Raw genomic sequence first — 53,179 nt, 5'->3', positions numbered from 1 at the left:
TCGAGCGGATCTACCGCGAAGAACGGCGAGACCTTGTCCGCCATTGGTCCGAGGACAATGGTCGAGCGGCTGCGCCGCACAAAGCGCAAGAAGATCCCGCGTGAGGGCCGTGAGGGGGCCTGGTGCCCGATCGCACCCAACCAGCGCTGGTCGCTCGACTTCACCAGCGATGCGCTGGCGAATCGCCGCAAGTTTCGCACGGCCAACCTGAGGGATGACTGCACGCGCGAGTGATGAGCCATTGTTGCGCCATTGGTTCAAGCACAATGGCGAATGCGATCGAGGTGGATTTCTCGTTGCCGGGAGAGCGGGTGGTGGAGATGCTGGAACGCGTGGCCCGAGAACGGGGTTATCCCGATATCCTGGTCGTCGACAACGGCCCGGAACTGCGCGGGCGCGCGCTCGACGGATGGGCGGATGATCATGGCGTTCAGCTGTATTTCATCGACCCGGGCAAACCGACCCAGAACGCCTATATCGAGAGCTTCAACGGGCGATACCGCGAAGAATGCCTGAACCAGCACTGGTTCACCAACATCGGTGAAGCCCGTGAAATCATCGAGGACTGGAGGATCGATTACAACACGGAGCGCCCGCACAGCAGCCTGAAGTATCGGACCCCGGAGGAGTTCGCAGCCGCAAGACCCTTCGACAAAACGCAATGGGCGCAGCCGCTTGAGCTGCCCGATGGCTCCGCGCCCGCGCCCATTGCTCACGCCGCCGAATGATGGCACACAAAAGGAGAACAGGCTCGACTTACGACTGGCCCTGCAAAAAGGGGCAGGTCACCGCCAGAAGCCGCCGAATCCCGATCAGGGCAATCAGACGCTTGATGTTGTAGGCCAGAACGTGAAGCGCCATTTCCGTGCGCACATGTGTCAGTCGCCGCATCCGGAAATGTGTCGCGCCCATCCAGGCCTTGATCGTGCCGAACGGGTGTTCGACGGTCGAGCGGCGCAGCCTCATCAGCGAGGGATCGCGGCTCATCCGATCTCGCATCTCGTCGACCAGATGCTCGTGCTCCCAGCGGGTGATCCGCCGCTCGTTCCCGGTGGTGCAGCGCGCCTTGACCGGGCAGTCTGCGCACACGTTCGTCCAGTAGCGCCTCAGCATCAGGCCGGCTTCCTCGGTCGTATACCGATATGTCAGCGTTTCGCCCACCGGACAGCGGTAGACATCGGCAGCGGCATCATAGGCGAAGTCGGCCTTCACATACATGCCCTTGCGCCGGTTGCCCGAGGTCTCGGGCCGCGGAAGGGTCGTGGTGATGCCATCCTCGTGACAGGCCAGAATGTCCCGACCGCTGAAATAGCCCCTGTCCGCGACGGCCTTCATCTCGTCGCGTCCGAGAACTGCCTTGGCGGCCTGCGCCATCGGCGCCAGCTGATCGCGATCGTGCCCTGTGTTGGTCACGTCATGCGCGACGATCAGGTGTGTTGCGGTATCGACAGCTGACTGGGTGTTGTAACCAATGAGCCCGCTGCCCCGCGCGCTGGTCGCCATGGCCCGTGCATCCGCATCGGTGAGTGAGATCTGCCCGTCCGGGGCGTCGTTCAATGCCTGATCCATCTCCTGTAGACGCTCGATCTCCTGCCGGATGCGACCGTATCTCTGGGCAAGATTGGCGATCTTTTCTTCTCGGGCCTCCCCTTTGTCCTGCCGGTCGATCCGCACCATCTCTTCGAGATATCGATCGATGCCGGCCTCGAGGTGGGCGATCCGGCTTGCGATCTTGCCCTTGGTGAAGGTCTTGTCCCGGTTATTCACCGCCTTGAACCTGGAGCCATCGATCGCGACGCAATCGCCCTTCAGAACGCCGATCTGACGGCAGATCTGAACAAAACCGGCGCAGGTCTTGCGGATCGCAGCACCGTTGTCGCGCCGGACATCGGCAATCGTCTTGTGGTCCGGGATCAGCCGGCCCATCAACCACATCACCTCCACGTTGCGCCCGGCCTCCCGCTCCAGCGCGCGGCTGGACGGGACGCGGTTCAGATACCCGTAAATGAAAAGCTTCAGAAGGGCTGACGGGCGATATCCCGGCCGTCTCGTCCGCGCATGCGAGGTACGTGCGAAACCAAGATCAGCTAGATCAAGTTCGTCCACGAACAGATCAACAACCCTGACGAGACTGTCCTCGTCAATCCAGTCTTCCACACGGTCCGGAAACAGCGTGACCTGATCCCGATCCACCCCTTCAATGAAACCCGACATGAATGTCCCCAAATATCGCTGAAAGCATACCACATCTTGGGGTTTTCACACAGCCTCGGCTGCATGTGGTCATTTGACATTCTTGCTGGGGATACGTGCCTCCTGACTTGGTGCTTTCCCTGACACGGGCATCTTGTGTCGGGGGCCGAACACTAGACGGTCTGCGAAAAATCCGCCCGACGGTAGCCTTGGACGTAAAGCAGCGCGGTCAGGTCGCCGTGATGGATGCGGATATCGCATTGCGCGGCGACCGCGGGCTTTGCGTGCAAGGCGACCCCCGTGCCCGCGCGTTCCAGCATGCCAAGGTCGTTCGCGCCGTCGCCGACGGCGATCACATCGGGTTCGGACAGTCCGAGACGGGCGGTGATATCCTCAAGGGCCTGAACCTTGGCCGCCCGGCCCAGGATCGGGCGCGCCACATCCCCCAGCAGCAGGCCGTCTGCGGACAACAGCGTGTTGGCGCGGTGTTCGTCAAAGCCGAGATGCGCCGCGACCGCCGCGGTGAACGCGGTGAAGCCGCCCGAGACCAGCGCGCAATACGCCCCGTGCGCGCGCATCGTCGCGACCAGTTCGGCACCGCCCGGCATATAGGTGATGCGGGTATTCAGGACATCGGTGACCATTGTCTCGGGCAGGTCCTTCAGCAGTGCCACGCGTTCCAGCAGTGCGTCCTCGAAATCCAGCTCGCCATTCATCGCGCGTGCCGTGATGTCGCGCACATGTGCGCCGATCCCTGCCACCTCTGCCAGTTCGTCGATGCATTCCTGCCGGATCATCGTGCTGTCCATGTCGGCCAGAAGCATACGCTTGCGGCGCCCCTGGCCGGGCTGGACCACCATGTCGACACCCTGCCGGTGCAGATCCTGCCAGACATCGTGGCGGTTGTCCGGCATCTCGGGCATGTCGAATTCCGCCGCCTCATCCGGTCCAAGCCATATCGCGTCACCGCCGCCCCAGGCGTTGCGCAACGCCTCGACAAGGGCAGGGTCCAGCGCGCCGGGGGGGGCGATGAGGGTGGTTGTAAACATTGTGCAGGTTTCCGATCGTGGACACGGGATGTCGCATTTTTCACTCGATTGACGCTTTAGCGCCATTTCCGCACTTGCGAAAGAGGCGCAAAACACGTATCGCCAGAGTTGGGACACTCTTCCCCAACGAAGGGCGCTTATCTGGAAGGATAGCAGACATGACGATACAGAAACCGGCAACGCGGCCGGCCAATCCGCGTTTTTCCTCTGGCCCCTGTGCCAAACCCCCCACATTCGAATTGAACAAGCTTGCTGACGCGCCCTTGGGTCGGTCGCACCGTGCGGGCGTGGGCAAGGCCAAGCTCAAGGCCGCGATCGATGGCACCCGCGAGATCCTCGGCGTGCCCGACGACTACCGCATCGGCATCGTGCCGGCCTCCAATACCGGGGCGCTGGAAATGGCGATGTGGACCATGCTGGGCGCCCGCAAGGTCGAGATGCTGGCCTGGGAAAGCTTCGGCGCGGGTTGGGTTACCGACGCGGTCAAGCAGCTGAAACTGGATGCCGAGGTGAAGACCGCCGAATATGGCGAGATCGTCGATCTGGACAGCGTCGATACCGACAATGACGTCGTGTTCACCTGGAACGGCACCACGTCCGGTGTGCGCGCGCCCAATGGCGACTGGATCAAATCCGATCGCGAGGGCCTGACGATCTGTGATGCGACATCTGCGGCCTTTGCGCAGACCTTGCCCTGGGACAAGCTGGATGTGACCACGTTCAGCTGGCAAAAGGCACTTGGCGGCGAGGCGGCGCATGGTATGCTCATCCTCAGCCCGCGCGCCGTTGAGCGGCTGGAAAATTATACGCCACCCTGGCCGCTGCCGAAGGTTTTCCGCCTGACCAAGGGCGGCAAGCTGAACGAGGGCATCTTCGTGGGCGAGACGATCAACACGCCCTCGATGATGGCGGTCGAGGATTACCTGCTGGCGCTCGACTGGGCGCGCAGCGTGGGCGGCATGGACGGCCTGCGAGAGCGGGCCTACGCGAACCTTGCGGTCGTGCAGTCCTTCGTGGCCGAGCATCCGTGGCTGGCGTTCCTGGCCCACGAGCCCGCGATACGCTCGAACACCTCCGTTTGCCTGAAGTTCACCGATGACCGGATCACTGACGGCGCGGCCTTTGCCAAGGCCGTCGTCAAGCGGCTGGAGGCCGAGGATGCGGCGTATGATGTCGGCTCGTATCGCGATGCGCCGCCGGGTCTGCGGATCTGGTGCGGCGGCACCGTCGAGACCGCTGATGTCACCGCGCTGATGCCGTGGATCGAGTGGGCCTACCAGACCGAGATCGCGGCGCTGTCCGAAACGGCGTAACCACGATTTCTTGCAAAGAAATCGGTCCGGACTCTTTCAAAGAGTCCGGGCACCTCCCCGATATGTCTCATCAAAGGAACCCGGACATGGCACCCAAGGTACTCGTCTCCGACAAACTTTCCGAAACCGCCGTGCAGATCTTTCGCGATCGCGGCATCGAGGTTGATTTTCAGCCCGATCTGGGCAAGGACAAGGACAAGCTGGCAGAGGTGATCGGCGATTATGACGGTCTCGCCATCCGCTCGGCCACCAAGGTCACCGAAAAGATCCTCGACGCGGCCACCAACCTCAAGGTGATCGGCCGCGCCGGCATCGGCACCGACAATATCGACAAGGCCGCGGCCTCGAAAAAGGGCGTGATCGTGATGAACACGCCCTTTGGCAACATGATCACCACCGCCGAACACGCGATCGCGATGATGTTCTCGATCGCCCGGCAGATCCCTGCGGCCTCGGCCTCGACCCAGGCCGGGAAATGGGAAAAGTCCAAGTTCATGGGGGTGGAGCTGACCGGCAAGACCCTTGGCGTGATCGGCGCCGGCAATATCGGCAGCATCGTCTGCGACCGCGCGCGTGGCCTCAAGATGAAGGTGGTGGCCTACGATCCCTTCCTCGGGCAGGAAAAGGCCGACAAGATGGGCGTGGAAAAGGTCGAGCAACTCGATGATCTGCTCAAACGGGCTGATTTCATCACCCTGCACGTGCCGATGACCGACCAGACCCGCAACATCCTCAGCCGCGAGGCGCTGGAGAAAACCAAGAAAGGCGTGCGCATCATCAACTGCGCGCGCGGCGGTCTGGTCGATGAACAGGCACTCGCCGATCTCATCAAGTCGGGCCACGTGGCCAGTGCCGCCCTCGACGTCTTCGCCGAGGAACCCGCGACCGAGAACCCGCTGTTCGGCCTGCCCAACGTGGTCTGTACGCCGCATCTGGGCGCCGCCACCACCGAGGCGCAGGAAAACGTCGCCCTGCAGGTGGCCGAGCAGATGTCGGACTACCTGCTGACCGGGGCCGTCGCCAACGCGATCAACATGCCCTCGGTCACCGCCGAAGAGGCCAAGGTCATGGGGCCGTGGATCAAGTTGTCGGATCATCTGGGCAATTTCATCGGGCAGATGACGGACGAGCCGATCAAGGCGATCAACATCCTCTACGATGGCGTCGCCAGCGAGATGAACCTTGGTGCGCTCACATCGTCCGCCGTGGCCGGGATCATGAAATCGGTGAACCCCGAGGTGAACATGGTGTCCGCCCCCGTGGTGGCCAAGGATCGCGGTATCAAGATCAGCACCACCCGGCAGGACAAGTCCGGTGCCTTCGAGGGCTACATCAAGATTACCGTGGTCACGTCCAAGCGCGAACGCTCGATCGGGGGCACGGTGTTCTCGGACGGCAAGCCGCGCTTCATCCAGATCAAGGGCATCAATATCGATGCCGAGATCGGGCAGCACATGGTCTATACCACCAACGAGGACCAGCCCGGCATGATCGGTACGTTGGGCAACACGATGGGAGAGCACGGCGTCAACATCGCCAATTTCACCCTCGGCCGTTCCGATGCCGGCGGCGAGGCGATCGCCCTGCTTTACGTGGACGCGCCGGTGCCCGAGGCGGCGATCAAGGCGTTGCATGCGACGGGCAAGTTCCGACAGATCCGCCCGCTGCAATTCGACATGGGCTGACAGCGGCATCGCCCCGATGAGCGATGGACGGGATCGCCTGCCTGCGCTATCAGGCAGGCGATTTCGCTTTGCAAAGGAAACCGGTGCCCATGTCCGGCCATGCCACGCCGACCCCCATGACATCGCATCCCAGCGGGCCCTTGTCGGGGCGCGCCGCGGTGCCGGGTGACAAGTCGATCTCGCACCGTGCGCTGATCCTCGGGGCGCTCTCGGTTGGCGAGACGGTGATCACCGGGCTGCTGGAAGGCGAGGACGTTCTGGATACCGCCCGCGCGATGCGCGCCTTCGGGGCCGAGGTGGCGCGCGACGCGGACGGTACGTGGCGCGTGCACGGTGTCGGTGTGGGCGGCTTTTTCGAACCCGACCACGTGATAGATTGCGGCAATTCCGGAACCGGGGTGCGGCTGATCATCGGGGCGATGGCCACCACCGGGATAACCGCCACCTTCACCGGCGACGCGAGCCTCAACAAGCGGCCCATGGCGCGGGTGACCGATCCGCTGGCGCTGTTCGGGGCGCGGGCGGTGGGGCGCGCAGGCGGGCGTCTGCCGATGACGATCGAAGGCGCCGCCGACCCGATCCCGGTGAACTACACGGTGCCGGTGCCGTCGGCGCAGGTCAAGTCTGCCGTGCTCTTTGCCGGGCTGAACGCGCCCGGCGACACCGTGGTGATCGAACGCGAGGCCACCCGCGACCATACCGAGCGGATGCTGGCCGGTTTCGGCGCGCGGATCGTCACCGAGGATACGCCCGAGGGCCGTGTCATCACCTTGACCGGCCAGCCAGAGCTTGTGCCGCAGACCATCGCGGTGCCGCGCGATCCCTCGTCGGCGGCGTTCCCGGTCTGTGCCGCGCTGATCACGCCGGGATCCGATGTGGTGGTGCCGGGTATCGGTCTCAACCCGACGCGGGCGGGGCTGTTTACCACGCTGCGAGAGATGGGCGCGGATCTGGTTTATGAAAACGAGCGTAAAGAGGGCGGCGAGCCGGTGGCGGATCTGCGCGCGCGCTTCTCGCCCGACCTGCGCGGCATCAGCGTGCCGCCGGAACGCGCGGCCAGCATGATCGACGAATACCCCGTCCTGTCGGTGGTCGCCGCCTTCGCGCGCGGCGAGACCGTGATGCGCGGGGTCAAGGAACTGCGCGTCAAGGAAAGCGACCGCATCGCGGCGATGGCCGACGGCCTGCGCGATGGCGGTGTCACCGTCGAGGACGGTCCCGACTGGTGGATCGTCACGGGGCGCGGGCCGGGTGGCGTGCCGGGCGGACAGACCTGCGCCAGCCATCTCGACCACCGGATCGCGATGTCGTTCCTGGTGATGGGCATGGCCAGCCAAGCCCCCGTCAGCGTCGACGACGCCGGTCCGATCGCCACCTCGTTTCCCATATTCGAACCGCTGATGGCACAGCTCGGCGCGGATATCCGCCGCGGTTGACGCGCCTCTTTGGGGGCGATGCCGTGGAATGCATGCGTGTGTGCATCTCTTGCGCATCCTGTGTGCGTTCTTGCCGCAGCGTCCAGCGGGAAACAATGTTGATGCTTAAAGCCCTATTGTGTACGTGACGTCGCGCAGATCAGCTGTTTAACTGTTTGATATACAACCAGAAGTGGAAATGTACAATGTACAGAGTAATAACTGGCCCGGTCGTGGCGGGTATCGCGATGCCCTTGACCGCCCTTGTGGGCGTGTCCACGGCAGAGGCCGCGACCGTGCTTACACCGAGCAATATCATCGTCAGCACGCCGTCGGGCAGCAATGACACGTCCAACCCATATACCGATGACGTCCTCCTCGATTCACTGACATTTCGTGCCGATGATAGCGCTAAGGACACGGTATACGACGGGACGCAGGGATCGTTCAGCGCCGTAAGTCGGTTCGAGGTTCTGACCGGCCGCGGCGGAATAAACGCCGAATGGGGGGACACTGACGACGGGTCGGACGGCGACGACACCCCGTTCGCAAAGGCAGGCTATCCCGACGCCGATCAGGAGACCACCGATCCGACAATTCAGGACGCCGCACTTCTCAACGCCTTCAACAGTCGCAGCCTGAGCGAGATTACCGATGGCGAAGGATCGAGCGGGCAGGGCGGCGACGAGCCTGCAAGCTTCAAGGTCGAATTTGCCCAAAGTCTTTCATTCGATGATGTCGGCAACGACGGTCTGCCGGACGTTCTTTTCTTTGAACGCGGTATGAACGATATCTTCGATGTCGAACTGATTACTGGCGGAACCTTCGAAAACCCCGTGTATTCCGATACGGTCAGAATCAACAGCGGCGATTTCATTTCGGCCGGATTCTCGATCAATACCGTCGAGATTGCCAATGCGCAGGAAATGGGTGTCGGGGGATTTGACCTGGCCGATTTCGGGCTTGGATCGGGCGATACCGCGTTTGGATTCCGACTGGCGGAACAAGAGGGCACAGGCCCTGACCTTGGCGGGTTTTTCCTGTCGGCCGAGGATCCCGAGATATTCGGCCCGCCGCTCAGCGTCGCGGCCGTGCCGCTGCCTGCGTCGCTCTGGATGCTGCTCGGGGGGCTCGGCCTCGGGTTCGGCGCGCTGCGCACGCGCCGCTCGGGCTGATCCGGCCCCACCATCGTTGTGCCCCGTGTCCACGCCCGGACACGGGGCTTTTTCATGCAGACGTCACCGCGCCTGCCGCTGCCGCCACAGCGTGAACAGCCCGGCGCCCACGATCAACGCCGCACCAAGCGCCACGTTGAGCCGGATCGTCTCGGAAAACACGAGGATTCCAAGGGTGCTGGCAAACAGAAGTTGCAGATAGGCAAAAGGCTGCACCGCGCTCGCCTCCGCGACCTCGTAGCATTTGATCAGCGTGAAATGCCCCGCAGCCCCGGTCACGCAAAGCGCGGCCATCCACGCCCAGTCCGGGGCCGTCATCGGCTCCCAGAACCATATGCCTACCCCCGTCATCGCGACCGATCCGACAGTTCCGGTCCAGAAAAATGACGTGGCCGCGCTATCCCGGTGGGCCACGTAGCGCGTCAAAAGCCCGTACAGCGCGAACATCAGCGCCGCGATGAACGGCACCACCGCCTGCGGCTGGAACACCCCGAAACCGGGCTTGAGGATGATGATCACCCCGATGAACCCGACCCCGATCGCGACCCACCGGCGCCAGCCGACACGCTCGCCCAGCACGGGCCCGGACAGGGCCGCGATCAACAGCGGGTAGCAGGCAAAGACCGCGTGGCTTTCGACAAGCCCCAGCAGGGTAAAGCCGAAGACCATGATGCAGATCTCGGCGATCAGCAGCACCGCGCGAAACCCCTGCATCAGCGGTTGCGACGTGGCGGCCGCGGCGCGCAAGCCCCCGGCCTGGCGGGCGGCCACGGTTATCACGAAGGCGGCAAAGAACCAGTAGCGGATCATCACCACCATCAGCACGTTGTATTCCCCGGCCAGATGTTGCGAGATGCCGTCCTGAACCGCAAAGATGAAGGTCGTCAGCACCATCATCCAGATGCCGAGCCGGGTATTCTGTTCCGTCATGCGCTGCCTTTCACGGCCACGGTCATGTGCCGTTTACGGCCATATCCCGGTTGGCGTCTCACGTGAAAGCCCGCCTCTGCAAGCCCCCGGCGCACGAAACCGGCGGCGGTATAGGTCGCGGCCGTGCCGCCGGGACATGTGTGGCGCGCGACCTCGGCCATCAGATCCGGCTGCCAGAGTGCGGGGTTCTTCGCCGGCGAAAACCCGTCGAGAAACCACGCATCGGCCATGTCGTGCCAATGGGTTAGCGTGTGGCGTGCATCGCCGGTAACAAGCCTGAAGCTCAGATCCGGGCGCTCGATCCGGGTTGCGCCTGCCCGCCAGAAGGGCGCAAGCTCGGTTGCAATCGGTTCGATTTCCGCAAACCGGCTATGCGCCCTCCGCATGTCGGCTGGGGCGATCGGCCAGGCCTCGAACGAGGTGTAGTGCAGCCGCCCCGACACGCCCGCCGCGCGCCACGCCGCAAGCGCCGCCAGCAGGTTCAGCCCGGTGCCGAACCCCAACTCGGCGATGTGAAACCCGTCGCGGAACCGCGCCGGCAGGTCATTGCCGGAAAGAAACACGTGCCGTGTTTCGGCCAACCCGTTCTCGAGACTGAAATAAGGATCGTCGAACATCGCCGAGACGGGCACATCGTCGTCACGCCAGACGAGATCGGCGGGATGGTCCTGCATGCGGTGATCCTCTAGGACAGGCGGAACGGGGCAAAGCATCGCGCGGAGGCGGCGGAATGACAACGGCTGATGTGACAGTGCGCGGCGCGGGGATCTTCGGGCTGTCGGTGGCCTGGGCCTGTGCGCAGCGTGGCGCGAAAGTGCGGGTGATCGACCCGCACGGCCCCGGCGCGGGCGCGTCGGGCGGTATCGTCGGCGCGCTTGCCCCGCACGTGCCGGAAAACTGGAATGACAAGAAGGCGTTCCAGTTCGACAGCCTGATCATGGCCGAGGATTTCTGGGCGGAGGTGGCTGCGGTGTCGGGCCTGTCACCCGGCTATGCGCGGACCGGCCGCGTGCAGCCGGTGACCGATGAGGCCGCACTGAAGCTTGCGCACGACCGGGAGATCAGCGCGCGCCGGCTGTGGCAAGATAAGGCCGCATGGCGCGTGGCACCTGCGACGGGCGACTGGTGCCCGTACAGCCCGACCGGCTACGTCATTCACGATACGCTGACCGCGCGCCTGCACCCCCGGCGCGCCTGCGACGCACTGGCCGCGGCGTTGCAGGCCAAGAGCGCAGAGGTGCTGTGCGAGGGCCCGGACGAGGGGTGCGTGCTCTGGGCCACCGGTGTCGTGGGGCTGGAGGCGCTGAACGCCGGGCACCCCCGTCTTGTCGGGGGCGGCGTCAAGGGGCAGGCCGCTCTCTTGGATCTCGATATGCGCGACCGGCCGCAGCTTTTCGCTGACGGGCTGCATATCGTGCCACATGCGGATGGCACGACCGCCATCGGCTCGACCTCCGAACGTGTCTATGACGATCCCGCCGGCACCGATGACCAGCTCGACGCGGTGATCGCGCGGGCGATGGCGGCGGTGCCTGTGCTGGCCGGGGCGCGCGTGGTTGCCCGTTGGGCCGGGGTGCGGCCGCGCGCCCGCAGCCGTGCGCCGATGCTGGGCACGCATCCGCTGCATGCGGGCCAGTTCATCGCCAATGGCGGGTTCAAGATCGGTTTCGGCATGGCCCCGAAGGTGGCTGGGGTGATGGCCGACCTGATGCTCGACGGGCGCGATGCGATCCCCGAAGACTTCCGGCCGGAAGCGTCGCTGTGACGCACGCTCAACCTGCCCCGGCAGGCTGAGAAAGCCCGCTGTCCGGATCGCCCAATTGATCAAGCAGCCCCGAGATGTCCTCGATCAGCTCGGCCACGACATGTATGACGCCGGCCTGCCGTTCTACCCGGCCGGTCACCCGCAACAGCCGTCCCGAGACCACCGCGCGACGAAACGTCTCGAAGACATTGCGCCAGATCACCACGTTCACCACGCCGGTCTCGTCCTCCAGCGTCACGAAGACCACGCCCTGCGCGGTACCGGGCCGCTGCCGCAAGAGAACCAGCCCCGCCACAGTGACACGCGCCCCCGCGGATGATGCGGCAAGCTGCGTGGCCACAACGGCAGAGGGTGGATGCGGCAGATGAGTCGTCATGGAAACAAAAATAGAACAAATACCATGTGACACAACTCTTTTGGCAATGCGCCGCAAATGGGGGTGGTCTCCGGCAGGGGGCTTGGCTAGGTAGCCCGATAACACGCGAGCAAAGGGAGCATGCCAGCCATGGCCAGGATTACCTATATCGAGCATAACGGCACCCCTCACGAGGTCGAGGTTCCTACCGGCCTGACCGTGATGGAGGGCGCACGCGACAACAACATCCCCGGAATCGAGGCCGATTGCGGCGGCGCCTGCGCATGTTCGACCTGCCATGTCTATGTCGATCCAGCCTGGGTCGGAAAGTTGCCCGCCAAGGAGGACATGGAAGAGGACATGCTCGATTTCGCATACCAGCCCGATCCCGAGCGTTCGCGCCTGACCTGCCAGCTCAAGGTCAACGACGCGCTTGACGGGCTGGTGGTGCAGATGCCCGAAAAGCAGATCTGACCGCGTCCCTGTTTCTTCTTGGCGAAAATACCCCGGGGAGCGCGAGGGGCAGCGCCCCTCGCCCCGGTCGGATTGCGCGCAGCGCAATTCGAAACATGGAATGTCAGAGCGCGCGCCACCCGATATCGCGACGGCAAAACCCGTCCGGCCAGTCGATCCGGTCGACCAAGCCGTAGGCTCGGTCAGCCGCTTCGCGCAAGCTTGCACCACGCGCCGTGACCGCCAGAACGCGCCCGCCATTGGCGACATATCGCCCCTTGTCCCGTGCCGTGCCGGCGTGAAACACCTGATGAAAGCTGTCCTCGGGGCAATCCTCGATGCCGCTGATCACACTGCCCTTGTCATACGCCCCTGGATAGCCTGCCGCGGCCATCACCACGCTTATCGCGTGATCCTCGGCCCAGTTCACCGGCATCCCGGCCAACCGCCCCTCGGCCACCGCCTGCATCAGGTCGAGGATCTGGCCGCCAAGCCGCATCATCAGGGCCTGACATTCCGGATCGCCGAACCGCACATTGAACTCGACCAGCCGGGGCTGGCCCGCCTCGATCATCAGGCCGACGAACAGCACCCCCTGATAGGGCGTACCGCGTCGCGCCATTTCCGCCAGCACCGGGCGCACGATTGCGTCGAGGGCGGTGTCGGTCACCTCTGGCGTCATCACCGGCGCGGGCGAATAGGCCCCCATGCCGCCCGTGTTGGGGCCGGTATCGCCCTCGCCCGCGCGCTTGTGGTCCTGCGCCGTGCCGATGGGCAGCGCCGTCTCGCCATCGCAGAGCACGAAAAAAGAGGCCTCTTCGCCGGTCATCATCTCTTCGATCACCACCTCGGCGCCGGCGGTGCCGAAACTGCCGCCGAACATGTCGTCAAGCGCGGCAAGGGCCTGGTCCTCGGTCTCGGCGACGATGACGCCCTTGCCCGCGGCCAGACCGTCGGCCTTGATCACGATAGGGGCCCCTTTTGCCTGCACATGCGCGCGGGCGGCCGCGTGATCGGTGAAATGGGCATAGGCCGCGGTCGGCGCCCCCGCAGCCTCGCATATCTCCTTGGCAAAGTGCTTGGACGCCTCCAGCCGCGCCGCGTCGGCCCCCGGCCCGAAAACCAACAACCCGGCGTCGCGCAGCCGGTCGGCCACGCCCGCGACAAGCGGGGCCTCGGGGCCGATGATCACGAAATCCACCGCTTCGGCGTCACAGAACCCCGCGATCGCGCCGCCATCCGACAGGTCGAGCGTGGCACATTCGGCGATCTCTTTGATGCCGGCATTGCCCGGCGCCACGATCAGCCGGTCGCATTTGGGGTTCTGAAGCACCGCCCAGGCCAGGGCATGCTCGCGGCCGCCGCCGCCGAGGATCAGGATGTTCATGCCGCGCATCTCCGTCTTGGCCTTGGCTGCGTCGCGTTCTAGGGTGGTGCGAAACCAGACACAAGCCAAAGCACGAAAAGGCAGGGCCATGTCCGACCTCATCGACGATCCCGACCCCGGCGAGAACGCGCCCGAATTCTCGGTCACCGAGCTTTCGGGCGCGATCAAGCGGGTGATCGAGGGGGAATTCGGCCATGTCCGCGTGCGCGGCGAACTGGGTCGCATCGCGCGGCCGCGCTCGGGGCATATCTACCTTGACCTCAAGGACGACCGGTCGGTGTTGTCGGGGGTGATCTGGAAGGGCGTGGCGTCGCGTCTTTCGGTCCAGCCCGAAGAGGGGATGGAGGTCGTCGCGACCGGGCGGCTGACGACCTTTGGCGGTCAGTCGCGCTACCAGATCGTGATCGAGGACATAAAGCCCGCGGGCGTCGGCGCGCTGATGGCGATGCTGGAAAAGCGCAAGAAGGCGCTGGAGGCCGAAGGGCTGTTCGCCGCCGAGCGCAAGCGCCCCTTGCCCTATCTGCCCGAGATCATCGGCGTCGTCACCTCACCCTCGGGCGCGGTGATCCGCGACATCCTGCACCGCTTGCGCGAGCGGTTCCCGCGCAAGGTGCTGATCTGGCCGGTCGCGGTACAGGGCGAGAAATGCGCGCCCGAGGTGGCGCGTGCGATCCGTGGATTCAACGCCATGACGCCGGGCGGTGCGGTGCCGCGGCCGGACCTGATCATCGTCGCGCGTGGCGGTGGCTCGGTCGAGGATCTGTGGGGCTTCAACGACGAGGCCGTGGTGCGTGCCGCCGCCGAAAGCGACATCCCGCTGATCTCGGCCGTGGGCCACGAGACCGACACGACGCTGATCGATTTCGCCTCGGACAAGCGCGCGCCGACGCCGACGGCGGCGGCGGAACTGGCGGTGCCGGTGCGGCTGGATCTGCTGGCGTGGCTGGATAAGCAGGCGGCGCGGCTCAGCCAGGCGCAAGGCAACGCGATCGGGCTGCGCGGGCAACGCTTGCGGGATCTGTCGCGCGCCTTGCCTAGCCCCGAAACCCTGCTCGAAACACCCCGCCAACGGTTCGACACATGGGCCGAACGTCTGCCCGCCGCGCTGATCCGCACGGTGCAGGTGCGGCGCGTCGCGCTGTCCGAACGGGCGGGTGCGCTGCGCCCGTCACTGTTGCGCCGCGCGGTCGAGGGCGACAGGCGCCGGTTGCGCGACACCGCCGCGCGGCTGAACACACGTGCCCTGACACGCGAGATCGACCAGAAAAAGCGTGATCTCGACCGGCTGAGCACGCGGTTCTCTGACGCCGCGAACCGGCAGGTTCAGGGCTGGCGCGAGCGGATGGAAACGCTCGACCGGCTGCGCGAGACGCTGGGGTACAAGGAGACGCTGCGGCGCGGCTACGCGGTGGTGCGCGGCGACGGCGAACTGGTGACCACGCGCGACCGCGCCGCCGAGGCCACGATGCTGGAGATCGAGTTCGCCGACGGCACGCTCAGCCTTGGTGACGCAGCGGACGCGCCGCGCAAACCGGCCAAGCCCGCGCCCAGGCCGAAAGACCCGCCAAAGGAGCAGGGCAGCCTGTTCTGAGCCTCATGTCGTTTCGCGACAATGCTGCCGGAACGCACGTTTGAGCAGATCCAGCTCTTCGCGCAAAAGGGCCAGTTCTGAACGGATGTCATGGGCCAGAACATCGCCGGCCAGCACCGTGAAACTGTCCAGCACCGTGCCGCTTTTCACATCGTGGATCAGATAGGTCTGCACACCGTCCGACAGCGTCTCGGGCGGGACCGGGACGCGCAGCACCCAATCCCCTGCCTCGGGTCGTGCGATCACCTCGACATCCGGCAAGCGGGTCTGAAGGTGCGTTACCTCGATCTCCGGGGTCGGCCCGTCCGTGGGGGCGCCTGCCAGCACGCCAGCCCAGATCCCCTCGACCAGCCGGGATTCGGTCACCGTCAGATCGGTCATATTCGGTCCTTTCGTCAGAGAGCGGCCCGCAGGCGGCGGCTCAGTGTGACGTCATGCACTGCGACATGGCTCATATGCGGGGTGTCGAGGATCAGGTCGATCCATGCGTGCCCCAACCGCCTGTCGTCGAGTTTCGAATAGGCGAGATCGAACTCGACCGTGGTCTCGGGGGCGTCGAGGGGCAGTTCGCGCACGAGCTGTTCCGTGTTCGGGCCGTGCCTGACGTTGAGCCGGGCGAAGATCTTTACAGGGGTTTCCACCGCGATGATCGTGTCGAGCCGCACAAGATGCTGTCGCGTCAGACCCTCGATCGCCGATCGCGGCAGGTCGAGCACCAGCGACAGGAACGACCCCTCGAAGGCGAACACCTCAAGCTGCAGGCCGTAGGGCGCGCGGTCGTCGGCGCGCGTGTTGCGTGTCTGACGCACCGCAAGCTCTGACCGGGGGCAATCGTGAAAGACGGTCACCTCGTGTCCCAAGGTGGATTTCGAGCGCACCGATGCCATGCCGGGCGCCGCCAGCGGAGTGTGCCAGACCTCGGGACGCCATGACCAGTCGGTGCCGTGAGGCGTGGCCGGTGGCACGGCGTCGATCCGTGGTGCCGCCAGACGTGCGTCGGCAGTGCGGATCACCTCGTTCAGGGCGGTCCAGAGCGGCTTGGCGCGGGCCCGTGCCGCGTGCAGTCCTGCACGGTCCATGACCGGCGCGTGGCGCGCGACCTTTCGCCAGATACGCAGGGTGTGCCGGTGGACGGCGCTGTCGAGGATGTTCATGCTGCCTGCGCCCTTTCGGTCCTGTTCAGGCCTGTCGGTTCGTTATTGGAACACCGAAACGTTTTCAATTCATGATCCGGGGGACGCTCCGGCCCGGAAACCTGCCGTGCGTGCCCCGCAATCGCCTTCGTTCCCGTCAGCCCCGGTCGTTTGCGCCGCGTGGCGGGCTTGCCGCGCGCAGCGTTGCGGCGAGATCGCCCAGCAGGTCGCGCCCGCGCGCCCCGGCAATGGCCCCGTCCCGTGGGCCATAGGCGGCCAGCCCCACGATATGACCGTTGATCACCAGGGTGGCGCGCCAATACGCGGGATCGCCGCCCGGCAGCACCGTCTCGCCACCTTCGGCGACATGGACAAGGGTAAGGTCGTCGCTTTCCTCGGCGCGGCGGACGGTATCGGGGCCCACGGCCCTTGCCATCGCGGAGGCGTCGGGCGGCGCAGCCTGGGCCGCGCGCGGCAGCACCGACACGGTCATGACCGCGGGATCGACGGCAATGCCCATCTGGCCTGTCAGGCTTTCGCAACTGGCCAGAAGGGCAAAGCGCCCGCCGATCTCGCGTTTGACGCTGTCGGGGTCGATGCAATAGCCGCGTGGTCCTGTCACGGTCACCGCGCCGTCATAGAAGGCGACCGCGCTTGGCGTATCCGTCCGGGACGGTGCGCCAGCCAGATCGAGGCAGGCGGCCAGTGGCAGGCACAAGACCGGCCACACGCCCCGCAACCCGCGCCCGTTCGGGGGCCGGATCACGTCACAGGTCCATGTAGACATGCCGCTCTGCCTGTGCGCCCGGATGGGTGACGGCGCCCTTGTAGGTCTCGCCGACAAGCTGGGCGTATTTCCACAGCGCGCCCGAGGCGTAGATCGTCTCGCGCGGGCCGGGCCAGTCCGCCTTGCGGCGGGCCAGCTCGTCATCCGGCAGATCAACCGACAATTCGCCCTTGATTGCGTCGATGGTGATCACGTCGCCCGTCCGGATCAACGCGATGGGCCCGCAATGCGCGGCCTCGGGGCCGACATGGCCGACGCAGAAGCCGCGCGTCGCGCCCGAAAAGCGGCCGTCGGTGATCAGCGCGACCTTCTTGCCCATGCCCTGACCCGACAGTGCGGCGGTGGTCGACAGCATCTCGCGCATGCCGGGGCCGCCGGCGGGGCCCTCGTTGCGGATGACGATCACCTCGCCTTCCTCGTAGCCCCGCGCCTTGACGGCCTCGAACGCGTCCTCTTCGCATTCGAAGACGCGTGCCGGGCCGGTGAACACCTGGTTTTCAGGTGCGATGCCGGCGACCTTCACGATCGCCCCGGTGGGCGCGAGATTGCCCTTGAGGCCCACGACACCACCTGATCGCGTGATCGGGGTGTCGATGGGATAGATGACGCGGCCATCGGCCTCGCGCGTGATCAGGTCCAGCTCTTCGCCGATGCTGCGGCCCGACGCGGTCACGCAATCCTCGTGGATCAGGCCCGCCTTGCGCAGCTCCTTCATCACCACGGGGATGCCGCCCGCGTCGTAGAGATCCTTGGCGACATACGCGCCGCCCGGTTTCAGATCGACGAAATAGGGCGTGTCGCGGAAAATGTCGCAGACATCTTCCAGGAAAAAGTCGATCCCCGCCTCATGCGCGATCGCCGGCAGGTGCAACCCGGCATTCGTGGACCCGCCGGTGCAGGCGACGACCCGCGCGGCGTTCTGCAGGGATTTCAGCGTCACCACGTCGCGCGCACGGATGTTCTTGTCCAGCAGGTCCATGACGGCCCGCCCCGAGGCATCGGCGTATTGATCGCGGCTCTCGTAGGGCGCGGGCATGCCCGACGAATTCATCAGCGCCAGCCCGATCGCCTCGGATACGCAGGCCATGGTGTTGGCGGTGAACTGCCCGCCACAGGCGCCCGCCGACGGGCAGGCCACGCGTTCCAGCGCATCGAGGGCCGCGTCGGACATCTGCTTGTTCTGGTGCCAGCCGACCGCCTCGAACATGTCCTGCACGGTCAGGTCGCGGCTGCGGAACTCTTCGGGGATATCGTCGATCTGCGGCGCCTTGCCCGGCAGGATCGATCCGCCATAGATGAAGACCGACGGCACGTTGAGCCGCACCATCGCCATCATCATGCCCGGCAGGGATTTGTCGCAACCCGCCAGCCCGACCAGCGCGTCATAGCAATGCCCGCGCATCGTCAGTTCGACCGTGTCGGCGATCGCCTCGCGCGACGCAAGGCTCGACCGCATGCCTTCGTGGCCCATGGCGATGCCGTCGGTCACGGTGATGGTCGTGAACTCGCGCGGGCTGCCATGCGCCTCCTTGACGCCGCCCTTGACCGCCTGTGCCTGGCGGTTGAGCGAGATGTTGCAGGGCGCGGCCTCGTTCCAGCAGGTCGCGACGCCGACCAGAGGCTGATGGATCTCCTCCTCGGTCATGCCCATGGCGTAGTAATAGGATCGGTGGGGCGCGCGGGCGGCGCCTTCGGTGACATACCGGCTGGGCAGTTTGGACTTGTCGAACTTGGTCATCTGTGGCCTCCCGAAACTTGCTGCCATTCGGTCTAGGCCAGTGCCGTGCGCGGAGCAAGCCGATTGCAACGCGCGGGGTGGCGCACTAGCTTGACCGACATGCGATATGATGCTCACGAAATTCTCGTTGCGCCCGCGCGCAGCTCTGCCGGACTGAAACGCCTGATCGGTGGTGTGCTGCTGCTGGTGCCGCTGTTTCTGGTGCTGAGTTTCGGCTACGCGGCACTGCTGCCGGTGCTGTTTGGCCCCGAAGGCTGGGCGCAGGTGCGGGGCGGCGTGGGACAGGCCAGCACACCGGCAGGTGTGCTGATCAACCTTCTGACCTTCGGGCTGTTGATCGTGGCGCTCGGGGTGGTGGTGCGGATCGTGCATCGGCGCGATCTGGGCACGCTGATCGGTTCGGTGCCCATGGCGGTCCGGCAGTTCGGGCGCGCGCTTGGGGCGATGGCGATATTGTACGGTGTCGTCGCACTGATCCCGATGCCCGACAGCGTCGCGCCGACGCCCAATGTCGACATGGGGACATGGGCCCTGTTCCTTGTGCCCGCGCTTTTCGCGCTGTTCCTTCAGGTCTTCGCGGAAGAGCTGATCTTTCGCGGCTACCTGCAAAGCCAGCTGGCCGCGCGCTTCGTGTCGCCGGTCATCTGGCTGGTCGTCCCATCGGTCGCCTTTGCCCTGCTGCATTTCGATGCCACGAGCTATGGCGGCAATGCGTGGATCGTCGTGGTCTGGGCGGCCGGATTCGGCATCGTGGCGGGCGATCTGACGGCGCGGTTCGGCACGCTGGGACCGGCGACCGCGCTACATCTGATCAACAATTTCAGCGCCATCCTGATCGCCGCGCCACAGGGGCAATTCGACGGTCTGGCGCTTTATTCCTATCCCTTCGCCATCGACGATACCCGCGCGATCATGGCGATCCTGCCGGTCGATCTGCTGGTCCTCGTCTGCGGCTGGCTGGCCATCCGCGTGGCCCTGCGCGGCTGATTGCATTTCCCGCGCACCCCCCTTATTTGAATTGGATCGTTTCCAAGGCAGGGACCCGCCCGATGAACTGGATCACCAATTACGTGCGCCCGCGGATCAACTCGATCTTTTCGCGCCGCGAAATTCCGGAAAACCTGTGGTCCAAATGCGATGACTGCGGCACGATGCTGTTTCACCGCGAGCTTTCGGGCAATCTGAATGTCTGCACGAATTGCGGTCACCACATGCCTATCAATCCGCGTGCCCGGTTCGCGGCGCTGTTCGACGGCGGCCTCTTTGCCGATGTCCCGGTCCCGGCGCCCACGCCCGATCCGTTGCATTTCCGCGACCAGAAGAAATATCCCGACCGGCTGCGCGCCGCGCAGAAGGAAACCGGCGAGAAAGAGGCGATGCTGGTCGCCACCGGCGAGATCGGTCGAACGCCCGTTGTGGCCGCGGCGCAGGATTTCTCGTTCATGGCCGGGTCGATGGGCATGTATGTGGGCAATGCGATCATCGCCGCCGCCGAAGAGGCGGTCAAGCTCAAGCGCCCGCTGATCCTGTTTTCCGCCGCCGGTGGCGCGCGCATGCAGGAAGGCATCCTGTCGCTGATGCAGATGCCGCGCACCACCGTCGCCGTGCAGATGCTGCGCGAGGCCAAGCTGCCGTATATCGTGGTACTCACGCATCCCACGACCGGCGGGGTCACGGCCTCTTACGCGATGCTGGGCGATGTGCAGATCGCCGAGCCGGGCGCGCTGATCTGCTTTGCCGGTCCGCGCGTCATCGAACAGACCATCCGCGAAACGCTGCCCGAGGGGTTCCAGCGCGCCGAATACCTGCTTGAACACGGGATGCTGGACCGGGTGACGCGCCGCACCGAGATGCGCGACGAACTGATCACCATCGTCCGGATGCTGATGCGGCTGCCGCCCGGCGTTAAGGGGGATCTGCCCGCGCCCGATAGAGCGCCAGAGGCAACGCAACCTGTCACGCCAGAGGCCGCGCCAGAGACACCCGGCAAAGACACGCCCGAGACATGAACGCCCCGACATCCGACCTCATCCTCGAGCGGATGATGGCGCTGCACCCCAAGATCATCGACCTCACGCTGGATCGGGTCTGGCGCCTGCTCGATGCCCTGGGAAATCCGCAAAACGACCTGCCGCCCGTGATCCATATCGCCGGGACCAACGGCAAGGGCAGCACGCTGGCCATGATCCGCGCCGGGCTGGAGGCCGCGGGGCATACCTGCCACGCCTATACCTCGCCGCATCTGGCCCGCTTCCACGAGCGTATCCGGCTGAATGGCAATCTGATATCCGAGGCTCATCTGACGGCCATTCTCGACGAGTGCCACGCCGTCAACGGCGACGCGCCGATCACCTATTTCGAGATCACCACATGCGCCGCCATTCTTGCCATGGCGCGACAGCCCGCCGATTACGCGCTGCTCGAGGTGGGGCTGGGCGGCCGCCTGGACGCGACCAACGTGATCGACCGGCCCGCGATCACAGTGATCACGCCCATCTCCATGGATCACGAGGCGTATCTGGGCGACACGCTGGCCGCGATCGCCGGCGAAAAGGCGGGCATCGTCAAGCGTGGCGTGCCCTGCATCGTCGGCCCGCAAGCCGATGCGGCGATGGAGGTGGTCGAGGCCGCCGCAACCCGCCTTGGCGCGCCGCTGCTGGCCCATGGTCAGCACTGGCACGTCATGCAAGAACGCGGGCGACTGGTCTACCAGGACGAGACCGGGCTGCGCGATCTGCCGCTGCCGAACCTGCCGGGGCATCACCAGATCGAGAACGCGGGCGCCGCCCTGGCCGTGCTGCGCCACCTCGACGCGGGTGACGTGGCCTGCGAGGCGGCCGTGACCCGCGCGGTCTGGCCCGCGCGCATGCAGCGGCTGGCCTCTGGGCCGCTGATCGACGCGGCCCCCGAGGCCGAGATCTGGCTGGATGGCGGGCACAACGTGGCCGCGGGGCGGGCGCTGGCGCGGCATCTGGCAACCATGCCGACGCGGGCGACGCATCTTGTCTGCGGAATGCTGAACACCAAGGATGTAACGGGGTATCTGGGCCCACTGGCGGCGGTGGCCGACAGCCTGACCGCCGTGTCGATCCCCGGAGAGACCAACACCCTTCCGGCCGAAATTACCGCGGCTGCCGCGCGTGATGTCGGCCTGCGCGCGCAGACCGCCGATACCGTGCTTGCGGCCGTGACGCGGATCGCCGCCACCGATCACGCGGCACGCGTGCTCATTTGTGGCTCGCTTTACCTGGCGGGCGGCGTTCTGCGCGAGAACGGCTGAAGGGCGGCAATGCGCCCGTCAGATCGTCTGATCGTAATCGCCAATGGCCGGCTCGGTGCGGATGACCGCGTCGAGGTCGTGGAAAATCGCACGCATCTCCGCCTCGCTTTCGCCGCTTTCGCACACCACCACGAGGTTGGGGGTATTGGACGACGCACGCACGAGGCCCCACGACCCGTTGTCGAGCATCACGCGCGCGCCATTGACCGTCACCACCTCCTTGATGGGGCGGCCCGCGACGGTCTCTCCGGCCTCATGCTTGGCGATGAGCCTGCCCACGATCCGGTCGAGGGCCTGATACTTCTCGCCGTCAGCGCAGAAGGGCGACATCGTGGGCGTGCCCCACGTGCGTGGCAGCGCCCGGCGCAGGTCCGACATCGACATGTCCGGATTGCGGTCCATCAGCTTGCAGATTTCCACGGCCACCCGCATGCCGCAATCGTATCCGCGCCCCACGGGTTCTGCGAGAAAGTAATGCCCCGATTTCTCGAATCCCGCCAGCGCGCCCAGTTCCTTGACGCGGCGCTTCATGTGGCTGTGCCCGGTCTTCCAGTAATCCGCGGTCACGCCGTTCTTCTTCAATTCCGGATCGCTGGCGAACAGCCCTGTCGATTTCACATCGGCGACAAAGGTCGAGTTCGGGTAGAGCTTGCTAAGGTCGCGTGCCATGATCACGCCCATCTTGTCGGCGAAAATCTCTTCGCCCTCGTCATCGACAACGCCGCAGCGGTCGCCGTCACCGTCGAAGCCAAGCGCGAAATCGGCCCCCGTCGCGCGCACGCTTTCGGCCATGTCGTGCAGCATTTCCATCGCTTCGGGGTTCGGGTTGTAATGCGGGAAGGTGTAATCGAGCGTGTTGTGCGACGGCACAACCTCGACGCCGATGCGCTCGAACAATTCGGGGGCAAAGGCACTGGCCGTGCCATTGCCGGTCGCACAGACGACACGCAGTTTGCGGGTCATCCGGAAATCGCCCGCCAGATCGTCGAGATAGGCCTCGCGCACACCATCGACGAATTCATACGCCCCGCCCGGATGCGGCGCGCCGCGTCCCTGCAACACGATGTCGCGCAGCTCTGCCATCTCGTCGGGGCCGTGGGTCAGCGGGCGTTCGAACCCCATCTTGACTCCGGTCCAGCCGTTGGGATTGTGCGATGCGGTGACCATGGCGACTGCCGGCACATCCAGGTGGAACTGCGCGAAATAGGCCATGGGCGACAGCGCCGGCCCGATATCGCGAACGGTTATTCCGGCCTGCATCAGGCCAAGGATGAGCGCATTCTTGATGCTCAGAGAATAGTCGCGGTAATCGTTGCCGACGACGATCTCGGGCCGGATGCCGCGTGTGCGGATCTGTGTGCCAAGGCCGAGGCCAAGCGCGGTTATCCCGGGCAGGTTGATCTCGTCAGGGTATTTCCAGCGCGCGTCATACTCGCGAAAACCGGTTGGCACGATCATCGCGTCCCGCAGGAAATCCCATGTGTTGGGGGTGACGGTCGGCAGTGGCTTGGTCATCGAATTACTCATTTCCGGTTGTATCTCTGGGCACCGCTATTGGCAAAACGTGACACGGGTGTAAAGCGCCTGCACCCCGCACGGGCCGGCGCGGGCCTTGTGACGCGAGCGGACCAGCGGCATCGCGCCGACCCAAAGCCGGTCAGGCGCGGTCTCGGGTGTCAGGACGAGACCTGCTCGCGTAGGATCGACGCCGTGAGCGAGATCATCAGGTATATGCCCGAGAAGATCAGCAGCGCGAGGAGCGTGTTTTCGAAGACCTTGGGATAGCTTGGGTCCTGCGAGGGCAGGGGGCGCACGCTGACGGTCAGATAGCGCACCTGCTTGTTGGCCTCGATCTGGGACTGCCGCCGGGTTTCCAGCGCGGATTGCAACACGAGGTCGGCGGTTGCCAGATCGGCCTGCGCCATCTGGATCGCGGCGGTCTTGGATGCCAGCGAACGCTCCCCCTCGGTGGCTTCGGTCAGCCGTGATTTCTGGCGCTGAAGTTCGGCGCGCAAGACCTCGATCTCGCTTTTCAGCGCGTCCACGCGGGCGTCGTTGGGGCGTGGATTGTTCATCTGCAAGCTCAGGTTCAGCTCTTTTTCCTGCAACTGCAATTCGACCGAGTTCACCAGGCTGCGGATGCTGGCGATTTCGCCCTCCGGGTCGAGGATGCTGCTTTCCTGCAACGCGACGAGCTGCTGTTGCGCCTCGCGCCGTTCCTGCTTGGCCTGCTCCAGGCTTTCCGTGGCGGTCTTGACAGCATCTTGCCGTTTTTCCTGGCTCAGGGCGTCCACGCGTTCCTCGGCATAGGCGATCAGCCGCCGCGAGAATTCGGCACTCACCTGCGGATCGGCGGTCGATACCTCCATCCGGATGACCCCTTCGGTCGGATCATAGCCGAGTTTTACGTATTTGCTGTAGAGGGCATAGGCGTCTTCGTTCGACGCGTCGGGGTCCAGCCGTTGCAAGGGGTCGATCCACGGCTGGCTGAAATGCGCGCGAAAGCCGACATCGTCGTCAAGCCGCAGCATCGCATCCTTGGATTCGAGGTATTCCTGGGTCGCGATCGCGTCCTGTCCGGTGGCGAACTGGCTGGGCAGAAGACCGCCAAGACCGCCGCCGCCGGCCCCGCCGCCATCGGCCGACAGGATCAGGAATGCGGATTTCGTGGTATACATCGGCGTGGCGATCGCCGCGTAGTAATAGCCCACGACCACGGTCGGCAGGATGACAAAAGCCATCAGGCGCGACACAAGCAGCGCCAGCTTGCGCCGGCGCCGCTTGGCGATGTCGCGCTGGATTTCCGAGACGTCCCTTGCGCGCCGGTCCGCGGGGCTGAGTTCGGTCGAGGGCAGGGTGCGCGCGCCGTCCGGCACGATCTGCGGCAGTTTCGGGCGCCCTTCGGCCTGTGACGAGTCGCGCGATCCACCCGTCTTCGCCACCAGTTCGACAATCGTGGCGCGTTGGAACGGATCGACGTCGCGCGCGCGCAACAGCCGCACCGCATCGTGATCCGAGACCGGGGACAGACCGTACTTTTGCGCCGTGCGCCGCGCCAGCCGAAGCTCGCGTGCGCTCAGCTCTTCGGCGCGGATGTCTTCGATTTCATCGGCGGCCTGTCGGTCCTGCCCGGGCGCCGCGCCGGTGTCTCGCGCGGATGTGCCCCCGTCACGTTCGGAGACGTTGCCGGACACGTGATCCCGCGAGGGGCGGACCGACGCGTCGCGCCGGATGCGGAATTTTCTAACCCTGGGTTTCATAGTCATAAAGCGCTTTTGCCTCTTCCAAGGTGTCGAACATGTAGAGTTGCCCGCCCATCAGCACCGCCGCCGACCGTGCGAATTTCTCCAGCGTGCGGGGATCGTGCGACACGATGACGATGGTGGTCGTGCGCAGACGCTCGCGCAGGATATCGCCCGCCTTGCGGTTGAAGTCCACATCGGTCGAACCGGGCATGCCCTCGTCGATCAGGTAGATGTCGAAATCGAGGGCAAGCATCAGGGCAAAGCTGAACCGCGCGCGCATGCCCGACGAATACGTGCCGATGGGTTGATCGAAATATTCGTCGAGATTGCAAAGCCACCTGCAATACGCTTCGATATAGTCGGGATCGAGGCCGTAGAGCCGCGCGATGTAGCGCGCATTTTCCAACGCGGACAGCCGGCTGATGACGCCGCCCATGAAACCCAGTGGAAACGAGACACGGCAGCCGCGGCGGATCACCCCCTCATCGGGCTTTTCCAGCCCGGCCATCATGTTGATCAGGGTGGTCTTGCCTGTCCCGTTCGGCGCGAGAATCCCGAGGCTGTGACCGAGATCCACCCGGAACGACACGCGGTCGAGGATCACCTTGTGCTGTGTGCCCGTCCAGAAGGACTTGCTGACGGTATCGAATTCGATCATCGCGTTGTCCCGATCACGCGCGGGTCCGTGCCACATCGGACGACCGCAGGTCAATGTCTGGTTACAACCTCCGTCATGCCCGACACAAATACAACATACCGTTTACACGCGGGATAATTCCGTCGGATAAAGCTTGAAATCGGTCCGGTCCCGACCGGGCGTTGCCGGGATGTAACGACGCGTTTCCACGGCAGGGCCGCCGGCACGCCGAAATTGCCTTGGCCGCGCCGCCGGGTTAAGGGACCCCAAGCACGCGAGCGCGAGGACCATGCGATGAGCCGGATCTGCCATATCGAGTTGAACGATGCCAACCTGCCGCCGCCCACGCCCGAGATCGAGCAGGAGCGCAAGGTCGCGATGTACGACCTGATCGAGGAGAACAGCTTTGTCCTGCCGCCCCGAGACGACCGCGTCGTGCCGGACGGCCCCTACCGGGTGGGCCTGTCGATTCGCGAAAAGCGGCTGGTCTTCGATATCCGGACAGAGGATAGCGACCCGGCGGCGGAATTTCATTTGTCGCTCAGCCCGTTCCGGCAGGTGGTCAAGGATTACTGGGCGATCTGCGCCAGCTATTTCGACGCCGTGAAGAACATGCCGCCCAGCCAGATCGAGACCATCGACATGGCCCGGCGCGGCATCCACAACGAGGGCGCGCGCATTCTGGTCGAGCGGCTGGAGGGCAAGGCGGAGATCGACAGCGACACCGCGCGGCGTCTCTTCACGCTGATCTGCGTGCTGCATCACGGGGGCTGACAGGATGCCCGTGGCGCTGCCGCAATCGGTGCTGTTCTGCTGCGATCACAACGCTGTCCGCTCGCCGATGGCCGAAGGGATCATGAAGAAATTCTACGGCACCGATACCTACGTGCAGTCAGCCGGCGTCAAGAGCGACATGGAGATCGACGGGTTCTCGGTCGCGGTGTGCCGCGAGATCGACGTGGAACTGGAGCGTCACCGCGTGCGCAGTTTCGACGAGATGGAGCAATGGGGCGACGACCTGTCGTCATTTGACCTGATCGTGGCGCTCAGCCCCGCCAGCCAGCGACGGGTGCTCGACCTGACGCGGTATTTTCACCTCGATGTCGTGTACTGGCCGATCCTCGACCCGACCGGGCTGGCGCAGACGCGGGCCGCGCGGCTCGAGGCGTATCGCAAGACCCGCGATCAGATCATCGGGCATCTGATCGATTATTGGGGATCGCCAACGGAGGACATATGAGGGACAGCATCCGAAACGATCGCAGATGGCAGGTGGGGGCATGATCCGGGTCGTGCGCCTGACGGGCGAGGATCTCGCCGCCGCGCTGCCGGAGGTGGCCCGGCTGCGGATCGAGGTGTTCCGCGCGTTTCCCTATCTCTACGACGGTGATCTGGCCTACGAGGAGGAGTACCTGCAGGTCTACCGTGACAGCGACGCGGCGATCGTCGTGGGTGCGTTTGATGGTGACCGCCTGATTGGCGCGGCCACTGGCACCCCGATGGAGGATCACGCGGACGAGTTCGGCGCGGCCCTCCAAGGCACCGGGCTGGCGCTGGAGCGGATCTTCTATTGCGCCGAAAGCGTGCTTTTGCGCGACTATCGCGGGCAGGGGATCGGGCACCGCTTCTTCGATCTGCGCGAGGAGCATGCGCGCACCCTCGGGCGGACGCATTGCGCCTTTTGCGGCGTGGTGCGCCCGGCGGATCATCCGCTGCGCCCCGAGGGCTACCGCCCGCTGGACGCCTTCTGGCGCAAGCGCGGCTACGCGCCTGTCGAGGGGGCCGTGGCGCAGTTCCGCTGGAAGGATATCGACCAGAGCCACGAGACCGACCACCCGCTGCAGTTCTGGATGCGGGCGCTCTGAAATGGCCGCCGGTTCGGTGGGCGGGCCGGGCAGGGGGGCGCTGCCCCCCGTCGCCGCGATGCGGCGCCCCCCAGGGGGTATTTCAGCCAAGAAGAAGCCGGATCGCCAGGTTGACAGCCGGGGCAGGTGGTGTATACGCGCGGTTTCATTGGTGTTGGTGGCCCCCGCAAGGGGACGCCTGTCGGCCGACCGGATATCGCCGGAACGCAGAGGACAACGCCCTTCGACATCACAGAAGGAGACCAGCCGTGACCAAACGCACGTCTGCCAAGTACAAGATCGACCGCCGCATGGGCGAAAACATCTGGGGCCGCCCCAAGTCGCCCGTCAATCGCCGTGAATACGGCCCCGGCCAGCACGGGCAGCGCCGCAAGGCGAAGATTTCCGATTTCGGTCTGCAGCTGCGCGCCAAGCAGAAGCTCAAGGGGTATTACGGCGACCTTACGGAAAAGCAGTTCCGCCGCATCTATGCCGAGGCCGAGCGCGTGCGGGGTGATACCGGCGAGCTTCTGATCGGTCTTCTGGAGCGTCGTCTGGACGCCGTGGTCTATCGCGCGAAGTTCGTGCCGACGATGTTCGCCGCGCGCCAGTTCGTGAATCACGGTCATGTCATGGTCAACGGCAAGCGCGTCAACATCCCGTCCTACCGGGTCAAGGAAGGCGACGTGATCGAGGTGCGCGAGAAGTCCAAGCAGATGGCCGTCCTGCTTGAGGCCACGCAGCTGGCCGAGCGCGACGTGCCCGACTATATCGAGGCGGACCATTCCAAGATGTCGGCCAGGTTCGTGCGCCAGCCCGGCCTGTCGGACGTGCCGTATCCGGTCATGATGGAACCGAACCTTGTCATCGAATTCTACGCGCAGAACTGAGCCGCGCGCTCGGGTCTGCGGATGCCGTGGCGCCTCGGCGCTGCGGCATTTTCTTTTGGTGCTGGTCAGGTCTGGACCGCAGGGCTAGAACCATTTGAAAGCATTGGGGGACGACATGAGCAGGATCACGCCACAGCCGGGTGTCATGGAGATCGCGCCGTATCAAGGGGGCGGCACGCGGGTCGATGGCGTGGCGAACGTGGTCAAGCTCAGCTCGAACGAAAACCCGTTCGGACCGGGCGACGCGGCCAAAGAGGCCTTTCGCAAGGCCGGATTCGAATTGCACCGCTATCCCTCGACCGATCATGCTGCGCTACGCGCCGCAATCGCCGAGATCCACGGGCTGGATCCCGCGCGGATCGTCTGCGGCGTTGGCAGCGACGAGATCATCGCGCTGTTATGTCAGGCCTATGCCGGTCCCGGTGCCGAGGTGATCCATACCGAGCACGGTTTCGCGATGTACCGCATCAGCGCGCTGGCCAACAGCGCGATCCCGGTCGAGGTGCCCGAACGCGACCGCGTGACGGACGTCGACGCGATCCTTGCCGCCTGCAACGATCGCACGCGGCTGGTCTTCATCGCCAATCCGAACAACCCGACGGGCACGATGGTGGGCGAGGCCGAACTGCGCCGTCTGGCCGAGGGCCTGCCCGATCAGGCCCTGCTGGTGATCGACGGGGCCTATGCCGAATATGTCGAGGGCTATGATGGCGGCGCAAGCCTTGTCGACAGCCACGACAACGTTGTGATGACGCGCACCTTTTCCAAGCTTTACGGGTTGGGGGGCTTGCGCGTCGGGTGGGGCTACGGGCCGGATCACGTGGTCGATGTGCTGGGGCGCGTGCGCGGGCCGTTCAACCTGAGCCACGCGGCGCAGGTCACCGCCGAGGCGGCGGTGCGCGATACTGGCTGGGCGCGGAAATGCCGCGCCGACAACACCCGCCTGCGCACCTGGCTTGCCGAGGCGCTGGCAGAGCATGGCGTGCCGTCGGACACCTCTCTGGCCAACTTCATTCTCGCGCGCTTCGGCGATCGGGCCGAGGCCGAGGCGTGTGACGAATATCTCAAGTCGCAAGGGCTGATCGTGCGGCGCGTGGCCGGTTACAACCTGCCCAACTGCCTGCGCATCACCGTGGGCGACGAGCCCGCCTGCCGCCGCGTGGCCTATGCGATCGGCCAGTTCAAGGGCGGCGCGCGATGAGCGTGATCTACGATCGCGTGGCGCTTATCGGATTGGGGCTGATCGCGTCCTCGATGGATCATGCGATCCGGCGTGCGGGTGTCGCGCGCGAGGTGACAGGATTTGCGCGATCAGCCGCCACACGCGATGTCGCCCGCGAGATCGGCCTGTGCGACCGGATCTGTGACAGCGCCGCCGAGGCCTGCGAGGGGGCCGATCTCGTGGTGCTGTGCGTCCCCGTCGGAGTCATGGGATCGGTGGCCGGGGAGATTTCCGGCGCGCTGAAGCCCGGCGCGACGCTGAGCGACGTCGGCTCTGTCAAGCGCGCGGTGATCGAGTCCGTGACACCGCACCTGCCATCGGGCGTGCATTTCGTGCCTGCGCATCCCCTCGCCGGGACCGAACATTCCGGTCCGCGCGCGGGCTTTGCCGAGTTGTTCGATAACCGCTGGTGCCTGATCGTGCCGCCCGAGGGCAGCGACCGCACCGCGGTGGACCGGCTTTCGGGGTTCTGGCAGGCGCTCGGCGCTTACACCGACGAGATGGATGCGGACCATCATGACCTTGTGCTTGCCGTCACCAGCCACGCGCCGCACCTCATTGCCTACACGATGGTCGGGGTCGCCGACGATCTGCGCCGCGTGACCGACAGTGAGGTCATCAAGTATTCCGCCGCCGGGTTTCGCGATTTCACCCGGATCGCTGCCTCTGATCCGGTGATGTGGCGCGACGTGTTTCTCAACAACCGCGAGGCGACGCTGGAAATCCTCGGACGGTTCACCGAAGAACTCTTTGCGCTGCAACGCGCAATCCGGACCGGCGATGGCGACCACCTGCACGCCTATTTCAGCCGGACGCGCGCCATTCGGCGCGGGATCATCGAGGCCGGACAGGACACGGATGCCCCCGATTTCGGACGGGTCAAGAAGGCGTGATGCGGTCAGGCCCGCGCGGGCCCCGGGCGTGTCAAATCGGTCGTGCCGCTTGTAATCCGTGGAACAAGCCTTATTCTGTCATGGTGTAAGGGGGACCGATCATGCCCAAACTCATACGACTTTACATCACGCAGGTTGCAATCGGATTCGGGATCGCTGGCGCGTTCGTCGCGATGCTGTTGTGGTTCAACGTCGCCAACCTCTGGCATCTCGTCACGCATACCGAGCAGGGCCTTCTGGCTGTCGCGATCCTGTGGTTCGCGAACGGGATCGTGTTTGCAGGGGTTCAATTCGGCATCGCCGTGATGCGAATGCAGAGCGATGACGATGAGACGCCGCGCGGTGGTCACCGTCAGCAGGTCATGCAGCGCGACTACCTCGCAATCCCGGTGCGCGCGGACGATGATCGCAAGCGGGCGTTCTGGCAGTCGCGCTGACGCCGATGCACCGGGTTCGGTGCGTGGCGTGATTGTCGGGTGAACAGTCGAGCCAAGGTTGCTACAGGCTGTGCCGTAACAGCCCAGCTTGAGGGCTGTACGACGCTAATAGTCGGCGCCTTAGCCGGGTCGACACGCAGCGTCTGCCGGGTTGAACGTGCGCGCAATCGGCACGTGGCCGGAACTGCCAACGGCGATTGAACGCGATTTAGCGTCGGCGCATCGTACACTCCGCACCCAAAACTGCATCCTGATCTGGTGACGCCACCCATATCTGCAGCTTAACCTGCACGGCACGTGGCGTGAAAACAGTTTCCCGCTGATTTGTTGAATTGTCGCACCGCCATTCGCATGTACGGCGTGACCATCGCGCATGACCGGCGCGACGCAACGTATTCGAAAGGAAACACCATGCTGGACGACGACGACAAGACCGACTTGACCGCACTCACCCCCGATCCGGGATGGAAGCAACTGGCGATCCTAGGGGTCGTGATGCTGGTCGGGGGGGTGCTGGCATTCCTCAATCCTTTCGCAGCGTCGCTCGCGGCCGAGGCCGTCGCGGGCGCGGCCTTCCTGACCGCAGGTGGCCTGCAACTGTGGCAGGCCCTTGCGGACACGTCGAAAGGCGCCAGGGACCGCTGGTTGTCGGGGGCGCTTGGCGCGGTGCTGGTGCTGTTCGCGGCGTCTCTGGTGCTCAATCCGCTGGCCGGGCTGGTGACGCTGACCTTCCTTGTCGCGATCTTCTTTACGGTGATCGGGGCCTTGCGCGTGGGTCTGGCGTGGCACATGCGTCCGGTGCAAGGCTGGGGCTGGATCATGACATCGGGCGTGTTGTCGCTGATCCTGGCGGCCCTGATCGTCCTCGGACTGCCAGAGGCCGCACTGGGGCTGCTGGGGTTGTTTCTGGGCATCGATCTGACCGTGGCGGGTGCCGTGTCGCTGGCGCTTGCGTGGCAAAAGAAGACGCGCGGCTGACGGCGCCGGTACGCGGATGATCCGGCGCCCGCGTCAGCTCGCCCGGACTGGAACTCTACCCTGATTTGCCCTAAACCTGCCGCCACACGCCATCGCGCGCCGTATCGACATCGCGGCCGCGCCGGGATCGCGGCGCGCGCGTCCCGCCGATGGTCCCGACACCGACAGGAGTGCTGCCGTCAATGGCCAATCACCTCAAGGGACTACTGATCACTGCGCTCGGGGTTCTGTTCGTCGTGCCGGATTCGCTGTTCGTGCGCCTGATAGACGGCGACGCGGTGACGATCGCCTTCTGGCGCGGGATCATCGGCGGGGGAGCAATCCTGACAGGTGTGCTGATGGCGCAGGGCACGCGCGGCTTCCGTGAAGTGGCACGCACGGGGCGACCCGGCCTTGTATATACCGTGTTGTTGGGGGCGGCCGCCCCCGGCTTTGTGATCGCGGTGTCCTGGACAAGCGTGGCCAACGTCGTCTTCATCCTTGCCTCGATGCCGGTCTTTGCCGCGATCTTCAGCCGGATCTTCCTTGCAGAGCCGATCAGTCAACGGATGATCTGGACCATGCTGAGCGTCTTTGCGGGGCTGGCGGTGATCGGCTGGGGATCGGGCGAGACCGAAGGCGCACATTGGAGCGGCGATCTCGTGGCCCTTGCGGTTTCGGCCTGCATGGCTGCGGCCCTGTCCGCGGCAAGACAGCTCAAACAGGTGTCGATGATCCCGGCGATCCCGGTGGCTATGCTGGGCGCGTCGCTGCTGATATGGCCGTTGGCGACGCCCGTGCCCGTGTGGTCGGCCAACTGGCCGCTGATCCTCGCGCACGGGGCATTCATCAGCGTCTCGACCTGCCTGCTGACCCTTGGGCCGCGCTATATCGCCTCGGCCGAGGTGTCGTTGCTGATCTTGCTGGAATCGGTGCTGGCCCCGCTTCTGGTCTGGGCCGCCGTGGGTGAGGATCCCGGCAAATGGGCGATCCTGGGAGGGGCGGTCGTGATCGGCGCGCTGTTCGTGTCGAACATCTGGGCGCTGCGGTCCCATAAACGCCTGCGCAATCGTCTGCAGCCACGCACCGGCCCGCCGGTGTGACCGTCTAGAAATTGACCGTCACACCAGGCAGGTTCAGGGCCTTGATCAGATCGCGCAACTCCTGGCGGGCGGCGATGTTCGAGATGCTCAGCCCCTTTACCCCGGTATCCTTGAGGTCCAGCAGCGTCAGACCGCGCGGGAACAGTTCGCGAAAGATCACCCGCTCGTTGAAGCCCGGAACGACGCGGAACCCGATCCGCTTGGCGAGCGCCTCGATCGCGACCCGCATCTTTTCCTTGTTGACCATCTGCTGCGAGCCGACGCGGTTGCGCAGCACCACCCAGTCGATCGCCTTTTGTCCCGCCTGCGCGCGTGCCTGTCGGGCGCTCCAGACCATCTCGGAATAGATCGATGGCCCACGGATCTTTTGTGCGTCGCCGTCGATATTGGCCAGCAGATCGAAATCGATGAAACTGTCGTTGAGCGGTGTGATCAGCGTGTCCGCAAGGCTGTGCGCGGCCTGGCTAAGCCGGGTATGTGCGCCGGGACAATCGATCACGATGAAATCGTTTTCCGGTACCAGCGTGTCCAGCGCGGCTTTCAGGCGCTGTTCTTCGGCTGTCTCGGGGGAGGTGCCTTCGTCGGCGGTCCCCGCGGGCAAGGGGTGATACTGCGCACTGGGCAGATCGACGTCGTGCTGCTCCATGAACAGCGTGCGATTTTCGGCATAGCGGCCAAAGCTGCGCTGACGCAGATCCAGATCGAGCGCGCTTGCCCGGTGCCCCATCCGGGCCAGCGCCGTGGCCACATGCATCGACACGGTCGATTTGCCCGCGCCACCCTTTTCATTCCCGACGACGATGATGTGCGCCATGTGTGCTGCTCCCGGTCCTGCGGGCGGTCTGCCGCTGGCAACCCCCGTCCTTTTCGACAGGCAATACCCTGCCGAAAGGCGATAGAAAAGGGCCGTCCCGAGGTCCTTGTGCGATTGCGCAGGCCTGCGTGTTTCGCTGGAACCCCGAGGCTTGCGGCGCTAGGGTCGCGCCCATGACCGAGACCGCGCTGATCTACTCTCCCGACCAGGCCGAGGCCCATGACCGCATCGCCGCGGCGTTGCGCGACGTGGGCGTGGATCTGGATAACGGCACCCTCAGCCCGCCGCGCGAGGGCGCGCAGACAGCCCTCGCCGTGATCGGCAAGGCCGGGTCGGGCAAGACGCTGCTTCTGGCCGCGCTCTACCGCGCGCTGCAAGAGGCGGGCGTCGAGATCGTCACGGGCGACTATGAGGGGCGCAAGCGCCGCGACCGGCGCACCCTCGCGATCCTCGCGCCCACCAACAAGGCGGCAAGCGTGCTGCGGGTGCGCGGGGTGCCGGCGACCACCATCCACCGCATTCTGTACACCCCGGTCTATCACCCCGAATACGAGAAGATCGCGGAATGGCTGGGCGGGCAGGGCGACCGCCCCGAGATCGAGGGCCTGACCGATCTCGCACTGGACCGCGCGCTGGCCTTCTACCAGAACAACAAGTCGATCCCGGGCGCGCTCGCGGCGGCGGGCCTGCGCGGGTCGGATTTCATCACCGGCTGGAAACGCCGGGAAGAACCGCTTGACATCGGGCTCGTGGATGAGGCCAGCATGCTGGATGCGCAGCAATTCGAGGATCTGCAGGAGATCTTTCCGACGCTGCTGCTGTTCGGTGATCCGGCGCAGTTGCCGCCCGTCAAGTCCGCCGGGGGCGGCATGGTGTTCGACACGCTGCCCGCGCCCGCCAGACTGGAACTGAGCCGCGTGCACCGGCAGGACGCCGACAACCCGATCCTTGACCTCGCGCATGCCCTCGCCGATCCGGCGCTGACATTTCCCGCGTTCGAACAGATGATCGCCGACGCCGCGCGCCGCGATGACCGGGTCAGATGGTCCGAACGCGTCGAGGTTGATCTGATGGCCCGTTCGCCGGTTCTGGTCTGGCGCAACGCCACCCGCATCCGCCTGATCCATGCCTTCCGCGCCGTGCATGAGGCGCCCGAGGCCGCCCTTCTGGCCGGCGAGCCGTTGATCTGCGACGGGATCGAACTGCCGCTCAAGCATCGCCGCAAGCGGCTGGACCTCGAGGCGCGCGGACTGATCAAGGGCGCGCAGGTCGTCTATCTCGGCCCCGGCAAGCGCCCCGGCTTTTCGCGGTTGCATGTCATCGGGGCCGAAAGCCCGCAACTGTCGGCCGCGTCCATCGTCAAGATCGAGAAGCCGGGCGAGGAAGAGCCGTTCATTCCGTTCGCGGCCAATATGGGTGCCACGTTCCTGCACGGGGCGGCGGTGACGATCCACAAGGCGCAAGGCAGCCAGTGGCGCGATGTGCAGGTCTTTGCGCCCGATATCGAGATCGCGGCGCGGATGGGCCGGTCAGAGGCCGGGCAGCCGCTGTGGAAACGGCTGGCCTATGTCGCGATCACCCGCGCCGAGGAACGCCTGCACTGGGTGGTCCGCAACCGCCTGTCGAAACCGACCACAGTGCTCGGCGTCGAGGATTTGCACGCAGCCCCGGCGCCGCTGGAACTGGCCAGCGAGGATGAGGCGTAACGACGGTCAGCACTGCATTTTCCCGTGCTCGTATGGTCGGCAAGATCCTGTTTTTCACTAGAAAACGGGGCGCTTGATCCCAAGCGCCCCGTTTTCATCTAGATATCGATTCGGCGTATCAGGCCTTGCTGTAGCGGCGGAATGCCACAAGCGACCCGAGTGCGGCGAACAAGGCCCATCCAGCGGCGGGCAGCGGGACCGGCGTGACCTGATCAACGGTCTCGTACGTGTATCGAACGGCAATCGTGGCATTTGACAGACCATCCACGTCACCTACAATCTGTCCTGAGGGATTTTCCACGCGAGCACTAGTCTCTGTGAGGACCGAAAAGTTCCCGGTACCCGTGAAGAAGTTGAGATCAGCGGTCGAAGTGAGATTTGTCGAATTTAGGCTGTTGTTGCCAGAAAACTCAACGAAATTGTTAAAGCTCCCGATCTTTTCAATCCCTGGATCGGATACGGGTGTCGCGGAGAGTGTGGAAAGGCTCGGCGCACCAACGTTTGCGGTTACTGTCCTACTGATCGTCACTCCGACCGCATTGTTTTGCGAGTCGGATCCTGAAATTTGCCCACTGATGCCACCGTCAATAGCAAAGAAAACGTTAACTAAGTTCCCCAAAGAGGAGTCGAACTTTGCCAATGACAGCGTCTGCGCGCCGGAGATAAGATTAGAAGAGGCCGCAGTATAAAAGGGCGATTGTATTGTTGCAGCGTGCGCGGCTGGCGCAATTATCGTAGCTGTTGCAGCTGCAATAAGATATTTTTTCATTTCATGTCTCCGTTAGCTGTGCGCCCACATACACACGAATGGTCACAGCGGGCGATTAACCGCAATAATTCATGACGCTGAAATTTTCTGCTTGGGCAGTTGGTTCTCCGTGCCGTGGGTTTTTCGCGCGCATCCGATGTCGGCGTCCGGTTGGCAGTCCGGCCGGTGTCTTGTCTTGGGTCATATGGATTGATGTTTCGGGTTTGTCGGGGCGCTTGCGTCAGGCTGTTTTTGGTGGGGCGAGAGCGTCGAAGAGGAAGCGCAGCAGCCCCTTTCGCGGACAAGATGCCGGCAGTGTGACGATGATCCGGGTCTTCTTCTCGACGATGGTGGCGGCCAGCTTGACGAGATGCAGCCGCAGCGTGTCGAACTGGGCATGTCGCCAAGGGGACCGCTTTGGACAAGCGGCCCGGAGTTTCCACCAAATCCAGTAGGCGCATCCGTGCAGCATCAGTCGCATCTGGTTGGCGTTCGCCTTCGAGCATGAGGTCCGGTCTGATGCGAGGTGGGCTTTCCAGGCCTTGATGTGGTTCTCGGCCTGGCCGCGCGCAGAATAGAGCTTCTCGTAGAGATGCTTGCCGCGGCCGCCCTCGAGATTGGTGACGATGTAGCGTGTATCGCGCCCTCTGGGGCTGACCTCGACGCGGGCGATGACGCGGCGGGGTTTCGACCAGGATCGGGCCGCGTAGGAGAAGGACTTGAACCGGCGCAGTTTTTGACCGGGCGTGCGGGCGTAGCGCGCTGCCGTCGACGCCTCCAGGGCAGAGACGTTCTCCGCCAGACGGCTGTTCTTTGACAGACCAAAGACATAGCGCAGCCCGAGCCTGTCACACTGGTCCAGAACCTCCGGTGTGCAATAATGGCTGTCGGCACGCAGCAGGATTTCGGTCTTGGGCCAATGTGCGCGGATCTGGCGGATCAACCGGCGGATATGGGCGGCGCTCTCGGCCCCCTTGGGGCGGCGGGCCGAGCGCAGCAGCGTTCCGACGAGCCGGCCTTCGCCGTCGAAGACGACGATCGGCTGAAAGCCATATTCATCGTAGTAGGAGTTGAACAGGCGCAGCTGCTGATGGCCATGCACCGCGTCGAAGGTATCATCGATATCAAGCACGATCCGGCCCGGGGGGCGTGCAAAGGACTGGCAGTAGAACCGAACCATCTCGCGGCCCATGCGGATCAGCGCGCGGGTATCGGCCAGGTTTTCCATGCGCGAGATCGTCGGCTGCGAGCACAGGGCCGGCCCTGTTTCGGGGCCACGCTCGAGCGCGATCCTGAAGCCGGGATCGTGCCGCAGGGTGGTCGCGTCATTGCCGTCTTCATACCCCGCCCCGATCATCATGATCCGGAAACCGATGATGTCGCACAGGCTGTGCTGGACTTTCGCCGGATCGCGAGGATCGCACAGGCAATCGGCGAGCCGCTGCGCCAGACCCGCCTTGCGCTCGATCTCGCGCAGCAGGGTCAGCCCGGCGTCGGAACTCATGTCCGCACCATCAAATCCAAGCAGGATCGGCTTGCCATTCAGGGGTGACAGGCGGGGCTTGGAGCGCGTAGATTGGGCCATGGCGGAGGTCGTGATCCTGAAAGTTGAGTTCTTGGTGTCGACAACCAAAATATACCAACTTTCAGATGGTTACGCTACTTCCGCCTCCCTCTCGTGAATTATCCGGGTTAAGTGCTGTTGCTTGGATCTCATGTTAACCCGGCCCAGTCAAGATTATTGTTGCTGGTTCCGCACCAAAGTGATTTTTGTGTTTACAAAGTAATCATTCTCGCGTGCAAGCGCAGCGCGTGCGCCGGGTCAGTGGCGCAGGCCGGCAGAACGGGGTTGTGCGCCGCACGGATCAGCGCGCCGATCTCGGGGCGCAAAATCACTGCCCCGTCAGGCATTTGCGCGAGGGCCGACCGCGTGGTGAAGGCTGTGTCGGACCACAGCAGCAGAGATTGCACGGTCTGCCCGAGCGCCAGCGTCTCGGCATCCATCTCTGCCAGCACCTCGTCCATGCGCAGGAACACGAAGCAGGCCTTGATGCCGCCCGCCTCGTCAAAGCGGAAAATCCGGTATTGATTCGCATCATTGGCCTTCAGGCGGTCCACCAGCGGCGCCAGATCGGGGATCATGCGGTCGAGATTCGGGGTCTCGGTCAGTTCCGACCAGTCCCGCACGAAGAACACCATCAGGTTCGCGCCCAGTTCGGGATCGGTCTCGGCCATCTTGTGATCGGCCAAAGCGACGACCGCCTCGATCGCGCCCTTGAAGATGCCGAGCGTCCGGTCGTCCACGCCGAACACCACCGGCACAATGGGCCGCCCCCACCGCGCGCACAGGAACGTACCGTCGCTGCGGGTGAACAGCGCCTCGATCTCGGCCGGGCTGGGTGTCTCTTGCATCGGGTCTGCCTCCGGGTTTCCGTGCGCCTTACCAGTGCCCGGACGCGGCCGCAAATCCCTGTGGCTTCTTCTTGGTCAAAATACCCGAATCCGAAGGTAGCCGCAGGCGCGCCCTCAGCCCTCGAACAGATCGCTTTGTCCCTTGGCCTTCGGCGCGGGCAGGCCGAGATGCGTCCAGCCGCCATGCGCCAGCATCCGCCCGCGCGGGGTGCGCTGGATCAGGCCCTGTTGCAGCAGGTACGGCTCGATCACTTCTTCAAGCGCGTCGCGGCTCTCCGACAGGGCCGCCGCGATCGTCTCGATGCCCACCGGGCCGCCTTGGTAGGCCTCGGCGATCAGCCGCAGGTAACGCCGGTCGGCCCCGTCAAGGCCCAGGTGATCCACCCCGAGCCGCGTCAGCGACGTGTCGGCAAGGTCGCGGCTGATCTTGCCACCGCCCTCGACCACCGCGAAATCCACCACCCGGCGCAGCAGCCGCCCGGCGATGCGGGGCGTGCCGCGGGCCCGGCGGGCGATCTCGCGCGCGCCATCCGGGTCGGTGGGAATGTCGAGTAGCGCGGCATTGCGGCGCACGATCTCGTGCAATTCGTCGATCTCGTAGAATTGCAGCCGGGTGGGGATGCCGAACCGGTCGCGCAGCGGCGTCGTCAGCAGCCCCAGCCGGGTCGTCGCGCCTACAAGCGTGAAGGGCTGAAGCTCGATCCGCACGGTGCGCGCCGCCGGCCCCTCGCCGATCACCAGGTCAAGCTCGAAATCCTCCAGCGCGGGGTAGAGCACCTCCTCGACCGCCGGGTTGAGGCGGTGGATCTCGTCGATGAACAGCACGTCGTTGCGTTCGAGATTGGTCAGGATCGCGGCCAGGTCGCCGGCCTTGGCCAGCACGGGGCCGGATGTCATGCGAAACCCCACCCCCAGCTCGCGCGCCATGATCTGCGCCAGCGTTGTCTTGCCAAGGCCCGGCGGGCCGTGAAACAGGGTGTGGTCCATCGCGTCGCCGCGTTGCCGGGCCGAGGCGATGAAGACCGCAAGGTTGGCGCGCGCCTCGCGCTGGCCGATGAATTCCGACAGCACCTTGGGGCGCAGGCTGCGGTCGGCATCCTCGGGCAGTTCCTCGGGGCGCACTGTCGGGTCGGGACCTGTCATCGCCTAGCCTTTCGGTGCCAAAAGCCGCAGCGCGGCACGTATCAGATCGGTTGTCGTGCTGCCGGGGGTCTCGGACGCCGCCTGTGCGATGGCGCCCGCCGCCTCGCCGGGCCCGTAGCCCAGATTGCTCAGCGCCGACAATGCCTCGGCCTGCGCGCCGGGATCGGCGGGGGGTATGGCGGCCTCCGGTGGTGCGGGCGCGGCCATCTCGATCACCTCGCCGGCATCCGGGGCAGGGGGCGGGGTGGTGCCCATGGCCATGACGGTGGGGGCCTTGTCCTTGAGCTCGTTCACCACGCGCTGCGCCGTCTTGGCCCCGACGCCGCGCGCCGCGGTGATCGCGTTCCAGTCGCCGATGGCGATCGCGCGGCTGACCCCGTCGGGGCCGAGCGCGCCGAGGATCGCCAGTGACGCCTTGGCGCCTACGCCCTGCACACCCATCAGCAGCCTGTGCCATTCCTTTTCCACCAGCGTGGGAAAGCCGAAAAGCTGCAGGATGTCCTCGCGCACCAGCAGATCGGTGTATAGCGCGGTCATGCCACCGACGCCGGGCAGCGCCGAAAGCGTCCGGTCCGAGCAATAGACAAGATAGCCCACCCCGCGCACGTCGATCAGCACATGATCGCTGGCGCGGTAGTCGATCCGTCCGGCGATGCGCCCGATCATGCGCCCGCCTTGGCGACGGCCCGCGCCAGCATGTCGCCCGAGCGCGCGTGATGCGCATGGCAGATCGCGACGGCGAGCGCATCCGCGGCATCCGGCCCGGCCAGAACCACGCCCGGCAGTTGCACCGCGACCATGTGCGCGACCTGTTCCTTGGCGGCGTGACCGACGCCCACGACCGTCTTCTTGACCGAATTGGGCGCGTATTCCCCCACGCTCAGCCCGTATTGTGCGGGCACCAGCAGGGCGATGCCGCGGGCCTGCCCCAGCTTGAGCGTTCCCGCGCCGTCCTTGTTGACGAAGGTCTGCTCGACCGCCGCCGCGTCGGGCGCATATCTGTGAATGATATCGGTCAACTGCTGGTATAGCGACAAGAGCCGCGCCCCGAGATCCGGGCCGGTCGAGTGACAGATACCGTTGGCGACGTGGCACAGCCGGCTGCCATCCACCTCGATCACGCCCCATCCGAGGTTGCGCAAACCCGGATCGATTCCCAGTACCCGCATGTCGTGCCCCGCGCGCCATATGTTGTGTTTTGCAAATCCTTAGCACGAAGCAAGAACAGTCACCAAGGGGCATCACCGTTTTCATTTCGCCCACGTGATCGGCACAACTTTGCCAGGATGCTGCGCAGAGTCCGAGGTGACGTTTTAGTGTAATAATTAATTAAATGATAACAGATATTTAATAATTCGCCGATCCATGCACAAAATGCATAAGGACTATGCAGACATGCCGCTTGTGAGCGCGTCTGAGCCACCCTAGTTCGACGGTACGAACAAATGATGGCTGTCTCTCGCGCACAAGGAACTCTCGCATGTCCGCTTTCGTCAATACCCGCAAACAATCGTCCCAATTCAGGATCGACGCGCTGTTTTCCCGCGCGTCCCACGCGTTCACAGAGTGGAACGATCGCCGCGCAACGCGCAACGCGCTGTCACGGCTTTCGGACCGCGAGCTTGAGGATATCGGCCTGACCCGTGGCGAAATCGATGCCGTGGCCCGCAAAGGGTGATGCATCCTGATCGCTCGAGGCGTGTCCCGAACAGATGAAAGCCCTGCATTGCGGTTACGCGTGCAGGGCTTTTTTCTGTCTGCCGACCGGGACGGCCCAAGGCGCGCGTGATCGTTCAGCAGGTCATGCCAGGCCGACCCCATCCTAGAGGCTGTCGCCCCGACCAGTCCGCGACATCACCAGCGTCGTCCAGTCGCCGATCTCGTCGCGATGCTCAAGGGTGGTGCCCGACTGCGAATAGACCGCGATCACCTCGTCGGCCTGTTCGTTCAGGAGGCCCGACAGGATGACCTTGCCCTTGTCCTGCAGGCTTTCGGCGATGTCTGGCGCGAGCGCGATCAACGGCCCCTTGAGAATGTTGGCGAAGATCAGATCGAAAGGCGCCGCGGCGCGCAGGTCCGGGTGGTCGAGGCCCGTGGCCTCGAGGCAGCGCACCCGGCCCGTCAGGTCATTCGCCGCCACGTTGGTCTGCGCCACCTCCACCGCGACCGCGTCGATATCCGACGCCAGCATGACGCCGGGCCAGATACGCGCCGCCGCCATGGCAAGCACCGCGGTGCCACAACCTAGATCAAGCACCGCCTTGCCCCTGAACCCGGAGGCGGCCAGACGATCAAGGGCGCGCAGGCAGCCAAGGGTCGTGCCGTGATGCCCGGTGCCAAAGGCCATCGACGCCTCGATCAGAAGCGGTTCGCATGTTTGCGGCACCTTGTCCGCGTCATGGCTGCCATAGACGAAGAACCGCCCGGCCTCGACCGGGCTCAGATCGCGCTGCACCTTCGACACCCAGTCCGTTTCGGGCAGTTCCGACACGGTAAACGGCCTTGCCCCGTGGATCGTGGCCAGCAGCGCAAGCCCCGCCTCATCAGGCGGCCCCTCGAAGTAGGCCCCGATTTCCCAGAGGTTCGATCCATCCTCCATCTCGAAGGCGCCCACGCCGGTGGGTTCTGGCGCAAGCCCCTCCAGCGCCTCGGCGAGGGCTTCGGCATTGGTCTTGTCGGACAGGGTGGTGAAGGCTGTAAAGGTCGGCATAAGGGTCTTTCTGGTCAGGGGTCATTCGGCCGGGGCGGGGGCGGCGCGGGCGAGGATCGTCTCGTATCCCGGTTCGGGGTGGCGAGGGATCATCAGTGCCAGAAGGCACGACACAGCCGCCATGCACGCCGCCATCATGAATACCGCGGCCGGCGAGACCAGCCAGAGGTAGCCCAGAAGCGCGGGCAGGAAGACGGCGGCGATATGGTTGATGGTAAAGGCCACGGCGGCCGTAGGCGCGATGTCGCCGGGATCGGCGATCTTCTGGAAATAGGTTTTCAAGGCAAGGGCCAGCGAGAACAGGATGTGGTCCACGACATACAGCGTCGCCGCCAGAACCACGCCCCACCCGAACATGTAGATGCCGCCATAGGCAAGAAACACCAGCGCCAGCCCGACATATTCGAAGACAAGCGTGTTGCGTTCGCCGAACCGGAAAACGGCGCGCCCCATCAGCGGGGCGGCGATCATGTTGGCGACAAGGTTGATCAAGAAGAGGGCGGTGACCTCGTGCACTGCAAAGCCGAACTTCTCGACCATCATGAAGCCCGCGAAGACGACAAAGATCTGCCGCCGCGCACCGGCCATGAACTGCAGCGCATAATACAGCCAGTAGCGCCGGCGCAGGACCATTTTCTTGATTTGCGGGTTGGGCGCCTCGAACCGCGGATAGGCCAGCAGACAGTAGATCGCCACGCAGGCGGTGACCCCGCCCGAAATCATGTAGACAGTGTTATATGTCAGATCGAAGGCCTGCCATGTCAGCACGATAAGCACATAAGCCACCAGCGTGGCCCCCGATCCGGCTGCCAGCAGCCAGCCCAGCATCTGCGGCGCACGCAGCTTGTCCAGCCATTGCAGTTGCAGCGACTGGTTTACCGTCTCGTAATAATGGAACCCGATCGAGCTGAGCATGGTGATCGTCAGGATGCCGCCAAGCGATGGAAACTGCGCGGTCATCGCCGTGGCGACCCCCAGCAGGAGCAACGACACCAGTCCCAGCACCTGCTCGTGCATGAAGATGATAAGGGCAATCACGCCGATCGCGAAAAATCCGGGGATTTCGCGCACCGTGTGCAGCCAGCCGATGTCGGAACCGTCGAAAGCCGCAACCTCGATGACGAAATTGTTGAGAAGCGCCGACCACGTGGCGAAGGCCACCGGCATTGCCGCCGCCATCAGAAACAGCAGCGTGGTGGGCCGTCGCCAGAACGGCAATGTCTTGGCATCGGCGAGGGGGAATGTCGTCATCCGCATGGGGCCGGTGATATACCTGCCCCATGCGAGAGGCGAGCGGAAAAATGCCCGCCGGATGCTGTCAGGCCGTGCCTTGGCCCGCGCTGGTTCCGCTCATGTAGTTGGTCATGAAGACCGGGGTGCCCAGCTTTTCCAGCAGGTCGAGCTGCAGGTCGAGCCATTCCCAATGGCCTTCCTCGTCCTGCACGATCCGCTCGAACAGGGCGCGGGTGCCAATATCGTCGACCTCGAACGCTTCGCGTGCCGCGCGGGTGTAGAACTCGATCGCGCCGCCCTCTTCTTTCTTGTCGGCCTCGAACAGCGTCTTCAGGTCGGGGGCCTTTTTCGGGGTGCTGGCGGGTTCCAGCTTGGGGGTGCCGCCGAGGAACAGGATGCGGTCGATGAAGTTGCCAGCGTGTCCCAGCTCTTCCTGCATTTCCTCGCGCATCTTCACGGCAAGCTTGTCGATGCCCCAATCCTCAAGGGTATGGGCATGCAACAGGTACTGGTGCACCGCTGTCAGTTCCATTGAAAGCGCGGTTTGCAGGTTCTCGATGCTTTTCGTTCTGTCAGCCATTGCTGGATCCTTTCGTCATTCCGCTATCTTCCAGATCTATTCGCCGGATCGGCTTTTACAACATCCGCGCCACTGGATGCCGCAATCCTCGTCAGAAAAAGCTCTGCGGGTCAATATCCACCGTCAGACGCGCCTGTGCGGGCAGGCGCACCTGTCCCACCCAGTCGGCCACCGCAGATTGCAGCGCCGCCCCTTTCGGGGCCTTGACCAACAGCCGCACGCGGTGCCGTCCGCGGATACGGGCGATCGGCGCGGGAGCCGGTCCGAAGACCTGCGCGCCCACGCTGCGCAGGGGTCCGTCGCGACGCGCGAGGTCGGTGCCCAGGTCGAACACCGCCTGCATGTCCGGCGATGACAGGATGATGCCCGCCATCCGACCGTAGGGCGGCACGCCGGCCTCGCGCCGGCCCGCGGCCTCGGCGCGCCAGAAGCCTTCCTCGTCGCCCGCGAGGATCGCGCGGATCACCGGGTGTTCGGGCTGATAGGTCTGCAGCACCGCCCGGCCGGCGCGCTCGGCCCGGCCCGCGCGCCCCGCGACCTGCCGCATCAGCTGGAACGTCCGTTCGGCTGCGCGCAGGTCACTGCCTTGCAGTCCCAGATCGGCGTCGATCACGCCGACCAGCGTCAGCAGCGGAAAGTTGTGCCCCTTGGCCACAAGCTGTGTGCCGATGATGATGTCGGCGGCCCCGTCGGCGATTTCGGCGATCTGTTCCTTCAGCGCGCGCGCCGACCCGAAAAGATCCGAGGACAGCACCGCGATCCGCGCCTGCGGAAACAGCGTGGCGGCCTCTTCTGCCAGACGTTCCACGCCCGGACCGACGGCCGCCAGCCGATCCTCGGCGTCGCAGGACGGGCAGGTCGTGGGCACCGGCGCGGTTTCGCCGCATTGGTGGCAGATCAGCCTTTTCTGGAACCGGTGCTCGACCATGCGCGCGTCGCAATGCGGACAGCCGATCTGGTGCCCGCAGGCGCGGCACAGCGTGGTCGGCGCATAGCCGCGCCGGTTGAGAAACAACAGCGCCTGTTCGCCCGCCGCGACGCGCGCGTTCACCGCCGATTGCAGCGTGGGCGAAATCCAGCGATTGGCGGGCAGCGTTTCGGCGCGCATGTCGATCGCCGCGAGATCCGGCATCACCGCGGCCCCGTACCGCGCGGCGAGGTCCAGCCTGTCGTACTTGCCCGCCTCGGCATTGGCCCAGCTTTCAAGGCTTGGCGTGGCCGAGGCCAGCACGACGCGCGCGTCGCAGATGCTGGCACGCAGCACCGCCATGTCGCGGGCATTGTACAGCACGCCGTCCTCCTGCTTGTAGGAACTGTCATGTTCCTCGTCCACGACGATCAGCCCGAGATCCCGGAACGGCAGGAACAGCGCCGAGCGCGCGCCCACGACCATCTGCGCGTCACCTTGCCCGACCATCTTCCAGGCGCGGCGGCGTTCGGTCATGGTGACGCCGGAATGCCATTCGGCGGGTTTCGCGCCGAACCGGGCCTCGACACGGGTCAGGAACTCTGCCGAAAGTGCGATTTCGGGCAGCAGGACCAGCGCCTGCCGGCCTTGGCGCAGGGTCTCGGCCACGGCCTCGAGATACACCTCGGTCTTGCCGGACCCGGTGACGCCGCGCAGCAATGTCGTGCCGTAGCTGCCCCCCCTCACGCCCGCGCACAGATGCGCCGCCGCTGCGTCCTGATCCTCGGTCAGGTCCTTTGAGGGCAGGTCGGGGTCGAGCCGGGGAAACGGACGATCGCGCGGCGTGTCCTCCTCCTGCACCGCGCCTTGGGCCACCAGCCCCTTGACCACCGATGCCGTGACGCCGGCCATGTCGCCAAGCTCTTTCAGGGTAAAGCCGAGCCCGCCATGCGCGCGCAGCACCGTCAGCACCCGCTCGCGCGCGTCGGTCATCCGCGTCAGTGTCGCGTCGCCCAGCCGGTAGATTTTCTGCATCGAGGGTGGATTGCCCAGCCCCGGCGCGCGGGTGGCCAGCCGCAGCATCGCGGGCAGGGGGGTCAGGGTGTAGTCGGCCGCGCGGCGCAGAAACTCCTGCATGTCGGGCTGCATCGGGGCTGCGTCCAGCACCCGGATGATGCTGCGCGCCTTCTTGATGTCGAACCCGCCGCCGCCCGCGCCCCAGACCACCCCCAGAACGCGGCGCGGCCCCAACGGCACCTCGACGAAAGCGCCGTGCAGGCAGCCGCCCTCGGGGGCGAGATAGTCAAGCGGGCCGTCCAGCGGTTGCGCCGTCAGTACCGCGACCAAGTCCCCCTCGTGATGGAACTCGGGTACGGGCACGGGGCGGCTCCTTTCCGTCAGGGGTTTCGGCGGGCTGACCCATGAGGTAAACGCATCCGCAACAGAACCCAAGCCATCACGAGAGGGCCATCCCATGAAATTCTTTGTCGATACCGCCGAAACCCGCGAGATCGCCGAGCTGCACGCCCTCGGCATGGTCGATGGCGTCACCACCAACCCGTCGCTGATCCTGAAATCCGGGCGCGATATTCACGAGGTCACGAAAGAGATCGCCGGCATGGTCGAGGGACCGGTCAGCGCCGAGGTCGTGGCGACGGATGCCGACGACATGATCGCCGAGGGGCGAAAGCTGGCGCAGATCGCGGACAACATCGCCGTCAAGGTGCCGCTGACATGGGACGGGCTGAAGGCGTGCAAGGCGCTGTCGGGCGAGGGCAACATGGTCAACGTGACGCTGTGCTTCTCGGCCAACCAGGCGCTGCTGGCGGCCAAGGCGGGGGCGACCTTCATCTCGCCCTTCATCGGGCGGCTGGACGACATCAATCTCGACGGGATGGACCTGATCTCGGACATCCGGCAGATCTATGACAATTACGGGTTCGAGACACAGATCCTTGCCGCGTCGATCCGTACCGTCAACCACGCCTACCAGTCCGCGATGCACGGTGCCGACGTGATGACCGCGCCGCCCGCGGTGATCAAGAAGATGGCCGAGCATCCGCTGACCGATGCCGGGCTTGCCGCCTTCATGAGCGACTGGGAAAAGACCGGTCAGAAGATCCTCTGAACCGGACGCGGCGCAGGTTTTGTTCCGCGTTTCAATGGGTTGGCGTCACGTCCCCGTGGCGATCGCCCGCGCGGCGGCGGTTACGCCGCCCGGTCCGTGCGGGATGTCGAGCGCCATCAGCCCGGCCTCGATCGCGCCGAGCGCGCCAAGGATCATGTGCGCGTTCACATGCCCCATATGGCCGATGCGGAAGAACCCGTGCCACGCCGGATCGCCCGGCTCTGCCATCCCCAGCCCGATACCCAGCGTCACGCCCGCATGGTCCTGCACCCAACGGCGCAGGGCCGACCCGTGCGGCGCGCCGATCCGCAGGGCGGTGACGGCGCGGCTGCGCAGGGCCGGGTCGGCGATGTTGAGCTCCAGCGGGCCGGTCTGCCCCCACGCCTCGCACGCCGCCCAGATCGCGCCGGCCAGCCGTTCGTGCCGGTCCCAGATCGCCTCGATCCCTTCGGCGCGGATCATGTCGAGCGCGGCGCGCAGCCCGTAAAGGTGATGGGTGGGGGCCGTTCCGCCGAAATACTGGTAGAACATCTCGGGGTTGGCGCGGTTGGTCCAGTCCCAGTAGCGGCTGACGCGGGGCAGGGCGCGCCGTGCCTCGGCGGCCTTTTCGGAAAAGAACACGAAGGCCAGACCGGGCGGCACCATCAACCCTTTCTGGCTGCCGGCGATCATCACGTCGACGCCCCACGCGTCCATCTCGAACCGGTCGCAGGCCAATGAGGCGATACAATCGGCCATCAGTAGCGCGGGGTGCCCGACGGAATCGAGCACCTTGCGCAGCCCCGCGATATCGTTGCGCACCGAGGTCGACGTGTCCACATGCGTGGCCAGCACCGCCTTGATGTCATGCGATGTATCGGCGCGCAGCGCGGTCTCGACCCGGTCGAGGTCAATGGGCGCGCGCTTGCCGAAATCCATCAGATCGGCGGTGATGCCGCGCGCCTCGGCCACATCGGCCCAGCCATGGCCGAACCGCCCGGTCGCCGGCACCAGAACCCGGTCGCCGGGGGCGACGGTATTGGCCAGCGCCGCCTCCCATGCGCCGTGGCCGTTGGAGATGTAGATCGCCACGTCGCCCGTGGTGCGCGCCACGTCGCGCAGGTCGGGGATCAGGCCCGCCGTCATTTCGATGAGGTCGCCCTCGTAGATGTTGGGGGACGCGCGATGCATTGCGCGCAGCACTTCCTCGGGCATGACGGAAGGGCCGGGAATGGCCAGATACGGACGGCCGCCTGCCAAGCTCATGGGGATGTCTCCTGCTGATTTGGCGGGACTTTACGCTCTTGTCGGGTGGCGTCAATCGGCAGCGGTCGCTTGTCTTTCGCCCCGCACGCGCCTAGACCGACCCGACGCGTCACGCAGAACGGACCGTCCGGCACCATGCGCCTTTTCGAACGACTCTCCAATTGGGAACGCGACTTGCGGGCCGCATACAACACCGACCTGTCGACGCCGGAAAACCGGCGCCGCGCGGAAATTTACAACTTGTGGTTCGATCATGCGATTCTGCGCACGGTGTGGACCAATCAATTCCTCGTCGCCCCGGGTGTCTACCGGTCCAATCAGCCCACGCATGCGCGGTTCAAGCGGCTCAAGGCCATGGGTGTCCGATCGATACTCAACCTGCGCGGGGCTGCGGGGGCCGCGCATTACCTCGTTGAAGAGGAAAGCTGTCGCGCGCTGGGCCTGCATCTTGTCAACTGCACGCTGCAAGCCCGCAACGCCGCCCCGCGCGCCAACATAGAGGCCGTGATCCGCGCCTTCCGCGAGATCGAGCGGCCCTTCGTGATGCATTGCAAATCGGGTGCCGACAGGGCCGGGTTCGCGGCGGCCATATACCTTTTGGTGATCGAGCGCCGTCCGGTGGCCGAGGCCCGCAAGATGCTGGGGCTGAAATACATCCATATCAAATGGTCGCGCACCGGCATTCTCGATTTCATTATCGACAGCTACGCGGCACGGCACGCGGAAACCGGCATCGATTTCGAGACCTGGATCGCCACGGAATACGACCACACGGCCCTGCAGTCCGCCTATGAGGCGACGCACAAGCCTGTGTTCTGATCTCGGCCCGTCAAATCTGCGGATCGCGCGCCCATTGCAGGCGGCGCGCGGAATCGCGGGCGAACTTGCGGATTAATGCGCTGCGGCGCGCCGAGGGCAGCTTGTAGGCGTCGCCCATGCGAACGATCTCTGCGCCGTAGGCATCCGCGATGATGAGCCCGGTATCCTCGGGCAACAGCTCGACCGGAAAGGCGGCATCCACCGCCCAGAAATAACGGTCACACCAGTCGAGATAGCCGTGCCACTTGGCGTCGGACTGAAAGTCGGCGCGGCTCGACTTGCACTCGATCACCCAGATCTCGCCCTTGGGACCAAGGGCGGCGACATCCACGCGCTTGCCGCGTTCGGGCGAGAATTCCTCGATCGACGCAAAGTCATAGGTCAGAAGGTGACGGCACACACCCCGCGCCAAAAGCTGGCCGGGCTGTCGGGCGGGATCGAGATCGCTGGTCATGCCGACATTCTGAACGAAACACGAACGCGCGCAACCCCTTGTTCTGCGCCTGACAAAGGGCTACCTAGGATGCGTGGCGGGTGCTGCCCTTCCCGTGTACGGTTACATTCCAGTGGCCTTAAGTTTTTCCGAGGGAGCTGGCTCTGTCCTGGCCGTGGTCTGGTTAACCGGCGCCCACCTGTACATGCAGGCTCTCGGGAATGCGTAAACCTAACGGTCGCGTGCGGGCCCGTCACACCTTTTCCAACAACGTCATGCGGATAGCGCGGGCACGTCCGACGCGACGTGTGCATGCAGGCCGCGCGCCGGGCGGGCGACACCACTTTCCCCGCCCCGACCGCTCTGCCATACTGCCCCGAAACCCGAAAAAGAAAAGAGCAGCGGCATGAACGATCTTCTCTCCTCGACACCGAAATCGGATTATGACGCCTCGTCCATCCAGGTGCTGGAGGACATGGAGCATGTGCGCCTGCGCCCCGGCATGTATATCGGCGGCAAGGACGACCGCGCCCTGCATCACATGGTGGCCGAGATCGTCGACAACTCGATGGACGAGGCGGTCGCGGGCCATGCCACATGGATCGAGATAGAGCTTCACGCCAACGGCCATGTCAGCGTGCGCGACAACGGGCGCGGCATCCCCACGGACCCGCACCCGAAGGACCCCAGCAAGACCGCGCTCGAGATCATCTTCTGCACGCTGAACGCGGGGGGCAAGTTCTCGGGCGACAGTTACCAGACCTCGGGCGGGTTGCACGGCGTCGGCTCGTCGGTGGTCAACGCGCTGTCGGATCACCTCAGCGTCGAGGTGGCCCGCAACCGCGAGCTTTACCGTATGGATTTCTCGCGCGGGCTGCCGCAGGGGCCGCTGGAAAAGGTCGGCGCGGCCCCCAACCGGCGCGGCACCGCCGTCACCTTTCACCCCGACCCCGAGATCTTCGGGTCGCTCAGCCTCAAGCCCGGTCGCCTGTTCGCGATGGCACGGTCCAAGGCCTATCTCTTTTCGGGCGTGGAAATCCGCTGGAAGAGCGAGATCGCCGAGGGCGACACGCCGCAGGAGGCCACGTTCAAGTTTCCCGGCGGGCTGTCGGATTACCTGGCCGAGACATTGGGCAGCGCCACCACCTATGCCGCACGGCCCTTTGCCGGACGGGTGGAGTTCGCCGACAAGTTCAACGTGCCGGGCCGGGTCGAATGGGCGATCAACTGGACCCCGGCGCGCGACGGGTTCCTGCAATCCTACTGCAACACCGTGCCCACCCCCGAAGGCGGCACGCACGAGGCCGGGTTCTGGGCGGCGATCCTGAAGGGTATCAAGGCGTACGGCGAGCTGTCGAACAACAAGAAGGCCGCGCAGATCACCCGCGAGGATCTGGTGTCGGGCGGGTGCGCGGTCGTGTCGTGCTTCATCCGCGAGCCGGAGTTTGTCGGCCAGACCAAGGACCGGCTGGCGACTACGGACGCGCAGCGCATGGTCGAGGGGGCGGTGCGCGACCATTTCGACAACTGGCTGGCCGCCGACACCAAGTCCGCCGGGGCGATTCTCGATTTCCTGGTGCTGCGGGCCGAGGAACGCCAGCGGCGGCGTCAGGAGAAAGAGACGCAGCGCAAGACCGCCACGAAAAAGCTGCGCCTGCCCGGCAAGCTGGTCGATTGCACGTCGAACACCCGCGACGGCACGGAATTGTTCATCGTCGAGGGGGATTCGGCGGGCGGGTCGGCCAAGCAGGCCCGTGACCGCAAGACCCAGGCCCTGTTGCCGCTGCGGGGCAAGATCCTGAACGTGCTGGGGGCCGCAAGCTCGAAACTGGGCAGCAACCAGGAGATCGGCGACCTGACCCAAGCCTTGGGCGTCGGGCTGGGGTCGAAATTCAACATCGACGATCTGCGCTATGACAAGATCATCATCATGTGCGACGCCGATGTGGACGGCGCGCATATCGCCGCCTTGCTGATGACGTTCTTCTTTTCGCAGATGCGGCCGATGATCGATACGGGGCATCTGTATCTGGCCTGCCCGCCGCTTTACCGCCTCAGCCAGGGGGCGACGCGGGTCTATGCGCTGGACGAGGCCGAACGCGACGCGTGGCTGGCCAAGGGGCTGGGCGGCAAGGGCAAGATCGAGGTGGGCCGCTTCAAGGGCCTTGGAGAGATGGACGCCAAGGACCTCAAGGACACCACGATGGACCCCAAGACCCGCCGCCTGATCCGCGTGACCATCGACGAGGACGAGCCGGGGCAGACGGGCGATCTGGTGGAGCGGCTAATGGGGAAAAAGCCGGAACTGCGGTTCCAGTATATCACCGAGAACGCGCGGTTCGTGGAGGAGTTGGATGTTTGACTGATAAATATGGGCCAAAGATATCGGCTGTTACATTCTATAGGCACCGTTTCAAAAAAGCACTTCAGATACTCAATTCAACCAACGGGGATCCACTGGAGGCATATGCAAAATTGAAGCAGCAGCTTAACGCATCTAATAAAAAGATTGGCGGTTCCGCAATTCTATTTATAGTGTTGTCATCCGCTCTCATTGCGTCAATGCCCGAAGGCTCGCTGAAAATAAAGACTGCATTCGCCTCCTTCTCAGTTCCTACTGTTTATTTGCTTTTCGGTGCATCTGTTATTTGGTTCACTCTTTGTATGTCATTGTTAAGCACTTGTCAGATACTGACGTTCTTGTCTACATTTAGACAGTTTTTTGGTCGATACAAGAACGACTATGAATGGGTATCTCTCGCTTTCACTGAAGCGTCCACATTCCGTGCGCGATGGTCGGTTTCATTCTTGGCGGCGACGCGCG

The 53,179-nt window shown here is 64.9% G+C and carries 52 protein-coding genes and 1 pseudogene; 27 read left to right on the top strand and 26 right to left on the bottom strand.

What is annotated here, in order from left to right; translation table 11 throughout:
• A pseudogene (locus ACROSR_RS14300) lies at positions 1-234 on the top strand (hypothetical protein); the annotation flags it as partial.
• Positions 234-728 (top strand): integrase core domain-containing protein, encoded by a 495-nt coding sequence (locus ACROSR_RS14295; RefSeq protein WP_432686193.1) that lies wholly within the window; start codon positions 234-236, stop codon positions 726-728. The pseudogene ACROSR_RS14300 and the gene ACROSR_RS14295, both read left to right, overlap by 1 nt.
• Before the next feature lie 28 nt (positions 729-756).
• On the opposite strand, the gene ACROSR_RS14290 is transcribed toward ACROSR_RS14295, so the two are convergent.
• Positions 757-2,214, bottom strand: a complete 1,458-nt coding sequence (locus tag ACROSR_RS14290) for an IS1182 family transposase (protein WP_432686191.1) — start codon at positions 2,212-2,214, stop codon at positions 757-759.
• A gap of 152 nt (positions 2,215-2,366) precedes the next feature.
• Entirely contained in the window at positions 2,367-3,242 is an 876-nt protein-coding gene (gene serB, locus ACROSR_RS14285) for a phosphoserine phosphatase SerB (RefSeq protein ID WP_432686189.1), read from the bottom strand.
• 158 nt (positions 3,243-3,400) lie between these two features.
• Between serB and ACROSR_RS14280 the strand changes: the two genes are divergently transcribed.
• The 4 genes from ACROSR_RS14280 (at position 3,401) to ACROSR_RS14265 (ending at position 8,830) form a co-directional block, all read left to right on the top strand.
• Positions 3,401-4,555, top strand: coding sequence for a phosphoserine transaminase (locus ACROSR_RS14280; RefSeq protein WP_432686187.1), 1,155 nt, complete (start codon positions 3,401-3,403; stop codon positions 4,553-4,555).
• Positions 4,556-4,641: 86 nt separating this feature from the next.
• Complete coding sequence (serA, locus tag ACROSR_RS14275) at positions 4,642-6,240, top strand: phosphoglycerate dehydrogenase (RefSeq protein WP_432686185.1); 1,599 nt, start codon at positions 4,642-4,644, stop codon at positions 6,238-6,240.
• A gap of 89 nt (positions 6,241-6,329) precedes the next feature.
• Positions 6,330-7,676: a 3-phosphoshikimate 1-carboxyvinyltransferase gene (gene aroA / locus ACROSR_RS14270; protein ID WP_432686183.1), complete on the top strand. Its 1,347-nt coding sequence runs from the start codon at positions 6,330-6,332 to the stop codon at positions 7,674-7,676.
• Between the two features lie 185 nt (positions 7,677-7,861).
• The gene (locus tag ACROSR_RS14265) at positions 7,862-8,830 is read left to right on the top strand and encodes an exosortase-dependent surface protein XDP2 (RefSeq protein WP_432686181.1); all 969 of its coding nucleotides are present in this window, start codon (positions 7,862-7,864) and stop codon (positions 8,828-8,830) included.
• A 63-nt stretch (positions 8,831-8,893) separates the two neighbouring features.
• Here ACROSR_RS14265 and ACROSR_RS14260 read toward each other — a convergent pair whose 3' ends face one another.
• Together ACROSR_RS14260 and mnmC2 are read right to left on the bottom strand one after the other, a co-directional pair.
• Positions 8,894-9,760 (bottom strand): DMT family transporter, encoded by an 867-nt coding sequence (locus ACROSR_RS14260; protein WP_432686179.1) that lies wholly within the window; start codon positions 9,758-9,760, stop codon positions 8,894-8,896.
• The gene (gene mnmC2, locus ACROSR_RS14255; protein ID WP_432686177.1) at positions 9,757-10,434 is read right to left on the bottom strand and encodes a tRNA (5-methylaminomethyl-2-thiouridine)(34)-methyltransferase MnmC2; all 678 of its coding nucleotides are present in this window, start codon (positions 10,432-10,434) and stop codon (positions 9,757-9,759) included. The genes ACROSR_RS14260 and mnmC2 overlap by 4 nt, the downstream gene beginning before the upstream one ends.
• 56 nt (positions 10,435-10,490) lie before the next feature.
• On the opposite strand from mnmC2, the gene ACROSR_RS14250 reads away from it, so the two are divergent.
• Positions 10,491-11,525: an NAD(P)/FAD-dependent oxidoreductase gene (locus ACROSR_RS14250; protein WP_432686175.1), complete on the top strand. Its 1,035-nt coding sequence runs from the start codon at positions 10,491-10,493 to the stop codon at positions 11,523-11,525.
• A 7-nt stretch (positions 11,526-11,532) separates the two neighbouring features.
• Here the strand turns inward: ACROSR_RS14250 and ACROSR_RS14245 are convergent, their stop codons facing one another.
• On the bottom strand, positions 11,533-11,901 hold the full coding sequence (locus ACROSR_RS14245) for an OB-fold nucleic acid binding domain-containing protein (RefSeq protein ID WP_432686173.1): 369 nt from the start codon (positions 11,899-11,901) through the stop codon (positions 11,533-11,535).
• A gap of 129 nt (positions 11,902-12,030) precedes the next feature.
• On the opposite strand from ACROSR_RS14245, the gene ACROSR_RS14240 reads away from it, so the two are divergent.
• Positions 12,031-12,354: a 2Fe-2S iron-sulfur cluster-binding protein gene (locus ACROSR_RS14240; RefSeq protein WP_432686171.1), complete on the top strand. Its 324-nt coding sequence runs from the start codon at positions 12,031-12,033 to the stop codon at positions 12,352-12,354.
• Positions 12,355-12,457: 103 nt separating this feature from the next.
• Here the strand turns inward: ACROSR_RS14240 and purD are convergent, their stop codons facing one another.
• Positions 12,458-13,720 (bottom strand): phosphoribosylamine--glycine ligase, encoded by a 1,263-nt coding sequence (purD, locus tag ACROSR_RS14235; RefSeq protein ID WP_432686195.1) that lies wholly within the window; start codon positions 13,718-13,720, stop codon positions 12,458-12,460.
• 88 nt (positions 13,721-13,808) lie between these two features.
• Here purD and xseA point away from each other — a divergent pair, with 88 nt between their 5' ends.
• Positions 13,809-15,311, top strand: a complete 1,503-nt coding sequence (xseA, locus tag ACROSR_RS14230) for an exodeoxyribonuclease VII large subunit (RefSeq protein ID WP_432686169.1) — start codon at positions 13,809-13,811, stop codon at positions 15,309-15,311.
• A gap of 3 nt (positions 15,312-15,314) precedes the next feature.
• Here the strand turns inward: xseA and ACROSR_RS14225 are convergent, their stop codons facing one another.
• From ACROSR_RS14225 to ilvD, 4 genes are all read right to left on the bottom strand, one after another.
• A complete protein-coding gene (locus ACROSR_RS14225; RefSeq protein ID WP_432686167.1) occupies positions 15,315-15,692 on the bottom strand; it encodes a hypothetical protein in 378 nt (125 codons plus the stop codon).
• Between the two features lie 14 nt (positions 15,693-15,706).
• Positions 15,707-16,465, bottom strand: coding sequence for a DUF6478 family protein (locus ACROSR_RS14220; RefSeq protein WP_432686165.1), 759 nt, complete (start codon positions 16,463-16,465; stop codon positions 15,707-15,709).
• 136 nt (positions 16,466-16,601) lie between these two features.
• Positions 16,602-17,210 carry a hypothetical protein gene (locus tag ACROSR_RS14215; RefSeq protein WP_432686163.1) on the bottom strand — a complete coding sequence of 203 codons (609 nt, stop codon included), beginning with the start codon at positions 17,208-17,210 and terminating at the stop codon, positions 16,602-16,604.
• 1 nt (position 17,211) lies between these two features.
• Complete coding sequence (gene ilvD, locus ACROSR_RS14210; protein ID WP_432686161.1) at positions 17,212-18,969, bottom strand: dihydroxy-acid dehydratase; 1,758 nt, start codon at positions 18,967-18,969, stop codon at positions 17,212-17,214.
• A gap of 99 nt (positions 18,970-19,068) precedes the next feature.
• Here ilvD and ACROSR_RS14205 point away from each other — a divergent pair, with 99 nt between their 5' ends.
• The 3 genes from ACROSR_RS14205 to ACROSR_RS14195 all read left to right on the top strand — a co-directional run bounded on the left by ACROSR_RS14205 (position 19,069) and on the right by ACROSR_RS14195 (position 22,249).
• The gene (locus ACROSR_RS14205; protein WP_432686159.1) at positions 19,069-19,956 is read left to right on the top strand and encodes a CPBP family intramembrane glutamic endopeptidase; all 888 of its coding nucleotides are present in this window, start codon (positions 19,069-19,071) and stop codon (positions 19,954-19,956) included.
• A gap of 62 nt (positions 19,957-20,018) precedes the next feature.
• A complete protein-coding gene (accD, locus tag ACROSR_RS14200) occupies positions 20,019-20,978 on the top strand; it encodes an acetyl-CoA carboxylase, carboxyltransferase subunit beta (RefSeq protein ID WP_432686157.1) in 960 nt (319 codons plus the stop codon).
• Positions 20,975-22,249, top strand: coding sequence for a bifunctional folylpolyglutamate synthase/dihydrofolate synthase (locus tag ACROSR_RS14195; protein ID WP_432686155.1), 1,275 nt, complete (start codon positions 20,975-20,977; stop codon positions 22,247-22,249). Before accD ends, ACROSR_RS14195 begins: the two co-directional genes overlap by 4 nt.
• A gap of 18 nt (positions 22,250-22,267) precedes the next feature.
• Here the strand turns inward: ACROSR_RS14195 and ACROSR_RS14190 are convergent, their stop codons facing one another.
• From ACROSR_RS14190 to ACROSR_RS14180, 3 genes are all read right to left on the bottom strand, one after another.
• Positions 22,268-23,764: a phosphomannomutase/phosphoglucomutase gene (locus tag ACROSR_RS14190; RefSeq protein WP_432686153.1), complete on the bottom strand. Its 1,497-nt coding sequence runs from the start codon at positions 23,762-23,764 to the stop codon at positions 22,268-22,270.
• A 161-nt stretch (positions 23,765-23,925) separates the two neighbouring features.
• A complete protein-coding gene (locus ACROSR_RS14185; RefSeq protein ID WP_432686151.1) occupies positions 23,926-25,515 on the bottom strand; it encodes a KpsE/RkpR family capsule polysaccharide export protein in 1,590 nt (529 codons plus the stop codon).
• Positions 25,493-26,152 (bottom strand): ABC transporter ATP-binding protein, encoded by a 660-nt coding sequence (locus tag ACROSR_RS14180; RefSeq protein ID WP_432686149.1) that lies wholly within the window; start codon positions 26,150-26,152, stop codon positions 25,493-25,495. The genes ACROSR_RS14185 and ACROSR_RS14180 overlap by 23 nt, the downstream gene beginning before the upstream one ends.
• A 273-nt stretch (positions 26,153-26,425) precedes the next feature.
• Between ACROSR_RS14180 and ACROSR_RS14175 the strand changes: the two genes are divergently transcribed.
• The 9 genes from ACROSR_RS14175 to ACROSR_RS14135 all read left to right on the top strand — a co-directional run bounded on the left by ACROSR_RS14175 (position 26,426) and on the right by ACROSR_RS14135 (position 33,477).
• Positions 26,426-26,905 (top strand): UPF0262 family protein, encoded by a 480-nt coding sequence (locus tag ACROSR_RS14175; RefSeq protein ID WP_432686147.1) that lies wholly within the window; start codon positions 26,426-26,428, stop codon positions 26,903-26,905.
• Between the two features lie 4 nt (positions 26,906-26,909).
• Positions 26,910-27,371, top strand: a complete 462-nt coding sequence (locus tag ACROSR_RS14170; RefSeq protein ID WP_432686145.1) for an arsenate-mycothiol transferase ArsC — start codon at positions 26,910-26,912, stop codon at positions 27,369-27,371.
• Between the two features lie 40 nt (positions 27,372-27,411).
• The gene (locus ACROSR_RS14165) at positions 27,412-27,996 is read left to right on the top strand and encodes a GNAT family N-acetyltransferase (protein WP_432686143.1); all 585 of its coding nucleotides are present in this window, start codon (positions 27,412-27,414) and stop codon (positions 27,994-27,996) included.
• A gap of 248 nt (positions 27,997-28,244) precedes the next feature.
• Entirely contained in the window at positions 28,245-28,865 is a 621-nt protein-coding gene (gene rpsD / locus ACROSR_RS14160; protein WP_432686141.1) for a 30S ribosomal protein S4, read from the top strand.
• 115 nt (positions 28,866-28,980) lie between these two features.
• Positions 28,981-30,066: a histidinol-phosphate transaminase gene (hisC, locus tag ACROSR_RS14155; RefSeq protein ID WP_432686139.1), complete on the top strand. Its 1,086-nt coding sequence runs from the start codon at positions 28,981-28,983 to the stop codon at positions 30,064-30,066.
• Positions 30,063-30,980: a prephenate/arogenate dehydrogenase family protein gene (locus ACROSR_RS14150; protein WP_432686138.1), complete on the top strand. Its 918-nt coding sequence runs from the start codon at positions 30,063-30,065 to the stop codon at positions 30,978-30,980. The genes hisC and ACROSR_RS14150 overlap by 4 nt, the downstream gene beginning before the upstream one ends.
• 101 nt (positions 30,981-31,081) lie before the next feature.
• Positions 31,082-31,417, top strand: coding sequence for a hypothetical protein (locus ACROSR_RS14145; RefSeq protein ID WP_432686136.1), 336 nt, complete (start codon positions 31,082-31,084; stop codon positions 31,415-31,417).
• 411 nt (positions 31,418-31,828) lie between these two features.
• Positions 31,829-32,395 carry an HdeD family acid-resistance protein gene (locus tag ACROSR_RS14140; RefSeq protein WP_432686134.1) on the top strand — a complete coding sequence of 189 codons (567 nt, stop codon included), beginning with the start codon at positions 31,829-31,831 and terminating at the stop codon, positions 32,393-32,395.
• A 182-nt stretch (positions 32,396-32,577) separates the two neighbouring features.
• Positions 32,578-33,477 (top strand): DMT family transporter, encoded by a 900-nt coding sequence (locus ACROSR_RS14135; RefSeq protein ID WP_432686132.1) that lies wholly within the window; start codon positions 32,578-32,580, stop codon positions 33,475-33,477.
• Positions 33,478-33,481: 4 nt separating this feature from the next.
• Here ACROSR_RS14135 and ACROSR_RS14130 read toward each other — a convergent pair whose 3' ends face one another.
• Complete coding sequence (locus ACROSR_RS14130; protein WP_432686130.1) at positions 33,482-34,291, bottom strand: division plane positioning ATPase MipZ; 810 nt, start codon at positions 34,289-34,291, stop codon at positions 33,482-33,484.
• A 173-nt stretch (positions 34,292-34,464) separates the two neighbouring features.
• Here ACROSR_RS14130 and ACROSR_RS14125 point away from each other — a divergent pair, with 173 nt between their 5' ends.
• Positions 34,465-35,997, top strand: coding sequence for an AAA family ATPase (locus ACROSR_RS14125; protein WP_432686128.1), 1,533 nt, complete (start codon positions 34,465-34,467; stop codon positions 35,995-35,997).
• Between the two features lie 118 nt (positions 35,998-36,115).
• Here ACROSR_RS14125 and ACROSR_RS14120 read toward each other — a convergent pair whose 3' ends face one another.
• From ACROSR_RS14120 to ruvC, 6 genes are all read right to left on the bottom strand, one after another.
• On the bottom strand, positions 36,116-36,766 hold the full coding sequence (locus ACROSR_RS14120; protein ID WP_432686126.1) for a choice-of-anchor E domain-containing protein: 651 nt from the start codon (positions 36,764-36,766) through the stop codon (positions 36,116-36,118).
• A gap of 220 nt (positions 36,767-36,986) precedes the next feature.
• Entirely contained in the window at positions 36,987-38,330 is a 1,344-nt protein-coding gene (locus ACROSR_RS14115) for an IS1380 family transposase (protein ID WP_432686124.1), read from the bottom strand.
• Between the two features lie 191 nt (positions 38,331-38,521).
• Entirely contained in the window at positions 38,522-39,157 is a 636-nt protein-coding gene (locus ACROSR_RS14110; RefSeq protein WP_432686122.1) for a hypothetical protein, read from the bottom strand.
• A 114-nt stretch (positions 39,158-39,271) separates the two neighbouring features.
• A complete protein-coding gene (gene ruvB, locus ACROSR_RS14105) occupies positions 39,272-40,300 on the bottom strand; it encodes a Holliday junction branch migration DNA helicase RuvB (RefSeq protein WP_432686120.1) in 1,029 nt (342 codons plus the stop codon).
• Between the two features lie 3 nt (positions 40,301-40,303).
• Positions 40,304-40,966, bottom strand: a complete 663-nt coding sequence (gene ruvA / locus ACROSR_RS14100; RefSeq protein WP_432686119.1) for a Holliday junction branch migration protein RuvA — start codon at positions 40,964-40,966, stop codon at positions 40,304-40,306.
• Positions 40,963-41,469, bottom strand: coding sequence for a crossover junction endodeoxyribonuclease RuvC (gene ruvC, locus ACROSR_RS14095; protein WP_432686117.1), 507 nt, complete (start codon positions 41,467-41,469; stop codon positions 40,963-40,965). Before ruvC ends, ruvA begins: the two co-directional genes overlap by 4 nt.
• 311 nt (positions 41,470-41,780) lie before the next feature.
• Between ruvC and ACROSR_RS14090 the strand changes: the two genes are divergently transcribed.
• Positions 41,781-41,978 carry a DUF1127 domain-containing protein gene (locus tag ACROSR_RS14090; RefSeq protein WP_432686116.1) on the top strand — a complete coding sequence of 66 codons (198 nt, stop codon included), beginning with the start codon at positions 41,781-41,783 and terminating at the stop codon, positions 41,976-41,978.
• A 144-nt stretch (positions 41,979-42,122) separates the two neighbouring features.
• Here the strand turns inward: ACROSR_RS14090 and ACROSR_RS14085 are convergent, their stop codons facing one another.
• The 4 genes from ACROSR_RS14085 to ACROSR_RS14070 all read right to left on the bottom strand — a co-directional run bounded on the left by ACROSR_RS14085 (position 42,123) and on the right by ACROSR_RS14070 (position 47,110).
• Positions 42,123-43,010: a 50S ribosomal protein L11 methyltransferase gene (locus ACROSR_RS14085; RefSeq protein ID WP_432686114.1), complete on the bottom strand. Its 888-nt coding sequence runs from the start codon at positions 43,008-43,010 to the stop codon at positions 42,123-42,125.
• 21 nt (positions 43,011-43,031) lie between these two features.
• Positions 43,032-44,261 (bottom strand): MFS transporter, encoded by a 1,230-nt coding sequence (locus ACROSR_RS14080; protein ID WP_432686112.1) that lies wholly within the window; start codon positions 44,259-44,261, stop codon positions 43,032-43,034.
• A gap of 67 nt (positions 44,262-44,328) precedes the next feature.
• A complete protein-coding gene (locus tag ACROSR_RS14075) occupies positions 44,329-44,823 on the bottom strand; it encodes a bacterioferritin (RefSeq protein ID WP_432686110.1) in 495 nt (164 codons plus the stop codon).
• A 91-nt stretch (positions 44,824-44,914) separates the two neighbouring features.
• Positions 44,915-47,110, bottom strand: coding sequence for a primosomal protein N' (locus ACROSR_RS14070; RefSeq protein ID WP_432686108.1), 2,196 nt, complete (start codon positions 47,108-47,110; stop codon positions 44,915-44,917).
• A 94-nt stretch (positions 47,111-47,204) separates the two neighbouring features.
• Here ACROSR_RS14070 and fsa point away from each other — a divergent pair, with 94 nt between their 5' ends.
• Positions 47,205-47,858, top strand: a complete 654-nt coding sequence (gene fsa, locus ACROSR_RS14065) for a fructose-6-phosphate aldolase (protein ID WP_432686106.1) — start codon at positions 47,205-47,207, stop codon at positions 47,856-47,858.
• Positions 47,859-47,903: 45 nt separating this feature from the next.
• Here the strand turns inward: fsa and ACROSR_RS14060 are convergent, their stop codons facing one another.
• Positions 47,904-49,103 carry a pyridoxal-phosphate-dependent aminotransferase family protein gene (locus ACROSR_RS14060; RefSeq protein ID WP_432686104.1) on the bottom strand — a complete coding sequence of 400 codons (1,200 nt, stop codon included), beginning with the start codon at positions 49,101-49,103 and terminating at the stop codon, positions 47,904-47,906.
• 174 nt (positions 49,104-49,277) lie between these two features.
• Here ACROSR_RS14060 and ACROSR_RS14055 point away from each other — a divergent pair, with 174 nt between their 5' ends.
• On the top strand, positions 49,278-49,922 hold the full coding sequence (locus ACROSR_RS14055) for a tyrosine-protein phosphatase (RefSeq protein ID WP_432686102.1): 645 nt from the start codon (positions 49,278-49,280) through the stop codon (positions 49,920-49,922).
• 10 nt (positions 49,923-49,932) lie between these two features.
• Here the strand turns inward: ACROSR_RS14055 and ACROSR_RS14050 are convergent, their stop codons facing one another.
• Positions 49,933-50,376: an MmcB family DNA repair protein gene (locus ACROSR_RS14050; RefSeq protein ID WP_432686100.1), complete on the bottom strand. Its 444-nt coding sequence runs from the start codon at positions 50,374-50,376 to the stop codon at positions 49,933-49,935.
• Between the two features lie 385 nt (positions 50,377-50,761).
• Here ACROSR_RS14050 and parE point away from each other — a divergent pair, with 385 nt between their 5' ends.
• Both parE and ACROSR_RS14040 read left to right on the top strand, forming a co-directional pair.
• Entirely contained in the window at positions 50,762-52,717 is a 1,956-nt protein-coding gene (gene parE, locus ACROSR_RS14045; protein ID WP_432686098.1) for a DNA topoisomerase IV subunit B, read from the top strand.
• A partial coding sequence (locus ACROSR_RS14040; protein ID WP_432686096.1) for a hypothetical protein occupies positions 52,714-53,179 on the top strand: 466 nt, incomplete at its 3' end. The genes parE and ACROSR_RS14040, both read left to right, overlap by 4 nt.

The organism is Roseovarius tibetensis (assembly GCF_050896375.1).
GTDB classification, from domain to species: Bacteria; Pseudomonadota; Alphaproteobacteria; order Rhodobacterales; family Rhodobacteraceae; genus Roseovarius; species Roseovarius tibetensis.
The sequence above is the reverse complement of the archived record's forward strand: the minus strand, read 5'-3'. Positions and strand labels throughout refer to the sequence as shown.

Excerpts from the sequence above, each read along its gene's own strand:
- ACROSR_RS14205 (WP_432686159.1), top strand. The coding sequence starts at position 19,069 with ATGCGATATGATGCTCACGAAATTCTCGTTGCGCCCGCGCGCAGCTCT.
- ruvB (WP_432686120.1), bottom strand. The coding sequence starts at position 40,300 with ATGACAGGTCCCGACCCGACAGTGCGCCCCGAGGAACTGCCCGAGGAT.
- ACROSR_RS14130 (WP_432686130.1), bottom strand. The coding sequence starts at position 34,291 with ATGGCGCACATCATCGTCGTCGGGAATGAAAAGGGTGGCGCGGGCAAA.
- ACROSR_RS14125 (WP_432686128.1), top strand. The coding sequence starts at position 34,465 with ATGACCGAGACCGCGCTGATCTACTCTCCCGACCAGGCCGAGGCCCAT.
- ACROSR_RS14225 (WP_432686167.1), bottom strand. The coding sequence starts at position 15,692 with ATGACCGATCTGACGGTGACCGAATCCCGGCTGGTCGAGGGGATCTGG.
- ruvC (WP_432686117.1), bottom strand. The coding sequence starts at position 41,469 with ATGCGGGTACTGGGAATCGATCCGGGTTTGCGCAACCTCGGATGGGGC.
- fsa (WP_432686106.1), top strand. The coding sequence starts at position 47,205 with ATGAAATTCTTTGTCGATACCGCCGAAACCCGCGAGATCGCCGAGCTG.
- ACROSR_RS14260 (WP_432686179.1), bottom strand. The coding sequence starts at position 9,760 with ATGACGGAACAGAATACCCGGCTCGGCATCTGGATGATGGTGCTGACG.
- ACROSR_RS14080 (WP_432686112.1), bottom strand. The coding sequence starts at position 44,261 with ATGACGACATTCCCCCTCGCCGATGCCAAGACATTGCCGTTCTGGCGA.
- ACROSR_RS14090 (WP_432686116.1), top strand. The coding sequence starts at position 41,781 with ATGTCCGCTTTCGTCAATACCCGCAAACAATCGTCCCAATTCAGGATC.
- aroA (WP_432686183.1), top strand. The coding sequence starts at position 6,330 with ATGTCCGGCCATGCCACGCCGACCCCCATGACATCGCATCCCAGCGGG.
- serB (WP_432686189.1), bottom strand. The coding sequence starts at position 3,242 with ATGTTTACAACCACCCTCATCGCCCCCCCCGGCGCGCTGGACCCTGCC.
- ACROSR_RS14175 (WP_432686147.1), top strand. The coding sequence starts at position 26,426 with ATGAGCCGGATCTGCCATATCGAGTTGAACGATGCCAACCTGCCGCCG.
- ACROSR_RS14120 (WP_432686126.1), bottom strand. The coding sequence starts at position 36,766 with ATGAAAAAATATCTTATTGCAGCTGCAACAGCTACGATAATTGCGCCA.
- xseA (WP_432686169.1), top strand. The coding sequence starts at position 13,809 with ATGTCCGACCTCATCGACGATCCCGACCCCGGCGAGAACGCGCCCGAA.
- purD (WP_432686195.1), bottom strand. The coding sequence starts at position 13,720 with ATGAACATCCTGATCCTCGGCGGCGGCGGCCGCGAGCATGCCCTGGCC.
- mnmC2 (WP_432686177.1), bottom strand. The coding sequence starts at position 10,434 with ATGCAGGACCATCCCGCCGATCTCGTCTGGCGTGACGACGATGTGCCC.
- serA (WP_432686185.1), top strand. The coding sequence starts at position 4,642 with ATGGCACCCAAGGTACTCGTCTCCGACAAACTTTCCGAAACCGCCGTG.
- ACROSR_RS14110 (WP_432686122.1), bottom strand. The coding sequence starts at position 39,157 with ATGCAAGAGACACCCAGCCCGGCCGAGATCGAGGCGCTGTTCACCCGC.
- ACROSR_RS14180 (WP_432686149.1), bottom strand. The coding sequence starts at position 26,152 with ATGATCGAATTCGATACCGTCAGCAAGTCCTTCTGGACGGGCACACAG.
- ACROSR_RS14145 (WP_432686136.1), top strand. The coding sequence starts at position 31,082 with ATGCCCAAACTCATACGACTTTACATCACGCAGGTTGCAATCGGATTC.
- ACROSR_RS14290 (WP_432686191.1), bottom strand. The coding sequence starts at position 2,214 with ATGTCGGGTTTCATTGAAGGGGTGGATCGGGATCAGGTCACGCTGTTT.
- ACROSR_RS14115 (WP_432686124.1), bottom strand. The coding sequence starts at position 38,330 with ATGGCCCAATCTACGCGCTCCAAGCCCCGCCTGTCACCCCTGAATGGC.
- parE (WP_432686098.1), top strand. The coding sequence starts at position 50,762 with ATGAACGATCTTCTCTCCTCGACACCGAAATCGGATTATGACGCCTCG.
- ACROSR_RS14150 (WP_432686138.1), top strand. The coding sequence starts at position 30,063 with ATGAGCGTGATCTACGATCGCGTGGCGCTTATCGGATTGGGGCTGATC.
- accD (WP_432686157.1), top strand. The coding sequence starts at position 20,019 with ATGAACTGGATCACCAATTACGTGCGCCCGCGGATCAACTCGATCTTT.
- ACROSR_RS14265 (WP_432686181.1), top strand. The coding sequence starts at position 7,862 with ATGTACAGAGTAATAACTGGCCCGGTCGTGGCGGGTATCGCGATGCCC.
- ACROSR_RS14185 (WP_432686151.1), bottom strand. The coding sequence starts at position 25,515 with ATGACTATGAAACCCAGGGTTAGAAAATTCCGCATCCGGCGCGACGCG.
- ACROSR_RS14245 (WP_432686173.1), bottom strand. The coding sequence starts at position 11,901 with ATGACGACTCATCTGCCGCATCCACCCTCTGCCGTTGTGGCCACGCAG.
- ACROSR_RS14220 (WP_432686165.1), bottom strand. The coding sequence starts at position 16,465 with ATGAACATCCTCGACAGCGCCGTCCACCGGCACACCCTGCGTATCTGG.
- ACROSR_RS14240 (WP_432686171.1), top strand. The coding sequence starts at position 12,031 with ATGGCCAGGATTACCTATATCGAGCATAACGGCACCCCTCACGAGGTC.
- ACROSR_RS14250 (WP_432686175.1), top strand. The coding sequence starts at position 10,491 with ATGACAACGGCTGATGTGACAGTGCGCGGCGCGGGGATCTTCGGGCTG.
- ruvA (WP_432686119.1), bottom strand. The coding sequence starts at position 40,966 with ATGATCGGGCGCATCGCCGGACGGATCGACTACCGCGCCAGCGATCAT.
- ACROSR_RS14165 (WP_432686143.1), top strand. The coding sequence starts at position 27,412 with ATGATCCGGGTCGTGCGCCTGACGGGCGAGGATCTCGCCGCCGCGCTG.
- ACROSR_RS14075 (WP_432686110.1), bottom strand. The coding sequence starts at position 44,823 with ATGGCTGACAGAACGAAAAGCATCGAGAACCTGCAAACCGCGCTTTCA.
- ACROSR_RS14195 (WP_432686155.1), top strand. The coding sequence starts at position 20,975 with ATGAACGCCCCGACATCCGACCTCATCCTCGAGCGGATGATGGCGCTG.
- ACROSR_RS14140 (WP_432686134.1), top strand. The coding sequence starts at position 31,829 with ATGCTGGACGACGACGACAAGACCGACTTGACCGCACTCACCCCCGAT.
- ACROSR_RS14060 (WP_432686104.1), bottom strand. The coding sequence starts at position 49,103 with ATGAGCTTGGCAGGCGGCCGTCCGTATCTGGCCATTCCCGGCCCTTCC.
- hisC (WP_432686139.1), top strand. The coding sequence starts at position 28,981 with ATGAGCAGGATCACGCCACAGCCGGGTGTCATGGAGATCGCGCCGTAT.
- ACROSR_RS14170 (WP_432686145.1), top strand. The coding sequence starts at position 26,910 with ATGCCCGTGGCGCTGCCGCAATCGGTGCTGTTCTGCTGCGATCACAAC.
- ACROSR_RS14295 (WP_432686193.1), top strand. The coding sequence starts at position 234 with ATGAGCCATTGTTGCGCCATTGGTTCAAGCACAATGGCGAATGCGATC.
- ACROSR_RS14050 (WP_432686100.1), bottom strand. The coding sequence starts at position 50,376 with ATGACCAGCGATCTCGATCCCGCCCGACAGCCCGGCCAGCTTTTGGCG.
- ACROSR_RS14135 (WP_432686132.1), top strand. The coding sequence starts at position 32,578 with ATGGCCAATCACCTCAAGGGACTACTGATCACTGCGCTCGGGGTTCTG.
- ACROSR_RS14280 (WP_432686187.1), top strand. The coding sequence starts at position 3,401 with ATGACGATACAGAAACCGGCAACGCGGCCGGCCAATCCGCGTTTTTCC.
- ACROSR_RS14190 (WP_432686153.1), bottom strand. The coding sequence starts at position 23,764 with ATGACCAAGCCACTGCCGACCGTCACCCCCAACACATGGGATTTCCTG.
- ilvD (WP_432686161.1), bottom strand. The coding sequence starts at position 18,969 with ATGACCAAGTTCGACAAGTCCAAACTGCCCAGCCGGTATGTCACCGAA.
- ACROSR_RS14085 (WP_432686114.1), bottom strand. The coding sequence starts at position 43,010 with ATGCCGACCTTTACAGCCTTCACCACCCTGTCCGACAAGACCAATGCC.